Below are 52281 nucleotides of genomic sequence, written 5' to 3' on the forward strand. Positions count from 1 at the left end.
CACGTCACTTGTCGCGGGGTGTCTTACCACGACCTGACAGCTGCCGGTTCGAGCGACAACGCTCAGACGGCGGCGCCGGCGGGGTCTGCGATGTGTACGCGCCGGATCTACCTGCCGGTGAACAACGGCCATCTGTATGCGCTCGACGCACAGAGCGGCCAATTATGTCCGGACTTCGCGACCCACGGCGACCTCGATCTGCAGGTCGGACAGCCGGTGACGACAGCGGGTCAATACGAACCGACCTCGCCGCCGGTCATCACCGACAAGGTCATCGTGATCGCCGGCGCCGTCGAAGACAACTACTCGACGCGCGAGCCGTCCGGCGTGATTCGCGGTTTCGATGTCACCACGGGCAAGCTGCTGTGGGCATTCGATCCCGGTGCAAAAGATCCGAATACGATGCCCGGCCTCGCACAGCATTATTCGCTCAACTCGCCCAATTCATGGGCGCCGTCCGTCTACGACGCGAAGCTCGATCTCGTCTATCTGCCGATGGGCGTCACCACGCCGGACATCTGGGGTGGCAACCGCACGCCGGCGCAGGAACGCTTCGCGAGCGGACTGCTGGCGCTGAACGCGACCACGGGCAAGCTCGCATGGTTCTACCAGACCGTCCATCACGATCTCTGGGATATGGACTTGCCGGCGCAGCCGACGCTTGCCGACATCACCGATCACTCGGGCAATGTGGTACCGGTCGTCTATGCGCCGGCGAAGAGCGGCAACATCTTCGTACTCGACCGGCGCACCGGCAAGCCGGTCGTGCCGGCGCCCGAGCGGCCGGTCCCGCAAGGCGCCGCGACGGGCGATCATGTGTCGCCGACGCAGCCGTTCTCCGATCTGACGTTCCGTCCGGAAAGAAAGCTGACAGGCGCCGACATGTGGGGCGCGACGATGTTCGATCAACTGGTGTGCCGCGTGTTGTTTCAGCGACTCGACTATGACGGCACGTTCACGCCGCCCTCGGAGAGAGGCACGCTGGTTTTCCCCGGCAATCTCGGCATGTTCGAGTGGGGCGGCCTCGCCGTGGATACGGATCGGCAGATCGCGATTGCAAACCCGATCGCCCTGCCCTTCGTCTCGAAGCTGATACCGCGCGGTCCGGGCAATCCGATCGAACCGGCTAGCGACGCCGCTGGTGGCAGCGGTACGGAAACCGGCATCCAACCACAATACGGCACGCCGTTCGGAGTCGAGCTGAATCCGTTCTTCTCGCCGACCGGCTTGCCGTGCAAGCAACCCCCGTGGGGTTACGTGTCGGGCGTCGATCTGAAGACCAACCAGATTGTGTGGAAGAGGCGCATCGGCACGGTGCGCGACAGTGCGCCGCTACCGTTGCCGTTCAAGATGGGGATGCCCATGTTGGGTGGTCCAATGACGACGGCGGGTCACGTGTTCTTCATCGGCGCCACAGCGGACAACTTCATCCGCGCGTTCGACACCGAGACCGGCGACATGCTGTGGCAGGCCCGTCTTCCCGCGGGTGGCCAGGCGACCCCGATGACTTACGAAGAAAACGGCAAACAGTACGTGGTGATCGCGGCCGGCGGGCACGGCTCGTTTGGCACCAAACTGGGCGACTATGTGATGGCTTATGCGCTGCCCTGATTGTGGATGCGCGATGCCTCTGCGTTGCGGGTCCCGATAGTTGGGCCGTGACGCGAAGCGGCCGCTGGGCCGCTTTGCGTACGGGGTTCCAATCCGCCTCCTTGGAGGCATAGGGTTGCCGGTACACGCAGAAATCACTCTGTGGGCACGCGTACGTGGTCTATCGTATTGTGAGGCGACTGGCGCGTGACACAGGAGTGCCGCAAGCGTTCGAGCAGTTCGCTTGCCAAGGCCCTCGTTGTCGGGATACGCACGCCCGTGCCATTCGGCAATCTGCTGTGCACGGGCATCCCTCTTGCTACGCGTCTTTCGTCGCGCGCGAAGGCTTTGCACCGCTCATCGCCCGAAACTCCCACGTGGCGACCCTGTCACCAACGTAGCAAGTGCCTACTCCAGCCTGCCGCCTTGGGCGTGCCGATTGGCTTCGCTCTTCCCATGAGGAGAATGCATGATGCAACAGACCGCCTCAACCACCGACGCCTCGCAGCAGACCGCTGAGCCCGACGCAACGCGCCTTGGTCGCAACGCTTCCGCGACCATGGGGATTCCGGTCGAGTTGACTGTCAACGGTAATCCCTACACGCTTTCACTCGACCCGCGCACTACCCTGCTGGACGCGCTGCGCGAACATCTGCACCTGACCGGCACCAAGAAAGGTTGCGATCACGGCCAATGCGGGGCATGCACCGTACACATCAACGGACGCCGCGTGAATGCCTGCCTGTCGCTGGCCGCCACGCACGCGGGCGACAAAATCACCACCATCGAAGGGATCGGCCAGCCCGGCGCGCTGCATCCGATGCAGGCCGCGTTCGTGGCATGCGACGGCTATCAGTGCGGCTACTGTACGCCAGGCCAGATCATGTCCGCCGTCGCGTTGCTTGACGAAGCGGTCGGCCCCAATGACGCCGAAGTGCGCGAAGCGATGAGCGGCAATCTGTGCCGCTGCGGCGCCTATCAGAACATCGTCGCGGCGATCCAGCGCGTACGCGGCCAGTCCTGAGGAGCGCGATCATGGAGATGTTCCAGTTGTCGCGCGCCAATGACGTGCGTGATGCAATCACCGCAGGCGCGGCCTCGGCCACCGCGCAGCAAGGCGCCGCGGTGCGCTTCCTCGCGGGCGGCACGACCTTGCTCGATCTGATGAAGCTGAACGTCGAGCGTCCCAGTCGGGTGGTCGACATCAGCCGCCTACCGCTCGATCGCATCGAAGCGCTGCCCGATGGCGGCGTGAAAATCGGCGCGACGGCGCGAAACGCTGACCTCGCGCTGCATCCTCTGATCCGGGAGCCGTACGCGGTATTGTCGCAAGCGCTCCTTGCCGGCGCTTCGGCCCAGTTGCGAAACATGGCGACCACCGGCGGCAATCTGCTGCAGCGCACGCGCTGTGTGTACTTTCGCGACACCGCAATGCCCTGCAACAAGCGCGAGCCAGGTTCAGGCTGTCCGGCTATTCAGGGATTCAATCGCACGCTCGCGATTCTCGGCGCGAGCGATGCCTGCATCGCGACCAACCCATCGGACATGAACGTTGCGCTGACCGCGCTCGACGCGTCGATTCATATCGAAGGGACTCACGGCCCGCGCGGTGTCGCCATCGACGATTTCTTCCTGCTGCCGGGCACGACGCCGCAGCGTGAGAACGTGCTCGACGCGGGCGATCTCATCACCCACGTCACGCTGCCGCCGCTCCCGGCGGGCACACGCTCGTTCTATCTGAAACTGCGTGATCGCGCGTCGTATGAGTTTGCGCTGGCGTCGGCGGCCGTGGTCGTGACGCTGAATGGCGGACGCATCGACCACGTGCGCGTCGCGCTCGGCGGCGTCGGCACGCGGCCATGGCATGCGCTCGAAGCGGAACACGTGCTGCGTGGCGCCACGCCCGATGCCGCGACCTTTCGCAAGGCCGCAGACGCCGCGCTCGCCAACGCGAAACCGCAAAGCGAGAACGGCTTCAAGATCGAACTTGCGCGCCGCTGCATCGTCCATGCGCTGACCCAGTGCATCCAGGGAAACGAAGTCACGCCGACAACGGTTGCGAACTGAGCCGCCAATCGAAAGGAATGCACCATGTCCACCACTTCCGACGCCGTGCTGTCCGTGATCGGACGGCCGCAATCCCGCATCGATGGTCCGTTGAAGGTCAGCGGCCACGCAACCTACACGTCCGATGTGGAACTGCCCGGCCTGCTGGTCGCCGTGCCGGTTGGCAGCACGGTCGCGAGCGGCCGGCTCACCTCGCTCGACATCGCCGACGCCGAGGCGATGCCCGGCGTCCACGCGGTGCTGCATCGAGCCAATATCGGCCGCTTCTACCGGATTTCCGGCAATTCGATGGAGACGGGCTACGTCGATGAAGCGCGGCCGCCCTTCGAGGACGACATCATCCGGTATTACGGCCAGTACATCGCGCTCGTGATCGCGGATACATTCGAGAGCGCCAGCGCGGCGTCGGCGGCAATCAAGGCCCGCTACGAAATCACCCCGCACGACGTGCGCGCCGATCTCGAAGCCGATGACCCGCCCAAAGTCGAAAACAAACGCGGCGATCCCGATCGCGCGTTCGAGGCGGCATCGGCAAAAATCGACGCAACCTACGTGACGCCGACGGAAACGCATAATCCGATCGAACTGCACGCATCGACTGCTCAATGGGACGGCGAGACCTATACATTCTATGAAACCACCCAGTCTATTTCTATTCACGTCGGCACGCTCTCACAGATGCTTGGGGTGCCGAAGGAAAAGATCCGCGTGATTTCCCGCTACCTCGGCTCGGGCTTCGGCGGCAAGCTATGGGTGTGGCCGCACACCTTGCTCGCCGCCGCAGCGACGCGTCAGACCGGCCGCCCGGTAAAACTCGTCATCAGCCGCAAGATGATGTTTCAGAATGTCGGCCATCGTCCTGTCACGCAACAGCGTGTACGGGTCTCGGCGGAACGCGACGGCACCCTCACCTCGCTGCAGCACGATTACGTGAATCACACCGCAATCGCCGATGAGTACCAGGAAAGCTGCGGCGAAGTCACGCCGCTCATCTACAGCACGCCGAACGTGCGCGTGACTTCCGGTCTCGCGCGCCGGAACGTCGGCTCGCCTACGGCCATGCGCGGCCCCGGCGCCGTGCCCGGCCTGTACGCAATCGAATCCGCGATGAACGAACTTGCGCACGAACTCCAGCTCGACCCCGTCGAACTGAGGCTGCGCAACGAACCGCGCGTCGACGAAAGCACGGGTTTGCCGTTCTCGTCGCGGCATCTCGTCGAATGCCTGCGCACCGGCGCCGATCGGTTCGGCTGGTCGCAGCGCACGCCCGGCGTCGGATCGATGCAGCGCGACGGCCTGACGCTGGGCTGGGGCGTGGCCGCCTGTGTCTGGCCGGGAATACGCTTTTCGGCGACGGCGAACGTCGATCTTCGAGCGGACGGCAGCGCGCGCGTGGTGTGCGGCACGCAGGACATCGGCACCGGCACGTACACCGTGCTCGCGCAACTGGTTGCCGAAGAGACGGGCATCCCGCTCGATCGTATCGAAGTCGGACTCGGCGATTCGGTGTTGCCGCCGGGTCCGGTTTCGGGCGGCAGCGCGGCGACTGCGTCGGTGATTCCCGCGGTGTTCGAAGCGGTGCGCGCGGCGATCAAGCTATTGCTTTCGCGTGCGACAGCCGTCGACGGTTCGCCGTTCAAGGGCGCGGCCGACGACGAGCTCGCGTTCAGCGCCGCACGCGTGCATCGCAAAGACGACGCGCCCGAGCGAGGCGTGCCGTTCGGCGAGATTCTCGACGCCGCGAAGATGCGCGCGGCGTCGGGCACCGGCAGCGCGCAAGGCGGCTTCGACGATCCGCTAAAGAAACGCTACTCCATCTACTCGTACGGCGCGCATTTCGCCGAAGTCACATGGCAACCGGAGATGGCGCGGCTGCGCGTGAGCCGCGTGGTGACGGTGATCGATGGAGGACGCATCATCAATCCGCGCGCGGCGCGCAGTCAGATTGAAGGCGCGGTGGTGATGGGCGTCGGCATGGCACTCTTCGAGCACACGACGTACGACCGGCACACGGGCGCACCGGTCAATAGCAACCTGGCCGATTACATCATCGCGTCGAATGCGGATACGCCCGAACTGGACGTGACGTTTCTCGATCATCCGGACACATTGTTCAACGAACTCGGCGCTCGCGGGATTGCTGAAATCGGTCTTGCCGGCGTGGCAGCCGCGATCACCGGGGCGACGCACCATGCAACCGGTGTGCGCGTGCGCAAGTTGCCGATCATGATCGAAGATCTGCTGGCCGGGGGCCATGCTTGAGGAGTCCTGTTCGAAACGGGCGGAGCAGCTCGACATCGCGCTTCGCTCGCTTCGACAAGCGACCGGGGCGCCGGCCGGGTCGCCGCCAGCGATAGGCACGGCGGTTGCTGAGCCCAATCGTCGCCTCCTCGGAAGAACTCGAACAGAATGGAAAACAAATCACTCGCCCGGCGCATCTCGGTTGTCGTCCTGACCCACAATCGCGCCGACAAACTCATCGCCACGCTCGAACGTCTGCTCGCACTCCCTGAAAAGCCGCCCATCTTCGTCGCCGACAACGCTTCGGACGACAACACCGTTGCGCTCGTGAAGGCGCGATATCCCACCGTCTGCGTCATCGAGTGCCGCGAGAATCTCGGCGCGGCGGCCCGCAATCAGGCGGTTGCATGCGTGAGAACGGACTATGTGGCCTTCTGCGACGACGACGCCTGGTGGGAACCCGGCTCGCTCGAACGCGCGGTGCAACTGCTCGACGCATGGCCGAACGTCGGCGTGTTGAGCGCGCATGTCGTAGTGGGCGACGCAAAACTGACGGACCCCGCTTGCGCTCTCATGCGTGCGAGCCCGCTCGGCAGTGTGCTCCTCCCCGGCCCCGCGTTGACCGGCTACTTGGCGGGCGCATGCGTGTTCCGCACCGCGTTGTTCCGCGCGGTGGGGGGCTACGAAGCGCGCCTGTTCAGAGGCGGCGAAGCGGAACTCGTGGCGCTCGACGTGCTCACAGCCGGCCACGCGATCGTCTACTGCGACCAGTTGACCGTCCATCATCACCCCTCGTCCGTACGGGACGGCAGCTTGCGGCGGCGCATGCTTGCGCGCAACGCCGCCTGGATCGCGTGGCTACGTTTGCCATGGCGGCAGGCTTGCCGCGCGACGCTGAACGCACTGAAGTCACTCTCGCGCGAAGCCAGCTTCGCTCGCGACAGTGCGGCGCTGCTGCGCGGCCTCGCGTGGACATTACCTGAGCGCCGGGTCGTCCCGCTTCACGTGCTCGGCCCGTACATGCGCGTGCGTGCCGCCGAACAGCGTAGCGCCGCATCGACGGAGAACACCGGCGCCACAGCAGCCTCCGGGCAGATCGACGCTCGCACCTGCTGCAACGGCGCGCCTACGCGCAACCGGAAGGCTCGAGGCCGAAGACGACACCCGGGCTCGCGGTCACGGCGCAGCGTTCGCGCTGGGCGTCTTGCCGCCTCGCCGTCGTTGCGAGGCTTACATTTGCTGGCCGAGAAGCCGAGATAGAGCGACGGTTGCATGCTTAAGCGACTCTCCGAACGGCTCGACCCGCTGCTCGGTGACCCGGACGCTCGGACCCAAGATTCATAGCGAGCCTGTGACCTGATTCGCCCCGTTCAAGAAAGGTGCCGCGTTAATGCGTCTGGTGTGAGTCGCATCTTCGAAAGAATGGTGCGGCCGCTCGCGCCGCGCACAAGCTATTCGCGGTATGCGACACCGCGTCGAAAACCAAGCGGCTGATGACTCTCCAGTTCCGCGACGCAAAGTCATACGTATCGTCTGGGTTCGGCAGGACTTCGCGGGGTGCTCATTAAGGCCCGTGTTGCCGGCGCGGGTCCGCGTCTCGAGATAATGCACAGACGGCGCTTGCCGACGAATCGTTCGGCATCAACTATCGGGCGGAAGACCTCCGTTTGGTCCTCGCATGATACGCACTCTCCGAAACGGCGCGGGCCCGACGGGCGTGCAACTTCGATGAGATTTTGTGTGAACTTTGGTCAGCATCAGCCTGCCAAATATCGTGTGGCGGCTCGGACACTGGGTATGACAAGCGTATTGCTGGTAGACGATGATGAGGAGACTTTGGCTGCGTGGAGCGCCAGTTGTGCCGCGGATGGATTTGAGGTCAGAACTGCGTGCGACGGCCAGTCAGCACTGGCAATGTTCATCGAATTTCCTGTGGACATTGTGGTTGCCGACTGGCGTATGCCGGTGATGTCGGGAAGCGAACTCTGTCACCGACTGCGCACTCTCCCTGGACTAGCCGATGTTGTCTTCATACTGATTTCTGGCGAGCCCAGCCCGCCTGCCTTCGTCAGCTATGACGGGTTCCTTCGCAAGCCCGTAGACGGGAGAACTTTACTGGCTACAATGCGGCGACTGCTGACAGAGCACATAACGCATCGAGAGCATCGGCGCGGCGGGATGGCGTAATCATGACAGATGCGAGCGCCGGCCGACGCGCCGGTCTGGTCACACCGACCAAGTCTCTGAATCCAATTCAGCCAGCGAGCCATCTGCGCCTAGCTGCTGCCGCGCCTTTTCCCAATACTCTTGGGAACGCCCGTCGGGACTTCCTTCTTTCTCCCAAAGATAGAATGCAAGCGTACGAACTTGCTCCTCGCTAACAGGTACATCCATTTCCAAACTCCAAAAAAGACACCTTCAATTGTTCACAGTATCGTCGCTATGGTCAATCGACTCGGCAATTCGAAACGGAAGCACCGCGCGGTGTCCGCAGTCCGAATGCCCGACAATCCGTTCATGCATAGCCCACGACAACCGCTAACGTCTTGGTTGGTAACGGCTGCTTGCTGCAATGCGCGCGACTACTGGCACCAACCGAGGGTTCAACACAGGAATCGAGCCAGCACGACTTTCAGCTCGAACAACGATTGCATCGATGGTGACTCGTGCGACTGCGCGTTGTGCTCGCCTCGCGAAATGCTTCAGACGCCGGTCGCTGACCGGATGTCGCGCCCATATTAGCGCTGCGAACCAACCGATGACCGTCCATCCGAGCAGGATATTCACCATGGTCACCGCAAAGGCGTCTTCGCGTTCTCTGGCGTCCGCAATCATTGCCGGCACCAGATAGACCATCAGCGCACCCAGGACCATCGCAACTTCGATAATCTTCAACATTTCGTCACCTCGCTACAGCGTCGGTCAGCTGACGACCTTTACATTAGTGGCCCGCGTACAAACGACCGACAGACCGAGCAGGTTGCTGGCTGCCAGATTCCGAAGAGGACGCAACTACCCCACCGTACGAATCATTGACGGAGCCGACTGCATCGTTGCGTTCGGCTACAACGGTTTGCGCACTCTGGCCTCGCTGCGACGCCGGCGCGCCCACCGAAGGGCGGTAGGAAGGTGCTGGACCATAGCCGCTGGCAAACGCAGGCGCAGCGATAGCGGTCGTAGCTGCGATGAGAAGGGCTGCAACAAGTCTGCTTTTCATGATGAATCCCCAATGCAATTATTAAGAGCGCCGCAAGTCGAGTGAGACGCGCGCCGTTGACAGAAGTCAGTTTAGGCGGCATCTATCTTTTTTCTATACCGATAGGGTGAAATCACAATTGCTACAAAGCAAACAATGCGATTCCGCGATGCCCATTCGGGTTCGCGGGCATCGCTATGCTTGAAGAGGTTTGCGACGCGTAGTCTGTCCGCCATGCGCGCCAAAGACTGCAGAAGCGTATGCTGCTGTAAATCATCAGGAGACGACCATGAGCCTTGCTGGCAAGACACTGTTCATGTCGGGCGGCAGTCGCGGCATCGGACTCGCAATTGCACTTAGAGCTGCACGCGACGGCGCGAATGTCGTGATCTGTGCGAAGACTGCCGAGCCGGACCCGCGTCTCGAGGGTACGATTCATACGGCGGCTGCCGCTGTTCAAGCTGCTGGTGGCAACGCGCTCCCGCTTGTTGTGGATATTCGCGACGAAGAACGCGTGAAAACCGCGGTGGCCGAGACTGTCGCGTTGTTCGGAGGCATCGATATCCTCGTCAACAATGCCAGCGCCATTCGACTGACCGGCACGCTCGACACACCCGTCAAACGATACGACCTGATGCATGGGGTCAATGGCAGAGGCACCTTCGTGTGCGCGCAAGCGTGCCTGCCGCACCTTCTGAATTCGGCGAACCCGCACATCCTCACACTATCACCGCCACTGGTCAGCGACGCAAAATGGTTTAGCGATTTTCCGGCATACACCATTGCAAAATACACGATGAGCCTGTTCACACTGGCGCTTGCCGGAGAGTTCAAAGACCGGGGCGTCGCAGTCAATTCGCTATGGCCTCGAACAGCTATCGCGACTGCAGCTGTGAGAAACGAGATTGGCGGTGCGGAAATGATTGCAGCGTGTCGCAAGCCTGAGATCGTCGCCGACGCGGCCCACTACATCCTGACGCGCCCAGCCAGAGAGTGTTCGGGAAACTTCTTCCTCGACGACGAAGTTCTGCTGGCAGCCGGTGTGCGCGACTTTGCCCAGTACGACGTGCAGGCTGGCGCTGCGCTACAAGCCGATTTCTTTGTAGAGGCGTTGCCGGGAATGCTGCCGGCGGACAATATGACGAATCGTACCAAGGCCTCGTGAGATTAACTGACTACGCTGTACCGTTAGCGGCTGTCGTCCATCACCCTCTTGCCAATGCACGGCGGACTTCCACGCAGGTGAAACGGTTTGGCCTTCATGAACCAGGCGGCGACGCCGCCGTGACGGCTTTCGCCAGCGCTTTCACAACCCGTGCCGCCAATTGCGCGCCGGTGTCCGCGCCTTGCAACGCCAGCGCCTGCGCCACACTCACCACCTTGTCGGCTTCGTAGTGGCGGCCGCTGCCGACCAAGGACTCGAAGTCGTTCGCGCGCTGGTTGATTTCGAGCGGGTCGGCGTCGACCAGCAGCACCGCGTGGGCGAGTACCGCGTACCTCGGGTCGCCGGGAGAATCCGGCACGCGTCGCCAGTATTGCGCAGTGCCGGCGATCTTGCGCGCATCGTCGGCGGGGCCCCACGCCAGGTTGAATCGGCCGTCGCAGAAGGAACCTTCCACCGCCTGCCAGTGCGTCTCGACGCCTAGCTCGCGCAACGCGCCGGCCAGTATCGCGCACAGATGCAGGTAGACGGCGTCGGCCATCATGCCGATCGTGCTGGTCAGCGGAAACGCGAGGCTCAGGTTCAGGATGCCCGGGCCTTGTGGCACGAGGCCGCCTCCGGACAGCCGCAGGAACACGGGACACCCGCGCCGGGCGAACTCGGCGCGGGCGGCGTCGAGCGAGGGGTAGCGCTGGTAACTGCGCGGGACCACGAGCGACACCGGCGCTTCCCATAGATGAGCGACCGCGCGTCCTGCGGCTGCGTGGGCGAGCAGGGCCTGCTCGGCATCGAGGGGGTTTGCGGCTGGACCGGCGGCGTCGAAATCGATGAGGTCGAAGAGCATTGGGTCGGTGGGTTTGAGGTGGTGTGTGTTTAAACCGTTTAGTGCTCCCAGGCTTCTATGGAATTTGAATGCGTGTTGGGTTTCCCAGAGCTAATAACCCGACACCGATACAAGTTCCATAGAGGCGCAAAACATCTAACGGCCTAAGCACCAACCCATTCCCCGCCAGGCCGCAGCGCCATGCTCAGTGCGCACCGGCATCGCGCTGATTGGGCGAACGGATGCCATACCGCGCCATTCGCCGATACAGCGTCATCCGACTCACGCCGATCTGCCGCGCAACCGCGCTAAGGTTCCAACTCGCCGCGCGCAAATACTGCATCAGCAGCATGCCCTCCGGCGACAACAGGTGCGGATCGAATGCCTCGGCAAGGGCACTCGTGCGCTGCAACGCCGGCGCCGCCGCTTCGCCCTCGCGCGCACCGGCGCTCTCGGCGGCCGCAACATTCTCCGGCAGGTCCTCGACTTCAATATGCCCATCCGTGCAGACCGCCCGCGCGTAACGCAGCACATTGCATAGCTCACGCAAATTCCCCGGCCACCGATGCCGATGCAACCGCTCGCGCGCCGTCGGCGACAGTACGACCGCCCCGCCCGGCGCGCCGGCCAAAAGCTTCTGGATCAGCCAGTCGAGATCGGTGCGCTCGCGCAGCGGCGGCAGCGCAAAGCGCGCACCGTTCAGCCGGTAATACAAGTCCTCCCGAAAACGGCCGCTCTCGACAAGTTCGTCCAAAGAATGATGCGTCGCCGAGATCACCCGCAGATCGACCGACACCGGCCGCGACGCGCCAATCGACAGCACCTCGCCTTCGGCCAGCACGCGCAGGAGGCGCGATTGCAGTTCGCGCGGCATGTCGCCAATTTCATCGAGAAAGAGCGTGCCGCCGTCGGCTTCCTGGATCAGTCCGCGCTTCGCCTTCGGCCCCGCGCCCGAAAAGCTGTTCGGCAAATGGCCGAACAGTTCGCTTTCGATCAGCGTCTCGGGAATCGCCGCGCAATTGACCGCGACGAACGGTCCGCCGCGTCGCGCGCTCGCCTGATGCAGTGCTTTCGCGAAATATTCCTTGCCGGAGCCGGTCTCGCCGTTGATCAGCAGGTTGATCGGCGAATCGACGAGCTTGGCCGCGCGTTCGAGTTGCCGTTCGAGCGCGGCGTCGCCGCCGCACAGCGCGGCCAGCGCGGCGGGAATCTTCGTCGCGCGGCCGGCGTCACACTTGGCGCTCGCGCCCGGTTGCCACAGCGGCGCAGGCGGCATCACGCTCAAGTACAGCAACGCGCCGCTGCGTGCCAGCGACAGCGCCCGCAGTTCGCTCGGGCGCGAGTAAACGAAGCGGCCGAGGTCTTCGAGCCGGGCATCGAAAAGCGCCTCGAACTGTGTGCCGACCAGCGGCGGCAGTTCACCGCCCCGGCCCTGCTCCGCCGCCAGCATCTCGTGCGCGCGGCGGTTGTGTCCGACGATGCGCCCGCTCACGTCGAGCGCGACCAGATACTCGGGGTCGACATCGACGAATTCCGGCGATGCATTGAGCTTCAGAATCCAGTCCTTGCGGTGCGTGCGCAGGAAGTTGGCGTTTTCGATATGGCTCGCGTAGATGCGCACGAGTTGTAGCGCAAGGCTCTGGCTGTCCCGCGCCTGGGGCGACGTGAGCGCGGAAATATCGAGGATGGCGGTCAGGTCGCCGTGCGAATCGAACAGCGGCGCGGCGGTGCAGGTCAGCGGGATATGCGTGGCGTCGAAGTGATCGACCTGATGCACGGTGAGCGCCTGGCCGGTAGCGAGCGCCGTGCCCACCGCGCAGGTGCCGGCGCCGATCTCGCTCCACTGCGCGCCGAGATAGAGGCCGGCGCGGCGCAGGCTCGTGTCGCTGTTGGCGTCGCCGAGATAGTCGACGGTCACGCCTTGCGCGTCGGTCAGCAGAACGACGTAGCCGAGGCCCGCGACCTGGCTGTAAAGCGTCTGAAGGCCTTGGCGTGCGATGCGGGCGAAGTCGTCGATGCGCTGCTGGTGCTCGCGCAGCCGCGTCTGCGGCAAGATGCGCGCTTCCTGCATACGCGACGGGTCGAGGCCGTACTGATGCACGCAGCGCCGCCACGACGACTCGATGATCGCGTCGTGCGTGCGCGCAGCAATCATCGGCTGACCCGCTGGCAGAGTGCGCGTGGTCGCTTCGACTACTGCCTCGATGTGCTTGCGTTGCCGCATGTCCATCGTGCTCTCCTTGGTGTCTCCTGGCCCGGCTCGGCGCGGGCGCTTCTGCGGAGCGCCTCGGGTCGCCTGGGTATTTCGGGACCGGGCTCCTACTTTATCCGACTGCGCGGACATTGGGCAAACCGTGTCGGAGTGAACACTTAACTCATACGAAAACTCAGGCGCGCCGCGCTTGCGACACCTCCGGCAGGACGCATCGGCGGCGCTCTCGCTTTGCGTGCTGGAGGACAGGAGGCAACAACCGTTTGGACCCTGTCGCCGGCACCGCTATTGGCTTGGCGCATCGAAATAGGCGAGCGCCTTCGACGCGTACATCGCGCCCGGAGCGCCACCCATTTCGACGTTGACGGCAAGCACGTCGGCGAGTTGAGCGCGGGTCGCCTGGTGGCGCAACGCCTGCGACGTGTGAAACAGCACACAGTCGTCGCAGCCTTTATGCACGGCGAGCGCCACCGCAACGAGTTCCCTGAATGCGGCGGGCACGCTGCCTTCCTGCGTGGCCGCCTTCATCACGGACTGAAAGCCGCCCATGACGGCCGGCTGCGCCTGTCCAAGAGCTGCGAACTGCTGGTTGATGCGGGTGAGGCGGCTCTTGAGATCGGTCGAGGTTTCTGTACTCATATCGGATGGATTCATTCGAAGGGTAAATGGTGTGATGGCGGACATGGCGCGCGCCATGTCCGCTGATGCCAACAGCTCGACGAAAGCGGCCTCAGCCCGCCTTGGCGGCGAGGTGCTGCTTGAGCAGCGCGTTGACGTCGTTGGCCTTCTCCATCTGGCTCATGTGGCCGGCGTCGTCGAAGACCTTGACGGTCGCGCCCGCTGGCGCGTTCGCAGCATGTGCGGCCGGAATGATGCGATCCTGCGCGCCCCATATCACGAGCACCGGCTTGCCCGTCGCGCCAAGCCTGGCTCCGGGCAGTTCAGACTGCTTGCCCGCGGCGAACAAGCTGCCGCCGAGCGCCGCGAGCGCTTCGCTCACGCCGTCGAGCCGCTTGTACTTGAGCAGGTCGTCGAGCATCTGGCGGCTCACGAGCCCCGGGTCCGCGAAGAGCAACTCGACCACCGGCTTCAGATCGCGCCGCGACTGCGCGTTCACGAAACCCTCCGTATAGGCGTTGTTGACCTCGCCGCCCAGCCCCGCCGGCGATATCAACGCCACCGACAGCACCCGCCCCGGCGCATCGACGGCGAGTTGCGCCGCCACGCCGCCGCCCATCGAATGCCCGACCAGATGCGCCTCGCCGATCTCGAGCGCGTCCATGAAACGCAGCACGAATTGCGCGAGGTCTTCGAGCGTCGTGCCGGGGAGCTTCGGCGTCGATTGTCCGTGCGCGGGCAGATCGAGCGCGACGACCTTGTGCTTCTCGGCGATGGCATCGAGATTGAAGAGCCAGTTGTCGAGATCGCCGCCAAAGCCGTGGATGAAGAGCACGGTCTTGCCGTTCTCGCCGCGGCTCGCATAACGCACCCGGATTCCATCGAGTTCGACGAAGTGATACGCGGCGGCGGCTTCATCGTCGCCGCCTTCGTCGTCGGGGGGCGTTTCATAGGAGGCGATGTACGCGTCGATGTCGGCGTCGCTCACCTCGGCGGGCGCGAGCACGCCGAGCAGCGCCTTCACCGGCAGCACGTCGCCCTCGGCCGCCACCTTGCGGCGCAGCGTGCCCGCGTCGGGCGCCTCGACGGCGTTGGCGATCTTGTCGGTTTCCACATCCAGGATCGGCAGGCCGACGGAAATCTGCGCGCCTTCCTCGACGAGCCACGCGTTCACCGTGCCCTCCTTCATCGACAGGCCCCACTTTGGCATCACGATCGGAGTGATCTCGGACATCAGTGTGCCCCTCCCTTGCCGTTCATCGTCTTGCGCGCCGCTTCCACGATCTGCGCGGCGCTCGGGATGTACAGGTCCTCCAGCGTCGGCGAGAATGGCACTGGCGTATGCGGCGGCGCGACCATCTGGATGCCGGCCCTCAACGCCCCAAAAGCCTGCTGCGAGACTTGCGCGGAGATATCGGTGGCGATGTTGCAACGCGGGCTGGCTTCATCGACCACGACGAGCCGTCCGGTGTTCTCGACCGTTTCGAGCACCGTGTCGATATCGAGCGGCGACAGCGAACGCAAATCCACGACTTCCGCTTCGATGCCTTCCTTCGCGAGCGTCGCGGCCGCTTCGAGCGCGCGATGCACCATCAGGCCGTATGCCACGATCGACACGTCCTTGCCATCGCGCACGATGTTCGCCTCGCCGAACGGAATCGCGTAAGAGTTCTCCGGCACTTCGCCTTCGAAGCCATAGAGGTTCTTGTGCTCGCAGAAGATCACCGGATCGTTGTCGCGGATCGCCTGGATCAGGAGGCCCTTGGTGTCATAGGGCGTCGACGGGCACACCACCTTGAGGCCGGGAATGTGCGTGAAGATCGGCGTGAGCATCTGGCTGTGCTGGGCCGCCGCGCGAAAGCCCGCGCCGACCATCGCGCGAATCACGACGGGTGTCTCCGCCTTGCCGCCGAACATATAGCGGAACTTGGCGGCCTGGTTGAAGATCTGGTCGAAGCAGACGCCCATGAAGTCGATGAACATCAGTTCGGCCACCGGCCGCATGCCGCAGGCGGCAGCGCCGATCGCCGCGCCGACATACGCGGATTCCGATAGCGGCGTATCGAGCAGCCGGTCGCCGTGCTTCGCATACAGTCCCTTGGTGACGCCGAGCACGCCGCCCCATGCGTCCTTCTCGCCATCGGCGCCTGCTCCGCCGACGATGTCTTCTCCGAGCACGATCACGCTCGGGTCCCGGGTCATTTCCTGATCCAGTGCTTCATTGATTGCCATCTTCATGCTCAATTTGCGGGCCATGTTCGTCTCCAGGTTGTCCGTGAGTTAGTAGCTGACGTACACGTCGGTGAGCAGATCGGCGGCGCTGGGCTGTGGCGCGTCCTTCGCCTCCTGCACCGCGCGCTCGATCAGCGCGGCGACTTCGCGGTCAATCGCCTGGAGTTCCGCGCGCGTGATCACGTCCGCCTGCGTCACCGTATGCGCGAATTTCTTCAGACAGTCCTTGTTCGAGCGAATGTCGTCGAGCTCGCCGGGCGCACGGTAGGTCTGCGCGTCGCCTTCGAAATGGCCGTAGAAGCGAATCATCTTGCATTCGAGCAGCGCCGGTCCGCCGCCTTCGCGCGCGCGCCGGATCACTTCGCCCGCCGCTTCGTGGACCGCGAAGAAATCGGTGCCATCCACCGTCACGCCCGGAATGCCGAAGCCCGCGGCGCGATCGACGTAGCTGTCCACCGCCGTGCCGTATTCGCGCGAGGTCGATTCCGCATAGCCGTTGTTCTCGATGACGAAGATCACCGGCAGGTTCCACACGGCCGCGAGGTTCAGGCTTTCGAGGAAGGTGCCCTGGTTCGATGCGCCGTCGCCCGCGAAAGTGATGCCGACTTCGCCCTTGCCGCGGAACTTCGCCGCGAGCGCCGCGCCGCAGATGAGCGGCGCGCCCGCGCCGAGAATGCCGTTCGCGCCCATCATCCCCTTCGACAGGTCCGCGATGTGCATCGAGCCGCCCTTGCCGTTGCACGAGCCGCCTTTCTTGCCGTAGATCTCCTTCATCATCGCGACGGGATCGACGCCCTTCGCGATGCAGTGACCGTGTCCGCGATGCGTGCTCGCGATGCGGTCGCCGTCGGTGAGGTGATGCATGATGCCGACGCCGGCCGCTTCCTCGCCGGCGTAGAGATGCACGAAGCCGGGGATGTCGCCGCGGCCGAAGTCCACATGCAGGCGCTCCTCGAAATCGCGGATCGTGCGCATCTTGCGATAGACCGCCAGCAGTTCCTCCTTGCCGAGCGGCAGCGCGCCTGCGTCCTGCTGCGTTGAACGGACTGTCATGTGTGTCTCCTTCGTTTGAAGTGGTGGGGCGGAAAACGGTTTAAAGCTCCATGTGCGCCGCCCGGCGCATCAGGCCCGTGCGCGCCGCGTAACGCATGCACGCGGCCATGTCGATGCTGTTGAAGGCGCCTTCGCGCAAGGTGACGGTCACTTCGTCGCTGGCCGCGAAGGCCATTTCGCGCTCGCCATCCAGCGCGACGATGCCGGCGCGCTGGCGCACGCGCTGCGGGACGCCGTCGCGCAAACGCTGCCAGCCGGCGATCGGCACCGCGCGCATCAGACCCGGCGCGATCGGCGCGCACAGTTCGAACTCGCCTTCGCCCGGCGCGGCGAGTTCGACGGCGAGGCCACCCGGTTCGTGCCGGCCGACGGGTTCCAGAAGGCCCGCAATCGCGGAAAGCCCGATCGCCTGCGGATCGGCGTAGGAAACGTAGACGGCGGCGAGCGTATCGATCTTCCAGAGCGCTCGCGCGCCGATGTACTGCTCGTGCGAGATGACGGCATCGACGAGAGCGATATCGCTGCGCAGGTTGCCTTGGCTGTCGCGAATCGCGATGTCGAGGCGCTTGTTGCGCTGGAGCGCATCGGCGGCGGGGATGCGGCCCGCGGCGTACAGACCCGCGGCGAGCCCCGCGATGGTCGGCTCGCGCATCTCGGGGAACGCGTTGTTCGTGCCGGTGGAGAGGCCCGCGATCGGCACCGCGCCGCACTCGCGGACCACCGCGCGATGCGTACCGTCGCCGCCGAGCACGATGATCGCGGCGGCGCCCGCCTCGCGCATCAACTGCGCGGCGCGGAACGTATCGTCGACGCGGGCGGTGACCGGCATGTCGAGCCAGTCGACGGCGGCGAGCGCGGCATCCGGTCCCTGGCGCCGCGACAGGTGCCGCTCGAGCATCACCTTGAGGCCTTCGCGGTCAGGCATCATCGCGACGCGCCGGATCCCGCACGACGCGAGCGCCGACAGCAGCCGCAGCACGATGTTGACGCGATCAGCGAGTTGCAGGCTGCTGGCGTTCGCGATCACGCGACGGATGTCGCGCGCGGAAATCGGATTCGCGATGATGCCCACGAGCGGCGGCCGCACGGCTGCGGGGTTACGCATGCATTGTCTCCATGTGTCTTCGTTCTGCGGGAGTACGAGGCAAGCGCTATGCCAATTTGAAGGGCGGCCTAGAGCGTGCGAATGTCGAGGGATTACCCGGAGAAACAGGCTTGAAATACCGCTTTCGGGGGTGAGGCGAATCTGCCGCTGTGACAGATGTCACAGCGACAGTTGTCACGGGGGAGTACAGGTGCATCGGAAGGAAGCCGCGCGATAGGCTGCCATTGATCCGGCATTCGAAAGCCGATTGAGAAATACGGCGCCTTTTACTAAAGTGCGATCAATGCCCTGGAGTTCCTGCAGTCGTTACGTCTGATGAAACCCGCTGCCTTCGAAATCAAAACCGGCGGATCTTTCAACCTGAAGCAGGCTCGACGTTGGCGAGGTATGCGCGATGTCAACTCAGGAACGCCCATCAGTGATTCGCCAATTGCTGGACAAGGGATGGCATTACTGGGGCGAGGTCGTTGTTGTCGGCGCGCTCGGCATCTTTGCGAGTCATCTCGTCGGCGAACATAGCCCGGTGTGGCTTACCGAAGTGACACAAAGGATCTACCAGTTCGTTTCGAATCTCGCGCCACACGAGCCGTCGCCTGGCGACATCACCGTCGTTCTGATCGACGATTACGACTTCTGGAGTGGCCCGTTCGATCGCCGCCTTCCTTTGCGGCGCGACTACCTGGCTAATGCGATAGAGAAGGCATGCTCGGACCACCCGGCGGTGGTGGCCATCGACCTCGATCTGCGCTCTCCACTGACTGACGGCACGCTCAAGGACAACGACGTCTATCAGGCCGAAACGCAAACGCTCGCGGACGCCATTGCGATTCAAGCCGCGAAGGGTTGTTCAATCGTGCTGCCGGCAACCACTTACTGTCCGGAAGATCCAAAAGTCTTCTGCACGGTGGACTCCACGATTTTCAGCGAGCACCCCCTCGACGATCCGCATATCAGATGGGGATACGTCAATCTGCCGGAAGATCTTCGCAAGATACCTGCACAGGTGCACCTCGCGAATCACGGCAGGCTCGATTCGTTTGCGCAGGCCATCGTGCATGCGAAGGATCCCGAGCGGTATCAACGGTACTTGAAGACAGAAGGCAGCTTCTCGTACGGCATGTTCGTGTCGCCCCATGTGTACAAGGACTGGCATCGTCAAATGAGCTATGCCGACTTCATGGCGACATCGGATGAAGATCTCTCCGAGCGGTTCAAGGCGGCCGGCATTGTGATGATAGGCGGCGGATGGCATGTTCTCGCGGTCAATCGCGGTGTGCTCGTCGACCAGCATTTTTCTCCGGTCGGCGATATATCGGCTATCTATCTGCACGCGAACTACGTGGCCAGCATTCTCGGCGGGCGCACGGTGCATCGGTTGAGCAAGGTGGTCAATATTCTGGTGGACATCGTGGCGGTTGCCATCATCGCGATTGTGTTCGCGCTCAGATTCTCCGGACTAAAAAGGTTCATCACGATAGTCGCGACGATGCTGATCATGTTCGTCGTGCAGTATCTTCTCTGGCAAAACGCGGGCATTCTCTTCGAAGTATTGATTCCAGCGATTGCTCTCTTCCTGCATTGGGTATTCGATGAAGAGCGGGAAGTCCGCAAGCGGCTCGCCGAGTCCCGGGATGCCGGAGCACAGGCCGGCCAGCAGTTGGCCGACTGCCAGGCGGCCAGTGAAGATGTCAGAAAGCGGCTCGCCGAATGCGAAGCCGCTCGCACTCAAATGGGCGGCTGACCGCGATAGGGCGCGGCGTATGACTCGGAGCGCAAAATGTCCAGAAACCTCTTGAAATACAGGCTTGTTCTCTCTCTTGCCGCGATGCTAGTGGCTCTTCCAGCTGTGCTGGCCACTCACGCGGCCACGGCCTCCACGAAGACGAACGATCTGATAGCGGGCGACGAGGGCGACCGGCCCACGGAAGAAACCGGCGCGGCTCGCGCCGAGGCGACGCAGCGCAACCAGGTGACTGCGGACGCCACTGCTGCCGCCCCCGAATCGGCGTCCCAAACCACAAAGAAAAGCAAGTCGACGATGATGAAATCGAAACGGGCAAAGAAGAGCACATCGCCGGCGTCAGACGAGCATTAACCGGCATCGTCGATGACGGAGAGCCAGTTGCACGAGGCCGGATCTGGTGGCGGTGTTGCCTGGCCGATAGCCACTGTCGTACCCCTCTTTCACATCGCCCGTCGCTTGAGCACCGGGTTCTGCGCCCGGAACCTCTAACCCATGACTTCCATGTTTTAACTTTCAACTCTTATATAAGACATAAGACATTTGACGCTGCAGGGTATCGCGATTAGAATCCCGATCAAAGCAGTGCCCGGAACAGCCTCGAAGCCCTGAAAAGCCTCCCCCTGAAACGCATTACCAGCAGGTCTCCCATGCTTGAAAACTTTCGTGCTCACGCGGCCGCACGCGCCGCGCTCGGTATTCCTCCCCTGCCGCTGACGGCTCAGCAGACCGCCGAACTGGTCGAACTGCTGACGAATCCGCCCGCCGGCGAAGAGCAGACCCTGCTCGACCTGATCACCCACCGCGTGCCCGCCGGCGTGGACGAAGCCGCTCGCGTGAAGGCTGGCTTCCTGGCCGCCGTGGCCAAAGGCCAGACCGCCTGCGCGTTGATTTCGCGCGCCCGCGCCACCGAACTGCTCGGCACGATGCTGGGCGGCTACAACATCCAGCCGCTGATCGAGCTGCTGTCCGACGCCGAAGTGGCCACCGTGGCCGCCGACGCGTTGAAGAAGACCCTCCTGATGTTCGACCAGTTCCACGACGTCAAGGAACTGGCCGACAAGGGCAACGCCAACGCCCGGGCCGTGATGCAAAGCTGGGCCGACGCCGAATGGTTCACCAGCCGTCCGGAAGTGCCGCAAAGCCTGACCATCACGGTCTTCAAGGTGACGGGCGAAACCAACACCGACGACCTGTCGCCGGCCCCGGATGCCACCACCCGCCCGGACATCCCGCTGCACGCGCTGGCGATGCTGAAGAACGCCCGTTCCGGTATCACCCCGGAAGAGGACGGCAAGCGTGGCCCGGTCAAGTTCATCGAGTCGCTGAAGGAAAAGGGCCACCTGGTCGCGTACGTGGGCGACGTGATCGGCACCGGCTCCTCGCGCAAGTCGGCCACCAACTCGGTGCTGTGGTTCACGGGTGAAGACATCCCCTTCATCCCGAACAAGCGCTTCGGCGGCGTGTGCCTGGGCGGCAAGATCGCCCCGATCTTCTACAACACGATGGAAGATGCCGGCGCTCTGCCGATCGAACTCGACGTGTCGAAGATGGAAATGGGCGACGTGGTCGAACTGCGCCCATACGAAGGCCGTGCTCTGAAGAACGGCGAAGTGATCGCCGAGTTTCAGGTCAAGTCCGACGTGCTGTTCGATGAAGTGCGCGCCGGCGGCCGCATTCCCCTGATCATCGGCCGCGGACTGACCTCCAAGGCACGTGAAGCTCTGGGTCTGGCTCCGTCGACCCTGTTCCGCCTGCCGCAGCAGCCGGCCGACAGCGGCAAGGGCTTCTCGCTGGCCCAGAAGATGGTCGGCCGCGCCTGCGGCCTGCCGGAAGGCCACGGCGTCCGGCCGGGCACGTACTGCGAACCGACGATGACCTCGGTGGGCTCGCAGGACACCACGGGCCCGATGACCCGCGACGAACTCAAGGACCTGGCGTGCCTGGGCTTCTCGGCCGACCTCGTCATGCAGTCGTTCTGCCACACCGCCGCCTATCCGAAGCCGGTGGACGTGAAGACCCACCAGACCCTGCCGAACTTCATCAGCAACCGTGGCGGCATCGCGCTGCGCCCGGGCGACGGCGTGATCCACTCGTGGCTGAACCGCATGCTGCTGCCCGACACCGTGGGCACCGGCGGCGACTCGCACACCCGCTTCCCGATCGGCATCAGCTTCCCGGCCGGTTCGGGCCTGGTCGCCTTTGCGGCCGCCACCGGCACGATGCCGCTGGACATGCCGGAATCGGTGCTGGTCCGCTTCAAGGGCAAGATGCAGCCGGGCGTGACCCTGCGTGACCTGGTCAACGCGATTCCGCTGTACGCCATCAAGCAAGGCATGCTGACGGTTGCCAAGCAAGGCAAGAAGAACATCTTCTCGGGCCGCGTTCTCGAAATCGAAGGCCTGCCGGAGCTGAAGGTCGAGCAAGCGTTCGAATTGTCGGATGCTTCCGCCGAGCGCTCGGCCGCCGGTTGCACGGTCCACCTGAATAAAGAGCCCATCATCGAGTACCTCAACAGCAACGTCACGCTGCTGAAGTGGATGATCGCCGAGGGCTACCAGGACCCGCGCAGCCTGCAGCGCCGCATCAAGGCGATGGAGCAGTGGCTGGCCGACCCGCAACTGCTGTCGCCGGATGCCGACGCCGAGTACGCTGCCGTCATCGAGATCGATCTGGCCGACATCCACGAGCCGATCGTGGCCTGCCCGAATGATCCGGACGACGTGAAGACGCTGTCGGACGTGGCCGGTGCCAAGATCGACGAAGTGTTCATCGGCTCGTGCATGACCAACATCGGCCACTTCCGTGCCGCGTCGAAGCTGCTGGAAGGTAAGCGCGACATCCCGGTCAAACTGTGGGTGGCCCCGCCGACCAAGATGGACCAGAAGCAGCTGACCGAGGAGGGGCACTATGGCGTCTTCGGCACAGCCGGTGCCCGTACCGAAATGCCGGGCTGCTCGCTGTGCATGGGCAACCAGGCACAGGTGCGCGAAGGCGCGACGGTCATGTCAACGTCGACCCGTAACTTCCCTAATCGCCTGGGCAAGAACACGAACGTGTATCTCGGCTCGGCGGAACTGGCGGCGATCTGCTCGCGCCTGGGCAAGATTCCGACCAAAGACGAGTATATGGCCGACATGGGCGTGCTCCATGCCAACGGCGACAAGATCTACAAATACATGAACTTCGACCAGATTCAAGACTTCAAGGAAGTGGCCGACACCGTGACGATGTAAGTGTGCTGTCGGGCTACGGCGTGTGGTTCTCGTCGTAGCGCCACGCAATGGCGCCGCAGGCTCAACGCCTGTGGCGCCATTTTTTTTGCGTTGATTGCCATCCGCTATCAATCACGGGCGCAGTTGGCGTCTACACGCGGCACGCACCTTGCTGCATGAACATTGTCGGCCTTGGTCTTCGAAGCCATCGACTCGCGTTCTATTGCGAAACGCTGCGCACCTGCAGTGTCCCGGCGTCAGGAATAGGCACTGACCGGCGCGTTTAGCACGGGGCCTGGATGGAGACGACCATGACGATGTTGACAAAATGGAAGCTGACGGTTGGCTTCGTTTGCGCGTGCTGCGTGCCTGGCACCGGCCATGCGGAGCAGAGCAACAAGGGGCCTTTAAAACTGCTGCAATTGCAAACCTTGAATCGTATGGCACCGACTCCCGCGCCGGCGAGGAAACGCGCCTCGAGCGATAATAGTGTGCCTCAGAATCGGGGGGCAGACGATCGTGGTTCCCAGCCACGGCCTGACAATCGTAGCCCTCCCGGCAACGCGCCGGCGCGAACGCCATAGCGTCCGTTGGTGTGAGAACGGCCAGGCGCGACACGCTCGCCGCAACCGCTGCGTGCGGGTATTGATTGCGGCACCGTAAGCGGACCCGGCGATTCCCCAGCAGGTTCCGTTTCAATAGCGGAGGCTGATGCACTGCTGAGCCTTAAAGATGTACGCTATAGCCGCTTGATCATGACTTTCAGGAGGCGCCATGAACGCGAAGGCGGTGTGCCCGCTGCACGGACCAACGACCATCATCCGCACGAATTCATACGGGTTTCCGGTCTATGCGTGCTGCTGCGACGACGTGACCTCTGTGACGCCCCCAGATGCGTGCACGAGGGCGCCGACTCAACGCGGCCGAGACCCGCAGCCCGAACAACCGAAGACGAGGAAAGAATGACGCTGGCGATACAGCCTGCTGCCTGCGTCATCACGGCAGTCCGCCGTATGTGGGTCGGCTGCGGCGCCAGGTCGGACAGATTCTTCAGCTTGCCGTAATCGGACTACGTGCTGCGAGCTATCCTGACCGCTCGACACTATTCAAACACCACCACCTGGCGTATCGCGTTGCCTTCGTGAAGCAGATCAAAACCATGATTGATCTCTTCAAGCGTCGGATGGCCCGTGAGAGCTTGTTCACCGGCAGCCTGCCCTGCAGGTAAAGAGCGATGTATTGGGGAATGTCGCGCGCCGGCACGCACGTGCCGATATAGCCGCCTTTCAATGTGCGCTCTTCGGCAACCAGACGCACTGCCGGCAGTGGCCAAAGCGAAGTCGCAGGAGGCAGCCCAGCCGTAACGGTCGTTCCGCCGCGACGGGCAATGCGATAAGCGAGGTAAAGCCCCGATTTCCAAACATCTCGAAGTACTGAATATGGTGCGGGCCCTTTGCCTTCGAATCGTTGAAGCCTTCCCTCAGGTCAATTCGTGCGGGTAACGCCAACAGTTATCGCGTGTCTGTTGGGCCGCGGGCGTCACGGAGCGTTTGCAGCCCCCTGTCCGTCAAGACAATTTCGTTTTTAATCAATGACGTAGATCGATACGATGAATTGGCACGTCGCATGCAATGTTGGTTTCAAGCCAGCGTTGCCTTGCGCCGAACGGCGTAGAACGGCATCGGAGGCTTCGAAACACCGGGCGCATCGGCGCGCGGTGTGGCTTCCGGGGGTTTACATATGCCGCTCGCTCGACTGCTCCTCTGCTTTCTCCAGTGCGCGTTCGCGGCCGCGGTGCTTTTGCCCGTCGTCGCGGGCGCCGCCAACCTGCCGGCCGCCTCGGAACGCTACGCATCCGGCACGCGCGACGCGGATCCCGGCGATTCGGCCACGCCTCATGCACTGAAAGCTGGTATCGAGCGCCTGCGCACCGGGACGTGGTGGGAAGCCAACCGCAAGATCCGCCCGGAACTCGCGCAAGTCGGTGACCTGATGTTCCTCCTGCCGCTTGCCGACAGGAAGCTCGAACCATCGTCGGATGCGATCGGCCGCGTGCAGCGCCTGCGCGAAGCGCTGCGCAGCCACCTGACGCGCGAACCCGCCGGCTGGACCCGCCTCGTTGCGCAGGTGCGGGCAGAGCGCGTGAAGGCCGGCGATGCGTCAGCCGTGCTGCTCGTCGACGCGCTCGTCAACGAGGTCCGCTACCGCGACGGAACCGACGGCAGCTACTACGCGCCGGCACGGTTCTTTGCCGAAAGCGGCGTGTGCAAGGATTTCGCCGTCGCCAAATACCTGCTGCTGCGCGACGCGGGTTTCGACATCGCGCGGCTGCGTCTCGTGTCGCTCGCGCCGCGCTACAACAACACACCGGACGACTGGCACGTCATCCTCGTCGTGCAGATCGACGGCGCAAGCGAACCGCTCGCACTCGATTCACCGAGCGCGCCGACCGCGAAGCGCGCCGGCGATTCGGCCAACGAAGCATTGGCTTCGAGCGGTCCGTCCGCGCTGCTCGGCGCGATCCTCGCCGGCCGCGAGCCCGCCGACGCGGTGCTGCGCACGCCCGCGGGACCGCTTACGACGCCCCTCAGCCGGTCGGGCCAGGCGCGGCGGCCGCTTGCGACAGTGTTCAACGAACAGGGCAGCCGGTCGTTCGAACGCGCGGCGCCGGGCGCGCTGCGGCGCGCGTCGGCGGCTGGGCGAAGCGCGAACGCGATCTATGTCGACGAAATAGGCGAGCAGTGGAAAGTCGACGGCTCCGGGAAGTTTCCGAAGTGGCGCGTCGCCGTTGACCAGGGAGGTGCGCCGGCGAAGCCGGGTCCGGCGGCAGGGTTGATACGCGTGGCGGCACGCTGACTGAGGCGTGCATGGCGCGCGCCCGACACCGCTGCGACGAAAAAGCACCACCACGCGATCGACCTGCGGAACACGCCGAGGTGGTTCTATATTGCCTTGTGCGCTGACTCTTTTCCGCAATCGTGTCTCGTCAAGAAAATTTCGCTGCGCATGCGCAGGAGTATGCCGAAACTGGATTTCGGTCAGGATGGGAAGCTCGAACGTGAGCCAGGTTCTCAACCGTGTCGAATAGATATCCGGTTCAAGATTGCGAAATTAGGCATGTGAAACCCTGCGTGAAGCGTCGACAAGCATTAGAGGTCCTGCCGGCGAATGCGGTCGTGTGCAAGCCACTCGGCCTTCGCCTGCGTTCGTTGCGTGACAACGGATGTCAGGCCAGCGATTGACGCACGAACAGTGCCGCCATTGTTGATACGAGCGTTCCGTTCATCAATTTGCCTCGGCGAGCTCTATCGGCCTACTGAGCTTGATGCGGCCAGGCTTTCTGCCAAACCCAGCCTTGCGCGATGACAGCGCCACGAACAAGCCTCGTCGATGAGCGGCCCTTGACGAACAGCCCCCGGCGGAACGCGTTCTTCGGCTTGATCTGCAGCTCCTCGAATTGCGCGCGTAGGCGCGGCACCAGTCTCGACAGACGCATCAACCCGTGAGTCAACAAGGCGACAACAACACTTCGGGGCATGACGAGCTTGCCTATGAACTTCGCGAGGTTGATCATCGCCTTCGCGTGGGGGCGCCGCTCCTCGTCATAGGTATCTCTGGATCGGCGCGTCCTTTCACCACTCATGCGAGCTTCCAGGAAAGGTTGGCGGCGTCCCGAAGTCCTGCGACCAACCCCTGCCCGACGAATGGGGGCGTGATGTGGGCCGCGTCGCCCGCCAGGAACACCCGGCCCTTGCTGAATGCATCGACAGCGCGCGCATGGAAGCGATACACGGCCCTGCGCTCGATGAGCATGTCTTGCAGATTGCCCCACGGGGAAAGCAACTCCCGGATACGCGGCTCGGATTCCATGTCCTCGCGACGCTCGCCAGGCCGGAGCATGAATTCCCAGCGTTCACGGCCGCCAGGCGCGACCATATGCGGGATCGGTCGACGGTGATCGCAGATGAACTCGATGTGATCGATTGGACGCGGTACGTGGCGGGCATCGACGATCAGCCAGTCCTCGGCGAACGTCTTGCCCTTGAATTCCTGCCCAATGAGCTGGCGTACCAATGAACTCGCCCCGTCCGCGCCGATCAGATAGCAGGCCCGGACCGCATGAGTGCGCCCCTGGCCAAGATCTAAAGATGCGAGCACGTGATCCCGTTCTTCTGTGAAGCTCTTGAGCTCGACCCCCAACGCGATATGCGCACAGTCGTATGTCTCGAGCCGGGCGCGCAGACACCGCTCCAGGTCTGGCTGGTAGAAGGTGACGAGCTTCGGGTGGCCATCCATACTGCCCAGCGAATTCACCCTGCCGAACAGGCCCAGCATGGGCGACCGCATGCGGACGTACGGTATGGCAATCGTCTCGAAATCGCTCTCCGCAACGCCGGCAAGCTGAAGGATGCGCAGCGCTTCGTTATCGAGCGCGATCGCACCGGGCGCCATGAATACCTCAGTCGACCTGTCGACAACCATCACGTTCACGCCGTGTCGTGCCAACAGATTCGCAATCTGTGGCACCCACCGGTCCGCAGCCCACCAATAAAACATCTACGGCCGACGGCAATGCCTCGATTGACGCACGACCCTCCCATCCCGGCTGCACGGCGCGGAACCATCTTTTGCTGCTGTCTCCACAGTCACTCCGTCTGTTGTTTGTTAGACCGGCGCTAGGTGCACCGTTAATGCCACTAAAGTCATAGTTGAGTGTTTTGTCAATATAGACGACAGCATCTATACTTTGGTGTGGCCAAAACTGGACCGATCATGCCTAACACTCCAAATCGCCCGACAGCAAAACGTCCTACCCGTGCGGCACCAGTCTCCCCCGTTGCCGTTCCCGAAGAACGCGAGCCGCGTGGCGCGCGCCGCAAGCGCGAAACGCGCACCCGGCTGCTCGATGCTGCCCTCAGGCTGATGGCCGAAAAGGGCATGGAAGGCGTAGCCATCAACGAAATTACCGAGGCCGCCGACGTCGGCTTCGGCTCGTTCTACAACCACTTCGAGTCGAAGGAAGCCATCTACGCGACGCTTGTGGACAATGTGTTCGAGGAGTTCGCCGACATGCTCGATCGCCTCGCGGGGGGCCTGTCCGACCCCGCAGAAGTGATCGCCGTCTCGGTGCGTCATACCCTGATGCGTGCGCGGCGCGATCCCGTATGGGGACGCTTCCTGATACGCGAAGGGTTTTCGGCGGGCATGCTGAGCCGCGGGCTGGGTCAGCGGCTGCTGCGGGATATCGGAAATGGCATCGCCGCCAAGCGCTTTACGGTTGCCGACCCCTTCATCGGCTTTCTTTCGGTGGGCGGCACGGTGCTCGCTGCAACCGCGGCCGAGCTGAATTTCGTCGCGCCGGGCGCGCCGGCGGCGCAGTTGCTCGACGAACTTGGCTTCAGCGGAGAGCACTTCGCCGAGCGTACGGCAGCAGCGCTTCTGCAAACACTCGGACTCAAGCGCGCGGAGGCGGAGAAGATTGCAGCACGTCCGCTGCCACTCGTCGAGGCGCAAGTCGATGGGGAATGAGGCGGCGACGATAAGGTACGTCACGGGGTTGGGGTCATCGACACGGCACGATGGACAAAGATTCGCGCCAAGCAACGTACAAAGGTCATCAGTACAGCATTGGTTGTGAACGAACGAGGCCAGCGAATGCTGCTCGACACTCTCCCGCGCCGGTTCCGGGTCGCGCGGCGCGAGGCCGGAATTGCCGACGGCGACTTTCAATTCCGCGATCTGCGCGCGAAGGCCGGCACGGACAAGACCGACAGCACGGGCGACATTCGGCAGGCGCAGAAGGAGCTCGGACACACATCAGTTGCGATGACCGAGCATTACGTGCGCAATCGTCGAGGCGACAGGGTAAAGCCAACGAAATAAAAATTGCGGAAAAGATCTGCGTTTGCGGAAAAACAATAGAGAAAAAAGCAGTGTAGAGTTCATCAATTGATGTCGCGGTTTAACAACCAATTCTCGTCGTTTTCAGCCGCGAAATCGGCCGCTCGAAAGACTCAAAGCTGGCAAAGACACTCAATTCCTGTCGCTTTGATACACCGGCGCTTAAAAAACGACGGACCGCCCCTTTTATGCACCTACAGGGCTTCGCAGATTCGGCGGCTGCGCCCCATACTGACTCGCAGCTACGCCTCGAGTGGTGGCGAGCCGCAATCCTCTCACCGCAGAAACCCGGCTCTCGCAATTTTTTTCTCATGAGCCATCCGTCTGGCCTTCAACAACGTTCAAGCCAAGCGTCCCGAAATCGGCGGCGAGCGTTCGTTCGCGAATCGTAAGCGAACGGTCGCTTCTGGCCTGAAGAACCCTACGAGTACTTTTCGGCCATTGCTGCCGTTGGGATTGGCTGACCTCTACGTCCGCAATGTGACCGACTGCTGCCGGCGGTTTGGTTTGGCAGCCGAATGAGAGCTTTCTCGATCGGCGAACTCACCCTCTCGACCCTGAACGGACGGCCTCTTGCATATGTCGAATGTCCCTTCATTCGCCCATGACGGACCATCAACTGAAGCCACATCACAGATTGGACCGCTGACCCGTCTGCCCCGACAGGCAGCGCAGAGGAACGTGGCGGTGATGCCGCGTTTCATCCAGCTGCATTGATAACATCTGAACATCAATGCTTCGAAAAAATGCACTTATCGCGTAACTCCATTTGCGTGAGTATCTGTACTCAAGATTCCAGCGAGATTGGAACGAAAGTAAAACGCATCGGAGACAAGGCTATGTACAACGCAAGGCACACCTGGAGCGCCTAACGATCGCCCCTTGGGCGGGTAGTCTCGAACCCCAGCCGGTTCGAGCACCGGACAACTCAACACACATCAGCCACGCATTCCGAACGCCATCGGCGTCACGGCCGCTTGTCACGCCTGGCGCTTTCGCCTAACGACCAATCCGAACACCCGTTTCTTTTTATATCGCTATGCCCTTCAGGAGACAACTTCATGCAAATCACCGGTATGTTGCACGGCGCGCGCCTACTGCAATTCGTCGGATTCCCGGCGAGTGAGATCCTCGGCCCGAGCGCCAGCGAGGAGGAGATCAAGACTTTGATTGATCGTCATCGCCAGATATTCATCAAACCCGTCTTCAAGGGTGGAGTGGGAAAGAAGGGGAAGGCGGGTTTACTCGGCCGCGCGACCGATCTCAAGACGGCGTTGATCGAAAAAGAGCGGTTGTACTTCGCCGAGCATTCCGTCGGCCACCTGAAAGCAAAGTCGAATGGCGTGACGTTCGAAGCCGGCGTTCCGGCCCAGCATGAGGTCTATTTCTCGATCACCGACTCCACGCGTTTTCGTGCGCCGACCATGACGCTCTCGCATAAGGGCGGCATGGATATCGAAGAGGTCGACCCGAAGCATGTGGCGATGGTGCCCTTCGACGCGTTGACGGGTCTAAAGGCGTTTGTCGTGGCGAACGCACTGAGCGAGATTGGTGCGCCGAAGGAGATCATCTCGCCGCTCGTGCAGCAGTTGCCGAAACTCTGGGAGCTCTTTCACGATTTCGGCATGACGACACTGGAATTGAATCCGATCCGCATGCGCGAGGACAAGAAGGGGCGCCTCACACCGGTCGCCTGCGACTTCAAGTGCGGTTTCGATCGCGACGATCCGCGATGGACGCGCCTTGGGCTGCCGCAACACCTGTTCGCGGCGGACTACTCCGACTTCGAGCAGGAGATCAATCAGTTGCGCACGCACCAGGGCAGAGCGACGTATATGTGATCAACGAGGAAGGCACGATTCTCGCGCCGACGTTCGGCGGCGGCGCCAACTCGCTCGTGACCGAAATGCTCGGTGACGCCGCGATCATCTCGTCGGATTTCGGCGGCAATCCCCCGTACGCGAAGATGAAGGAAGTGGCCCGTATCTGCTTCAAACACTGGCTCAAGCAGTCGAATGTGCTCTTCATCATCGGCGGCAAGTCGAACAACACCGACATCTTCGAGACGCTGCGAGCGATGGCCGACGCTCTTCGCGAACACTTCAGCGAGCATGGGCCGACGCCGCTTTACGTGGTGCTGGGCCGGGGAGGCCCGAACCTCGTGCGTGGGATGGCCGCGCTGAGGGACACATGCGACTCGCTCGGTCTGCCCTATCGGCTCTTCGGATTCGACTCCGACATCAGCGAGGTCATCCAGTACGCGCGTCAGGCGGACGCCTGGATGCGCGCCGGTGGCCGGGCCGAGATCGCAGCACGGATCGGCGCACCCGCGACGGAAACCGAAACGGCTCAAGCCTGAGGAGAGCAACGTGTACAAGCAAAACAGCAGCCAGTTCAAGTATTTCGTCGGCGTCAACTCGCTGGCGCAGATCGCCACGCGTGACGATCGCGTGTGCGTGCTCAATATCCTGGGCGGTGAGTCCTCGGACGTGACGCCCGTCAGTCATGCGTTCTCAGGCGGGAATATTGTCTTCGGCACGGCGCCGGGCAAAGGCGGACAAGTGCTCACCACATCGATCGGAGATATCCCGGTCTACAACAACGTCCGCGAGGGTCTGGAAGCGGGGCATCGGTTCAACTGCGGCGTGGTCTATCTACCGCCATCGGCGGCCCGCGACGGCGTCGCCGAACTGATCCGCGTCAATCCCGATCTGAAGAAGATTTTCATCATCACCGAAAAGATCGCCGTACACGACGCCCGCGAGATTCGCGCGATGGGTCAGCAAGCGGGCATCGACATCTTCGGTGCGAACGGGCTCGGCGTCGCTGACTCGTGGAATCGCGTAAGAATCGGCGGAGCACTCGGCGGCGATAGTCCGGACGATTCATTGCGCAAGGGATCGATCGCCATCTTCTCGAACTCCGGCGGCTTCAGTACGACGATCGCGCAGTACCTGCGCATGAGCGGCTGGGGCACATCGACCGTCATCTCGAGCGGCAAGGACGTCTACATCCACTATGCCGCGCCGGAATTTGCCTTCGCACTCGCCAACGATGCTCGAAGCAAGGCCGCTGTGCTCTATTGCGAACCGGGTGGCTACTACGAAGCCGATGCGGCCTTCACGAAACCGGTGGTCGCCTGTGTGGTGGGCCGGTGGAAGAGCCGCCTCACGCGTGCGGTCGGGCATGCGGGCGCGATGGCCGGCGGCTCCGACGACGCGCAAGCCAAGGAGCGCTGGTTCATGGAAATGTTCGGCGTAGACCGCCTCTTTACGCCAGACGATCCGTGCTGCTCCGCCAAGGGCGCGGTCGTCACGAACATCGCGCATATCCCGGCGGCGCTGACCGCCGTCATGCGCGCCAACGCGACGATGCCTGACTTCGAGCCCGAAGGCAGCCTTGCGCTCAAGCCGTGGTTCGGCTCCGACCAGGGAATTCAGCTTCCGTCCGACCTTGCGATCCCCGTAGTGGGAGCAGTCGCGCCCTACGACGAGCAAGTCTTGCAGGTCAATCGACAAGTCGGTGCGATTGCGCCACGTCAGGCGTTGAAGGATGCGTCGGGAGCATCGCAGATGGATGCGAAAACGCAAGTGAGCAGCCTGTATGGCGCCTCGATGCTCGACGCGGCGACGCATTCGCTCGAAGCGAACGTCAGCCTTGCCCTGCTTCACGAGTTCGGCGGAGAAAACGACGAGAAGCTCATCGATGTCGCCATCGCTGCATCCGTCAATCTGCACGGAACGCCGGAACTCGCGGCAGCGCAAGCCGCACGCGAGGCCGGCAATGCACCCAACGCCATCTTGGCCGCCGCGACCTCGATCATCGGGCCGAATCGTCAGCGCGCGGCGCGGGATGCCGCGAAATGGATGATCGAACGCTTCTCGGCAGCCGGCCTTAGGAGTGCGTTCGACGAGAACTTTGACATCGCCCGGATCGACGTCAGCGGCTGCGAGCCGCTCTTTGCCGACACGCGCGATGTGCGCGCCGAAGCGATGCTTGCGGGACTCGCCGAGCGCGGAGTCAGATCGGTCCTCGTGCGCTGGCTCACGTCTCAGCCCGCTCACCCGACGGCGGACGCGGTGCTGGCCGCGATCTCCGTGACGCTCGCGTGGGGACCGCTGATGCGCAAGCGCATCTCGCGCGTCACGGCCGAGAGCCTGCCCTGGTGGATCATGTTGTTCGGGACGCTGATCGGCGCATCGGCGGACGCCTCGCGACACCGTCCCGACGGCTTTTGCGGCTTTACCACGCAAGCGCTGCTGAACGAACGCAGCCTGACCGAAATCTGTTTTGCCGCGTTGCTCAACCTCGCGCCGGGGCCCAACGATCTGTTCGCCTTCAAGACGCTCGTCGGTCTGCTGCTCACCAACGGTCCGGGAGCCATCTCGGCGCAGGGAGCAAAGGGCGCAGTATCCGCTGACGGCCCGGAAAGCCCCGAGCGCGTACAACTCAACAAGGCACTGGTCGGCTTTCTCACCCATACAGGTTATACGCATGGCGGCAATGGCTATGAAGGCATCGCGTTCCTGATCGAAGCGTTCAGGGACAGCGGGCTTGCCGATCCGTCCGACCCCGCGCACGGCGTCGACCTGCGCTCGCTGGCCGAGCGCTCGGTCGAGCGCTATGCGAAGTACAAGGCCCGACAGAAGCATGCCGGCAGCCTCGATATCGCGAAGCTGCCGGGCGTGAACCATCCGGTCTTCAAGGACAGGCCGGTCAACTATGACCCGCGCGAAGTGTTCATCGCGCAACTGTGCGAGAAGCGTGGGGAATATAACGTGTTCCATGCTTTCTATCGCGAACTGGTGCAGGCGTTGTTTGATGCCGGCGTCTCCCGCAACGTGTACTGCGTAAACGTCGATGCCGTGATCGCGGCGCTGCTGCTGAAGATGCTGTGGCAGCCGCTGCAACGTGGTGAATTGACTGAGTCCGATCTGGAAACCGCCGCATTCACGATCTTCCTTTATCCCCGCATGCTCGGATGCGCGGCGGAAATCGACGATCACCTGAACCGGGGGCGCAACATGGACACTCGAACGCCCGCGTCGCAGTGCCGCTTCGTAGCTTGAGCACTTTGCCGACATTGATAACCAGCGGACATCAATCGTTTCGAAAATAGCACTTATCGTTTCGTGGGGTTCGGGCGAATATTCGACAAACAATAAACCGCCCGAACACTGCAAGTTCAAAATTTCTGGAGACACCTCGATGCATCCCTCCTCACCCCCGCTGGCCCCCGGGCAATCGAAGGCATTTGCCGTGCTACGCGTGACGGCCGGCAACTTCCTGGAGCAGTTCGACTTCTTCCTCTTCGGCTTCTATGCCACGCAGATTGCCGCGGTCTTTTTCCCGGCGGGGAGCGAGTTCGCTTCGCTGATGATGACCTTCGCAGTGTTCGGCGCGGGCTTCCTGATGCGGCCGCTCGGCGCGATCATCCTCGGCGCGTATATCGACGATGTCGGTCGCCGCAAGGGCCTGATCGTCACGCTGTCGATCATGGCGAGCGGCACCATCCTCATCGCGTTCGTGCCCGGATACGCGACGATCGGACTCTTCGCCCCGGCCCTGGTTCTCGTTGGCCGTCTGCTGCAAGGCTTCTCCGCGGGTGCGGAACTGGGCGGCGTTTCGGTTTATCTCGCCGAGATGGCGACGCCGGGCCGCAAGGGTTTCTTCACGAGCTGGCAGTCGGCGAGCCAGCAAGTGGCGATCGTCATCGCTGCGGCGCTTGGCTTCGCGCTCAATCAGTGGCTCGACACGGCGGCGATCGCTGCGTGGGGATGGCGCGTGCCGTTTTTCGTCGGCTGCATGATCGTGCCTTTCATCTTCATCTTGCGGCGCAATCTCGAGGAAACGCAGGAATTCAAACAGCGCCAGCATCGCCCCAGCATGAAAGAAGTCTTTACGACTCTCCTGCAGAACTGGAACGTCGTGGTCGCGGGCATGCTGCTGGTCGCAATGACCACCACGAGCTTCTATCTGATCACGGTGTATGCGCCGACCTTCGGCAAGACGGTCCTGCATCTGAGCACCGCCGATAGCCTGCTTGTCACGCTGTGCGTGGGGATCTCCAACTTCATCTGGCTGCCGATTGGTGGCGCGCTATCGGACCGTATCGGACGCCGTCCGCTCCTTCTCGGAATGACGATCCTGGCGATTGCGACCGCCTACCCCGCGCTATCGCTGCTGGCTCACGCGCCGAGCTTCGTCAACATGCTGCTTGTGCTGCTCTGGCTCTCGTTCATGTACGGGATGTACAACGGCGCGATGGTCGTCGCGCTCACCGAAGTGATGCCGGTCGAAGTGCGTGTCGCTGGATTCTCGCTGGCCTACAGCCTCGCGACGGCGGTCTTTGGCGGTTTCACACCCGTGGTCTCGACCGCGCTCATTCACATGACGGGCGATAAAGCCGCGCCGGGCTACTGGATGAGCTTCGCCGCGGTGTGCGGGCTCGGTGCCACGCTCGCACTGTATTGGCGCCGTCGCGTTCCGCTGCATGCGGCTTCCTGAAGCATCGCTTCGCTCCTCGAACTTCAGCCTGACGTTCTTTCAACCATGAAATCCATCCTTCTGAAACTCTGTACCGCGGCGCTCCTCGGCAGCGCCGCTGCTGCGGCGAATGTGCAGGCCGCCGATCTGCACGTGATGAGCTCCGGCGGCTTCACCGCCGCCTACAAGCTGCTCGGCCCGAAGTTCGCGGCGTCCACGGGCAACACGCTCGATACCGCGCTCGGACCGTCGATGGGCAAGTCGCCGGAGGCCATTCCGAACCGGCTTCAGCGCGGCGAGCCTGCCGACGTGGTGATCATGGTCGGCTATGCACTCGACGACCTCATCAAGCAGGGCAAGGTGATCCCCAATTCGCGCGTCGAGCTCGCGGATTCGCGTATCGGCATGGTCGTGCGCGATGGCGCGCCGAAGCCCGACATCGGGTCTGAGGCCGCGCTCAAGGAAACCTTGCTGCATGCCCGGTCGATCGCTTACTCGGATAGCGCGAGCGGTGTCTATATCGAGCGCGAGTTGTTCAAGCGGCTCGGCATCGAGGAACAGGTGCAGACCAGGGCGAAGATGATCCCGAAGATCCCGGTGGCGTCGATGGTTGCAACCGGCGACTACGAAGTGGGATTTCAGCAGGTGAGCGAGTTGCTCCCGGTGAAGGGCGCAGCGTACGTCGGCAAGATTCCGGAGTCGATGCAGTCCGTCACGCGCTTTGCGGCCGGCATCCCGGTCGGCGCGCAGCATCCGAAGGAGGCTAAAGCGCTGCTCGACTATCTCGCGTCGCCCGCCGTGCAGCCGGAGGTGATATCGACCGGGCTCGATTCCGTCGCCACGCATTGAGACGGCGGCAACGATTCAGCCCGGCAGGTCGGCGGGCTGATCGAAAGCTTCTTCGGGCTCATGCGCCAGGCTCAATGCATCCTTCAGACGCGTGCGGTCGCAGGCGCGCTCCCACATCGATACGAAGATCACCGCGCAGGCGTTGCTGATCACGCTCGTCAGGGCGCGCGCCTCCGACATGAAGCGATCAATGCCGACCAGTAGCGCGACGCCCGCAACCGGCAGATCGGGAATGACGGCGAGCGTCGCGACGAGCGCAACCAGTCCGCTGCCCGACACGCCCGCCGCCCCCTTAGACGTGACCAGCATGACCACGAGCATCGTCGTGATCTGGCCGCCCGAGAGGTGTACATCGCAGGCTTGCGCGATGAACATCGAGGCGAGCGTCAGGTAGATCGCCGTGCCGTCGAGATTGAACGAATAGCCGGCGGGCAGCACAAGACCTACGATGCCCTTGTCGCAGCCAAGCGCTTCGAGCTTGACGATGAGGCGCGGCAGCACTGGTTCGGTCGACGACGTCGCGAGCACGATGATAAGTTCCTCGCGAAGGTAGCGCAGCAAACGCCAGAGGGAGAAGCGATGCAGGCGTGCGAGCGGACCGAGCACGCAGACGACGAACAGCAGGCACGCCGCATACAACGACACCATCAGCATGCCGAGCGAGCCAAGCGAACGGATGCCGAAACGGCCCACCGTGAACGCCATCGCGCCGAATGCCCCGACGGGTGCAAGCCGCATGATCAGCGCGAGGATGCGGAACAGCACGTGCGCGATGCCGTCGATGAATTCCTGCACTAGCCGTCCGGCGCTTCCGCTGGCGTTCAATGCGAAGCCAAACAGAAGCGCAAGCAGCAGGACTGGCAGAACCTCGCCTTTCTCGAAGGCGCCGACGAACGTCTCCGGAATCAGATGCAGTGCGAACTCGGGGAGCCCGTGCGACTGCGTGCGAGTCGAATACTGCGCGAGGATGGTGGTGTCAAGATGATGCGCGTCGATGTGCAGTCCCGCGCCCGGATGCAGCGCGAACGCGGTCGCGAGGCCCAGAACGAGCGCAACGATGGTGAGAAGGTAAAACAACGCGAGCGCCTTCAGGATGGTGCGGCCGATCTTCGAGCCGCTCGCAAGCGAGGTGATGCCGATGACGATCGTGCAGAAGACGATTGGCGCGATCATCATGCGCACCAGAGCGACGAATGCATCGCTGAGCGGTTTGAGCGATGCGCCGACCTGTGGCCAGAAGTGGCCCACGGCCATGCCGAGTCCCATTCCAAGCAGGACCTGGACGTAAAGCAGCCTAAAGGGCCTTGGTAGTGTCATTTCGGGGTCTTCTTCGCCGCACCGACCATGCCGCTGCGCTTCGTGTCGAGGATCGTCTGGTAGAACTGCTGCGCGGCCGGCGCGAGGGGGCGTCCCCGGCGTCTGACAATGCCGACTCGCCTCGTCACGACCGGATCGACGAGCGGCACGCTGGTCAAAATCGGATGGTCGCGCATGGGCATTGCCATTGAAGGCACCGCTGCCACACCGAGTCCCGCTTCAATCAGGCCGAGCATGGTGGTGACATGGCGAGTCTCGCAGACGCTCGGCACTGCCGGCGCCACGTTGGTCAACGCCTGATCGAGCAGCAGGCGGTTGCCGGAAGTCTTGTCGACGGAAACGTATTCGTGTTCATACAGCTCGCTCCAGGTCACCTGCTTTTTCCGGGCAAGGGGATGATCGCGACGACACGCGGCGACGAACCGTTCCTGCAGCAGGACCTTGAATTCGACCTCGGTTTCCTGGCTGCCCATGAAGCTGACGCCAAAATCGGCTTCACCGCTGATGACCGAGCCGAGCACTTCGTTGGCGCTCGAGTCCAGCAGCTTGACCCGGATCCGCGGATAGCGGCTGTGATAGGCGGCAACGACGCTCGGCAGGAAATAGTAGGCGACCGACGGCACACATGCGATGGTCACATGACCTAGGCGGCTGCTGGAGACGTCGCGGATGCCGAGCAACGCGACATCGAGATCGTCGAGAAGTTGTTCCGCGCTTGGGGCGAACACGCGACCTATGGTGGTGAGCGTCACGCTGCGGGTGGTCCGCTCGAAGAGCCGCACGCCGAGCGCCGCTTCGAGCTTCTCGATGCGCCGGCTCAGCGCTGGCTGCGAAATATTAACCGCCTCCGCTGCTTTGCGGAAGCTGCCCAACTCCGCGACGGCTCGAAACGCCTGCAAATCGTTCAGGTCGAAGTTGACGCCCACGGGCCATCCTCCGCATTTTAGATGCGACTATTTTGCATGATACGCACGCTGACACCGCATCTCACGGGGGGCAATCGGCCATCTGCGGTCATAGACCCATGCATTCGCGCGGACATTCGAACGTCGGCTGCGCTCAGGTGTAACGGTCGTTCGTACAGTCAGGTCGATGGACAAGTGCTCGACCATTGCAGTCATGCGTGGCCCATCGGGTTCCGCACTCAATGAATGGCTGCTGACGGGCGAAGCCCCAACGCAATGTGCCCTTCGAGATGCCAACTTCAACCAGCGACGTTTGCCAACCGGCATTCGACTCGCATGAAGGTGCGGGTCTACGATGGCTCTTCGCGGCGAGCGGGCTTTCTTTTTTTGCGGTCCGGTGACGCACGCGGCACACCTTGAGCGTGTTACTGGCTGTCGGTATCGGGCACCTTGCTCCAGCCCGGACCCGGATCAAACGACTTCGTGGCCTCCGCTTTGGCCGCGCTCCCCGGTCCGAGGTCCCGCTCGTAAACCTGCCCGGCATGGCTCACCATGAAACTCTTGATCCCGGTGTCTCCATACTTCACTGGCCAGGCGATCACGGCAAAACCGCCGAAGAGCTTGCCTCGCACGACGTAATCGTAGGCGCCACCTGGGGCGTGTGGCCCCTGTGACTCGAGAAGCTTGAAGTGGTACCCGTAGTAGCCGGCGTTCTGCACATTGCGCGAAGTCGCATCAACGAACGCCTCGCCGAGCGGACTCGGGTTATCATCCGGTCCGGTGGGCCAGTACAGGCCGTCGTGTTTGCCCGGCGAGCTCACCATTCTCGCTGCATAGGCAAGCACACCCTCTCCGTCGTGATTGGTCTGCGCGTACTCGCGCTGGGCATCGTAGATCACGAGCATCGTCTGAATGACCGCGAGTTCGTTGCGACCGATGCGCCGCGCGCGCATGACTTCCGCGCCCGCGTGCGTGTCAAAGTGCCATCCCTGGTCGGTCTTAACGAGTGGAATCGGAAACGTCCAGCCGTCGTCTCCCACGGCAATGCGGGCATGTCGGGTGTCCGTCGGCTCGATCGCATGGGACTTGGCCCACTGCGCGACGAACGTATCTCGCACCTGAGCGCCGATCGGTGGAATCAGTTCACGAAAGTCATCGCCGAAGATCGCGCGCAACGCGTCCTCCCGGTCTTTCAGGACGGCGTCGCCGAAGGCGTCCATAGCCGCCTCCGGTGAGCTGAAGTTCTTTTGCGCATAAACAGTAGTCATCATTGCAACGGACAGGACGGCAACGGCGGTGAGGTTCGCGAGTGTGGGCCTTGCCCACTTCCTGAAAACGCATGACTGGAAGTCCATAGTTCTTTCTCCTCAACGCCTGCCGCCGCCGCGTCCACCGCCGCCGCGCATGCCACCGCCGGAAGGCCGGTTAAAGCCTGAGCCCTGCATACTTGATCTACCGCGATCGTAGCTGCGCTGCGTCCCGCCGCCGCCCGCCCCTACGCCAGAGAACGAGCTGTCGCGCCCTCCGCCACCGTAACCACCTCGGTTGCCGCTACTGACACGGCTCATGTCGCTAGGGCCACGATTCGCCGCAGCGGAGCGATCTGCCGTCGCTGCCGGATTACCGCCAGCGGATCGGTCATTGATAGATGCGCGATTGCTCGCGCCACCCCGGTCGCTTGCGCCGAACCCCGTACCCGAATCGGTACCGCGCCCACGATACTGGGATCGCCTGTCGGCACCCGCCGAACCGGCAAATTTATCGCGCATCGCATTGTCCCGGTAGGCGACGCCCTGCCGATGACTTCCGTCATGCTGCCAGCGACCGCCCTGCCCCTGGACTTTGCTGCGATCGAAGTTGCGATCGACGTTCCGGGCTTTGTCGACGTTGATGTTGACGTCCCCGCCACCCCAGTTGCAGTCGCTGAAGATCGCACCGGCAGCAGCGAGCCCAACGCCAAAGGCGATTCCTGTCGCGAGGGCCGCGCCGGGGTAGTAACCGGGGTAGTAAGCGGGGTAGTAAGCGGGGTACGGAGGCCAATAGGTTGGCGGATAGGCCGGATAGCTCCATCCACCGTAGACAACCGTCGGGTTGTAGGCTGGCACATAGATCACCTCCGGGTCTGCCGGCTCGATGCGCACAATGGTGGTCTGGCCGCCCGCCGGTGCCGGCTCGACTATGACCTTCTGCTGCTCGTTCGATTTCAGGTTGCCCGATTCCTGTGCCCGTGCCCGCAACCGCTGCACAGCAGCAAAGACCTCTTTTTGCTGAGCAAGAAAGCATCGCCGAGCTTCTGCGTCCAGTCGAGCTTGTCACCCATCGGCTCAAGTATCTGTGGGAACGCCACCAGCGATTTCACACTGGTGTCCCAAGGCTGATTCTCCACCGCCTTCACGGCCGCGTCGCCCTTCACGTTAGGATTCGCTTTTACCCAGCGCGCCGCGTGCACGATCTCCAGCGGATAGGTCGACGCCATCAATACCTGAGACAGCACGGAGTCCGGGTAGAGCGCGATCGGCGCGACCAGGGCCTCAAGCTCCTCTGGTGAGAACGGCGCAGGATTCGGTGCAAGGCCCTGTGCGGGATTCTGTGCGGGGCCCTGTGCAGGGGTCTGCGGTTGAGTCTGCGCAGAGATTTGTGGAGGCGTCGGTGCCGGGCCCGGCACAGAACTCTGGGGGCCATGATCTACACAAGCTTGATTGATCACTGGCAAAACCAGCCACAGAAAAACGGCTTTTGCCCATCGGTCGTTCCACTTGGTCATGGCCCCTCCTTGCGGCAGGTTTTTGACGCGGACAACGATGCGTTTGTGACAGTCACGTGCGTCGGACGCGCGTTCGACTTCCCGGATGGCTGTGGCGTCGTCGATTCGGGTAGCAGAGAGTCCGAAGAAAATTAAATCGTGGGCATTTTCTGCTCTACTACCTTGACCCAGCCGTCACCCCCAGGGTTTTTGCCGCGGATAAGGTACCCCACCAACACTAAAGCAATGACGATGTATAGCCAGAACGCAGCCTGCTCGAGCCCAGCGAAGTCTTGTCTCATACCGACGCTCCAACTGTAGCCCTGAATTCTTTGCCAGGCCGACCGACTTTTCAGCTGTCCTATCGTAGTACCTGCTGCTTACAAAATGTCCACTAGCGGCGCGGAACCCGCAATCAGGTCACCCGGCCTCGCGTGCCGCATAGGTCTGGATTGTCGCGGCCCAGCGCGCCAGCATGCGATCGGGCACGCTGTAGGCAACCGCCATGTACCAGTCATGAGGGGTAGCAATGTCGAGCGGGCAGCCCTGCAGGCAGACGAGATTGTCGGGCACGCCGCGCTCAAGCGCCCTGGCATGCAGCCCGGTACGCGCGGGGGCGCGGGCAGCGGTCGCGCTCGGGGCGGCAACCATGATCGTTGCCCGCGGCTATTGGGGCGGCGCTCAGTCTGGCCACACCCAGTCGGTGATCTCCGCGCGATCGATGCCATGCGTGTGCGCGTAGCTCAGGTTGCTGATGATCGCGTTTTTCATGTCTTCCCTGAGATACGCCGTTCTCGCTTGTAATCGAGGCACGCGGTCGAGGACATCGATTACCAGATTGAAACGATCGACCTGGTTGAGGATCGCCAGTTCGAGCGGCGTGTTGATGTTGCCCTTCTCCTTGTAACCGCGCACGTGCAGATGTTCGTGGTTGCGGAAGCGATAGGCCAGCTTGTGGATTAACCACGGATAGCCGTGGAAGTTGAAGATCACCGGCTTGTCCACTGTGAACAGGCTGTCGAACTCGCGTTCGGTCGAGCCGTGCGGATGCTCGCTCGCGGGCTGCATCCGGAAGAGGTCCACCACGTTCACGAAGCGCAGTTTGAGCTCGGGCAGCCGCTCGCGCAGAATTGCCGTCGCCGCCAGTGCTTCCTGAGTGGCGACGTCGCCACACGATGCCATCACCACGTCCGGTTCCTCGCCCTCGTCGTTGCTCGCGCGCCGCCACACGCCCAGCCCTTTCGCGCAGTGCACGACCGCTTCGTCGATGGTGGTGAACTGCAGGTGCTTCTGCTTGTCCGCCACGATGATGTTGATGCAGTCGGTCGAGCGCAGACATTCGTCGGCCACCACAAGCAGCGTATTCGCGTCCGGCGGAAGGTAGACGCGCGTGACAGACGGGCTCTTGTTGGTGACGAGGTCGATGAAGCCCGGGTCCTGATGCGAGAAGCCGTTGTGATCCTGCCGCCACACGGTCGACGACAACAGGATGTTTTGCGACGACACCGACGCGCGCCACGGCACATGGTTCTTGCAGATGTCCAGCCATTTCGCGTGCTGGTTGAACATCGAATCCACTACATGCGCGAATGCCTCGTAGGTGTGGAAGAAACCATGCCGCCCCGAAAGGAGATAGCCCTCGAGCCATCCCACCAGCGTATGCTCCGAGAGCATTTCCATCACCCGGCCGTCGCGCGACAGTTCTCCGCCGTCCTCGTCCTCGGGTAGCAGATCGCCCATCCAGACTTTTTTGCTGACCTCGTAGATCGCTTGCAGACGATTGGAAGCCGTTTCGTCCGGGCCGAACACGCGGAAAGTGCTCATGTTGGCGCGCATGGTGTCGCGTAGAAATTCGCCTAGTGGCCGCGTATTCTCCTGGAGCACCTGGCCCGCGTGAGAGACCTCGAGTGCATAGGCGCGGAAATCCGGCAGCTTCAACTCCCTGCGTAACACTCCGCCATTCGCGTGCGGATTCGCGCTGATGCGTCTTGACCCGGTTGGCGCGAGCGCCCGCAGTTCCGGCATCAGCCGCCCGTCGGCATCGAAAAGCTCCTCGGGCTTGTAGCTGTGCAACCAGCTTTCCAGCAGCGCGAGGCTATCGGGATTGTCGCGTACATCGCCGAACGGCACCTGATGTGAACGCCACGAGCCTTCGGCTTTGTGGCCTTTGACCTCCTTGGGTCCAGACCAGCCTTTGGGCGTTCGCAGCACGATCATCGGCCAGCGCGGCCGCTCGGGCTCGCCGCCCGCGCGCGCTTTCTCGTGAATCGCGCGAATCTCCGCGATGACGGTGTCGAGCGTGGCGGCCATTTTTTCATGCATCTCAGCATGGTCTGATCCCTCGACAAAAAATGGCTTATAGCCATAGCCCTCGAACAGCGCCTCGAGTTCCCGGTGGCTGATGCGCGCGAGAATCGTCGGATTGGCAATCTTGTAGCCGTTCAGGTTGAGAATCGGCAGTACGGTGCCGTCGCGAGCGGGATTGACGAATTTGTTCGAATGCCAGGCGGTGGCGAGCGGTCCCGTTTCCGCCTCGCCGTCGCCGACCACGCAGGCGACGATGAGGTCCGGGTTGTCGAGCGCGGCGCCATAGGCGTGGGACAGGCTGTAACCCAGTTCGCCGCCTTCGTGAATCGAGCCAGGCGTCTCCGGTGTGACATGCGAACCGATATGGCCGGGAAACGAGAACTGCTTGAAGAACTTCTGCATGCCCTCGGCGTCTTCGCTCTTATCCGGATACACCTCCGAATAGGTGCCTTCCAGATAGGCGGGACCGAGCACGCCAGGAGCACCATGGCCCGGGCCCGCCATGAAGATCACGTCGAGGTCGTCGCGCTTGATGACACGGTTCAGATGCGCCCAGACAAACGAAAGCGCTGGGCTTGCACCCCAATGCCCAAGCAGACGCTGCTTCACGTGATCGACCTTCAACGGCTCCTTCAACAACGGATTGTCGATCAGATAGATCATGCCGACCGAGAGGTAGTTGCACGCGCGCCACCAGGCATCGATCAGTCGAAGTTCGTCGGAGTCTAAAGTACCTTGCTGTGCAGCACCTGAAGTGGAACGCTGGCCCATCGCGACGTCTCCTGAACATGCAGCCTTATCTCGAGCGCGAGGATTGCGTCGGGTGGCTGCGCGGGCGCAATTCCAGATTTGTCGGGCCGCGTCGCGCCTGACGGCGGGACCCTCTGTATCCAAACTCTCGTCACAATGCCCATGGACGTAGTCAACGCAGACTACGTTGCCAAGCGCAGATTGCAAGTGCGATTCCGGTCGCACTCGCGCAACAGCAGAGCCTGGCGGTACCGCGACACGCAGCACTTCTATCGCATCTGTTCATCCTGTGCGATAGGGATGCTCACTATGCGAAGTGCAACTTCTATTGGCCCGCTGCGTCGTGCGCGACCTTGATAGCAGCGTCGCGCTCTTTTTTGGCTTCCGCCTTCTTATGGTCGTAGACCTTTTTCGCAGCAGCAACCTTCTGGTCGTATACGCGATTAGCCGCGGCGACCTGATGGTGCATTTTCACTATCGGATCAGGATGTTCGGCGGCCGGTGAACTACTTGCGGTATTGCCCTGCGCCCAAGCTACGGGAGCAATCAACACGGCAAGCAAACCGCTCAGCACTGCAGCACCAATGTGATTCATCATGTTCTCCTTGCCGACGTCGACAATTCAAATTCCCGGGAGCGTTTTTCCGCACCCTGCTGTTCGTTACGGTGAATCATGTGATGGATGCCGGACAGGCGCGCAACCCGACCGAAAATTCCTCGCCCTCGGTTTGGGCGGTGACCAAGTTATAGGTTAACTTAAGCCGTCGTGGCAAGTCTGTGAGCCGTAGGTTCGATTGGTCCATGCTCACGCAGAGTGAGCGAGCGGCAACTGCGCCCCGGTCAGGACGCGACAATGTCAAACCCAGAGGTTGCGTCGGCAGTCAGCTTGGCATGATTTCTATGCCGGTCGTCCACGATGGTCGACACCGCTAAACAACGCTAAGTCTGTAGTCGTTGACCTGCGTCAACCAACCCATACGCCCAACGTCCTATTGTTACGGGGCATCAGCATAACTACATTTTAGTCTGCACAGGGCCGCATTCAGCGCGAGTGCTACGCCCCGGGGCCCGCTATTCGAGACGATAAGCGTGAGTCCGGGAACGGCATCCACCTACGTAAAGAAAAATGCCGCCGGTTTGCAGAGGGCTGCTTGCCCCGCCCGAAACCTGCAAGGGGCCTTCTCACCGTCGCAATTCAGGAGACGCATGATGAGCACGGAGACACGCAATCTCGGGGTTCACTCCGAGGCGGGTAAGTTGCGCAAGGTAATGGTGTGTTCGCCGGGACTGGCGCACCAGCGTCTGACGCCCGGCAACTGCGACGAACTGCTTTTTGACGACGTGATCTGGGTCAGTCAGGCCAAACGCGATCACTTCGATTTTGTGACGAAGATGCGCGAACGCGGCGTTGAAGTCGTCGAGATGCACAATCTACTCACCGAAACCGTCCATGACCCCGAGGCGCGAGACTGGATCCTCGAGCGAAAGATCCGTCCGAACACAACAGGCGTGGGCCTCGCCAGCGAGGTGCGAAGCTGGCTCGACGGTCTTGAACCGCGCCGGCTCGCCGAGTTCCTGATCGGTGGGGTGCTCGTGGAAGACATTCCAGATTCGGAACAAAGCAATACGCTGAAGATGTACCGCGAGTACCTGGGGTACTCCAGCTTCGTGGTGCCGCCCCTTCCCAATAGCATGTTTACGCGCGACACGACGTGCTGGATCTACGGCGGCGTCTCGCTGAATCCGATGTACTGGCCGGCCCGCCGTCAGGAGACGCTGCTCGCCGCCGCGATCTACCGCTTCCATCCGGGCTTCGCTGGCGCGAAGTTCGAGACCTGGTATGGCGACCCCGACGTCGACCACGGATTCTCCACCCTCGAAGGTGGTGATGTGATGCCCATCGGAAATGGCGTGCTACTGATTGGCATGGGTGAGCGGACGAGCCGGCAGGCAATCGGCGAACTCGCCCAGTCGCTGTTCGCCAAAGGCGCGGTTGAACGGATCATCGTGGCGGGCCTGCCGAAATCGCGCGCGGCGATGCATCTGGATACGGTGTTCACCTTCTGTGATCGCGACCTGGTCACGGTCTATCCGGAAGTCGTGAACGAAATCGTTGCCTTCTCGGTGCGGCCGGACGACGCAAGTCCATCGCGGCTCAGTGTGAGTCACGAGGAAAAGCCCTTCATGGACGTGGTGGCCGAAGCACTAGGTCTGGCGAAGCTGCGGGTCGTACAAACCGGGGGGAACCGTTTCGCCGCCGAGCGCGAGCAATGGGACGACGGCAACAACGTCGTGTGCGTCGAGCCCGGCGTCGTGATCGGATACGACCGCAATACGTACACCAACACTTTGCTGCGCAAGGCAGGTGTTGAAGTCATCACGATCTCGGCGAGCGAGTTGGGGCGCGGTCGCGGAGGCGGCCATTGCATGACCTGTCCGATCATCCGGGATCCAGTCGACTGACGAACTGGCGATGGTTCGCCCAGCTACCGCAGCGCAACATCGAGTCTACATTCGAGGACCATCATGGCATTCAATCTGCACAACCGGAATCTCCTGAGTCTCATGCATCACACCCCCCGCGAGTTGCGCTATCTGCTCGACCTCTCGCGTGACCTGAAACGAGCGAAATATACAGGTACCGAACAGCAACACCTGAAGGGCGTCAATATTGCACTCATCTTCGAAAAGACCTCGACGCGCACCCGCTGCGCATTCGAAGTCGCGGCCTACGACCAGGGCGCCAACGTCACGTACATCGATCCGAATTCTTCGCAGATCGGACACAAGGAGAGCATGAAAGATACAGCGCGCGTACTCGGCCGCATGTACGACGCAATCGAATACCGGGGGTACAGCCAGGAAATTGTCGAGGAACTGGCCCAATACGCGGGTGTGCCTGTCTTCAACGGTCTGACCGACGAATACCATCCGACCCAGATGCTCGCCGACGTGTTGACGATGCGCGAGCACAGCGACAAACCGCTGCACGACATCAGCTACGCGTATCTCGGCGACGCGCGCAACAACATGGGCAATTCACTTCTCCTGATCGGCGCGAAGCTCGGCATGGACGTGCACATAGGGGCACCCAAGGCGCTGTGGCCGCATGAAGACCACGTCGCGATATGCAAAAAGTTCGCCGAAGAGAGCGGCGCGCGCATCACGGTGACGGAGGACGCCAAAGCCGCCGTCAAAGGGGTGGATTTCGTGCACACCGATGTCTGGGTGTCGATGGGTGAGCCTGTCGAGGCGTGGGGCGAGCGAATCGGAGAACTGCTGCCGTACCAGGTGAACATGGAGCTCATGAAGGCGACAGGGAATGCGCGGGCGAGGTTCATGCATTGCCTGCCTGCCTTTCACAATTGCGAAACCGCGGTCGGCAAAAAGATTGCTGCCCAGTATCCGGATCTGGCCAATGGCATCGAGGTTACGGAAGAGGTATTCGAGTCGCCGATGAACATCGCATTCGAACAGGCGGAAAACCGCATGCACACCATCAAGGCGATTCTGGTGTCGACACTCGCCGAGATCTGACGATCCGTCGCGCGGCGCGCGTGGGCGCGCCCGGCAGGGACTACATCGAACGAGGTGGATCATGCGAATCGTGATTGCATTGGGCGGCAATGCGTTATTACGGCGCGGCGAGCCGTTGACGGCGGAGAACCAACGCGAGAACGTGCGGACCGCCGCCGAGCAGATCGCGCGGATTTCGGCCGGCAATGAACTGGTTATCGCACATGGCAACGGCCCGCAGGTGGGTCTGCTGGCGCTCCAGGGCGCGGCCTACAAGGAGGTTGCTTCTTATCCGCTCGACGTGCTGGGTGCCCAGACGGAAGGCATGATCGGCTACCTGATCGAGCAGGAACTGGGCAACCTGCTGCCCTACGAAGTGCCGTTCGCGACGATTCTGACTCAGGTCGAAGTCGATCCTGACGACCCGGCTTTTCAGGAGCCGACCAAGCCGATTGGACCTGTCTACAGCAAGGAAGAAGCCGAGCGGCTCGCGAAGGAAAAAGGCTGGAGTATTGCGCCGGATGGCGACCGCTTTCGCCGCGTCGTCGCGAGCCCACGCCCGAAACACATCTTCGAGATCCGGCCGGTCAAGTGGTTACTGGAACACGGCACCATCGTGATCTGCGCGGGCGGCGGCGGGATTCCGACAATGTACGACGCCAGTCACAACCTCGTGGGCGTGGAAGCGGTCATCGACAAGGACCTGTGCTCGGCGCTTCTCGCCGAGGAACTCGGTGCGGACATGCTGATCATCGCCACGGATGTCAACGCGGTCTACGTGGACTGGGACAAGCCTACGCGCAAGGCAGTGCTCGAAGCACATCCGGATGAACTGGAGAAGCTGGGCTTCGCCGCTGGTTCCATGGGACCGAAAGTGGCGGCCGCGATCGGCTTCGCCCGCAACACAGGGAAGAGTGCCGCGATCGGTTCGCTGTCGGACATCGTGGCGATTACGGAGCATCGGGCCGGCACACGCGTGAGCACCGAGGTTCAAGGTCTGCGGCACCAGGAGTGACGCGGCTTGACGCGTCTCGCGAAGATCGGATTCCCACGGCATGCGCCGCTACTGAACGTCGTCTGACTGGGCCGTGTCCATCGCGGCGGCCCACCAAAGGCGATCACGGACGACATGCCGACCGTGGGGTTCACACGTGAAGGAGAGGTGACATGTCCGTTCCAAAGTCTTCGCCCGCGTCCGGATCGGCGCCTACATCGGCATCTTCATCCGCGTCGTCGAACAAGCTCAGGCTGGGTGCGCTGGTTGCGCTGGTCGTCGGGTCGATGGTGGGGGGCGGCATCTTCTCCCTGCCACAGAACATGGCGGTCAGTGCCGATGTCGGCGCCATTCTAATCGGCTGGGCCATTACCGCTGTCGGCATGCTCACGCTCGCGTTCGTATTCCAGACGCTCGCCAACCGAAAGCCCGAACTCGACGGCGGCGTCTATGCCTACGCAAAAGCGGGTTTCGGCGACTACATGGGCTTCGGATCCGCATGGGGCTACTGGATCAGCGCCTGGCTCGGCAACGTGGGATATTTCGTGCTGCTCTTCAGCACCGCCGGCTATTTCTTTCCCGCGTTCGGCCAGGGCAACACACCCGTCGCCATCGTCTGCTCATCGGTCCTGCTCTGGAGTGTGCATTTCCTCGTTTTGCGCGGCATCAAGGAAGCCGCATTCATCAATCTGATCACCACCATTGCGAAGATGGTGCCGCTTTTCTTATTTGTCGTGCTTTGCCTGTTCGCGTTCAGGTATGAAACGTTTTCGGCGGACTTCTGGGGCCTGCATAACCCCAAGCTCGGCAGCGTCGCCAACCAGGTACGCAGCATGATGCTGGTGACGGTGTGGGTGTTCATCGGGATCGAAGGCGCGAGCATCTTCTCGGCACGGGCCGAGCATCGCGCAGACGTGGGCAGGGCGACAGTGATCGGCTTCATCGGCGTGCTCCTGCTGCTGGTGGCCGTGAACGTCCTGTCGCTCGGCGTCATGACACAACCGGCGCTGGCGGGGCTGCAAAATCCGTCGATGGCGGGCGTGCTCGAGCGCGTCGTCGGCCCTTGGGGCGCCATTCTCATCAGCGTCGGGCTGGTCATCTCGCTGGCAGGCGCGCTGTTGTCGTGGGTTCTTCTGTGCGCGGAGATTATCTTTTCGGCGGCACGCGACCACACGATGCCGGGTTTCCTGCATAAGGAGAACGCGAAGAAAGTACCCGCGAACGCGCTTTGGCTCACCAACGGGATGATTCAGCTGTTTCTCGTGATTACGCTGTTCTCGAAAGGCACCTACCTGTCGCTGATTTATCTGGCGACGTCGATGATTTTGCTTCCGTACTTCTGGTCTGCTGCTTACGCATTGCTGCTCGCGGTGCGCGGCGAGACATATGAGCCCGCAAGCCCGCAGCGCCGCAAGGACATGGTTGTAGCCGCTATCGCTGTGATCTACGCTGTATGGCTCATCTACGCCGGCGGCCTCAAATACGTGTTGCTGTCGGCGCTTCTCTATGCGCCCGGCGTGCTGCTGTTCGCCAAGGCGAAACGCGAGGTTGAGCAGCCTGTATTCACCCATGTCGAGAAGGGCATATTCGCGGCAGTGGTGATCGGTGCGGTCATTGCCGCATTTGGCTTGTACAAGGGCTTTCTTGCTCTCTGATTTATGGAGACCCAGGATAAGTATGAAAACCGCCAGAGTCGGCGCTCATTCCAAAGCCGGCAAATCGCGTGAGGTCTTGATCCGCCCGCCCGTGTTCGCTCACTAGCGTCTCACGGTTCCCGCTACCGATCATAGACGCGTGCGTTTCAGCCACGACAACTCACGTGGCATCGACCGATATGCTTCGCGAGTTAATCCGCAAGCTGAGAGCGCGTGGCATCGAGTTGCACTTCGCCGAGCTTAAGGATCCTGTGCGCGACAAGCTCAGGCGCTTCGAAATGACGGACCTTCTCGGGGACGCGCAATTCTAACGGATGCTCGCTTTTATCGGAGGCGGCTTCCTTGGGTCTGGCTCTCTACGAGCATGCGAAGGCGGCTTGGCGCGACAGCTGACCGCCGTTTCAATCAAGCACGGAGGAGCGTGAAAATGATCGATTCAAGAAAAGGACTTTGGAGGCGGACGGGCGGAATCCTGGCCGCAGCCGGACTCCTGGCCTTGTCGGGCGCAGCTCTCGCCACCAACCAGTCGCAACAGCGCCAGGAAGGCAGGAACGCAAACCAGAGTGCAAAACACGAGGCGCGCTCGAACAAAGTAGACTGCCGGGCCGCAAACCAGAAGAGCAACTCGCAGTGTCGGCAGGACAAGCGCGACACGAAGCAGGGTGGCCGCCAGGACAAGCGGGACATCAAGTACTGACGAAGAGTGCCGGTCGAATGCCGTGCCCGCCAGCAGCGGAGCATGCATCGGCCGCCCGGCGACCCTTGTAGTGGGCGTGCCTGTTTCGACCGGTGCAACGCCGCGATGCGCTGTCTCTCTTTTCAGGCAGACCGTGTTGCAAAATCGAGTCGCCTGCCACCGGCGTCTTGCGATTTGAACGGCCGCCAAAACGCGATCAGAACTTGAAGGTCACATTCAAGCTTGGGCCGCTAAAGCGCAGCGTTTGTACGAGTTGATTACCTGAGCCGTAAAATGCGAGGTACCGATAGAGCAGGCCGACATCGACCCGCTTTGCCGCGTAGGCCAGCCGTGTCAGCGCCTGCCATGTGAACTTCGAGGTCCCCGTCCCCACGTCGAGATAGAACGGGATGTACCAGGCGCCGTCCCGAGTGATAGTTGCACGTCCGCGCACGCCCGCAAATCCGTCGAAGATGGTCTGCATCTGTTGAAGATCGCTAATTCTGCTAGCGGTGCCCATAAGGGTGCTAATGCTGTCCGTTAATTCTGCTAGCGCGGCTTTTCCACCGGACCACGAACTCACTGCCCGGAACGGCTCAATAAGCGCAGCACGACACGGCGCTTACCGAAATCCACCCAAAGAATGTTGAAGGCCGCCGAAGTAACACCTAAAGTGCCATACCGTAGGGAGTTTTTGACCAGCGTACGGATATCCACGCAAAACAACCAATTCGTGACGTTTACGACATCAATTGATGAACTCTACAAACAGGATGCGGAATTGCCGCAAAGCCTTATGGCGGAAGGCAGCCGACTCCAACAACCGCCCGGGCAACCGCGCCAGTTTTGACTCCCACACTGCGTGATCACCGCCTACCCATCATCCTACCCATACTTCGTGGCGACACACGGAGACCAGCATCTAAC

Annotated in this window: 37 protein-coding genes and 5 pseudogenes (1 of these 42 cut by a window edge); 22 read left to right on the top strand and 20 right to left on the bottom strand. The window is 62.4% G+C overall.

Annotated features, from left to right (window positions below; translation table 11 throughout):
• The 6 genes and pseudogenes from PQR02_RS18510 to PQR02_RS18535 form a co-directional block, all read left to right on the top strand.
• On the top strand, window positions 1–1611 hold the 3' portion of the coding sequence (locus PQR02_RS18510; RefSeq protein ID WP_408233822.1) for a glucose/quinate/shikimate family membrane-bound PQQ-dependent dehydrogenase. 783 nt of this gene lie to the left of the window's left edge; only the last 1611 of its 2394 coding nucleotides appear in the window; its start codon lies beyond the left edge, outside the window; its stop codon occupies window positions 1609–1611.
• Window positions 1612–2059: 448 nt separating this feature from the next.
• Window positions 2060–2614 carry a (2Fe-2S)-binding protein gene (locus tag PQR02_RS18515; RefSeq protein WP_408233825.1) on the top strand — a complete coding sequence of 185 codons (555 nt, stop codon included), beginning with the start codon at window positions 2060–2062 and terminating at the stop codon, window positions 2612–2614.
• Between the two features lie 11 nt (window positions 2615–2625).
• On the top strand, window positions 2626–3657 hold the full coding sequence (locus PQR02_RS18520; RefSeq protein ID WP_408233828.1) for an FAD binding domain-containing protein: 1032 nt from the start codon (window positions 2626–2628) through the stop codon (window positions 3655–3657).
• A gap of 24 nt (window positions 3658–3681) precedes the next feature.
• Window positions 3682–5919: a xanthine dehydrogenase family protein molybdopterin-binding subunit gene (locus PQR02_RS18525; RefSeq protein WP_408233831.1), complete on the top strand. Its 2238-nt coding sequence runs from the start codon at window positions 3682–3684 to the stop codon at window positions 5917–5919.
• 147 nt (window positions 5920–6066) lie between these two features.
• Window positions 6067–7008 (top strand): annotated as a pseudogene (locus PQR02_RS18530) (glycosyltransferase family 2 protein); the annotation flags it as partial.
• Between the two features lie 687 nt (window positions 7009–7695).
• On the top strand, window positions 7696–8085 hold the full coding sequence (locus tag PQR02_RS18535) for a response regulator (RefSeq protein ID WP_408233924.1): 390 nt from the start codon (window positions 7696–7698) through the stop codon (window positions 8083–8085).
• Window positions 8086–8124: 39 nt separating this feature from the next.
• Here the strand turns inward: PQR02_RS18535 and PQR02_RS18540 are convergent, their stop codons facing one another.
• From PQR02_RS18540 to PQR02_RS18550, 3 genes are all read right to left on the bottom strand, one after another.
• On the bottom strand, window positions 8125–8292 hold the full coding sequence (locus PQR02_RS18540) for a DUF2934 domain-containing protein (RefSeq protein ID WP_408233834.1): 168 nt from the start codon (window positions 8290–8292) through the stop codon (window positions 8125–8127).
• 144 nt (window positions 8293–8436) lie between these two features.
• On the bottom strand, window positions 8437–8796 hold the full coding sequence (locus PQR02_RS18545; protein ID WP_408233837.1) for a superinfection immunity protein: 360 nt from the start codon (window positions 8794–8796) through the stop codon (window positions 8437–8439).
• 43 nt (window positions 8797–8839) lie between these two features.
• Window positions 8840–9115, bottom strand: a complete 276-nt coding sequence (locus tag PQR02_RS18550) for a hypothetical protein (RefSeq protein WP_408233840.1) — start codon at window positions 9113–9115, stop codon at window positions 8840–8842.
• A 268-nt stretch (window positions 9116–9383) separates the two neighbouring features.
• Between PQR02_RS18550 and PQR02_RS18555 the strand changes: the two genes are divergently transcribed.
• Window positions 9384–10259 carry an SDR family oxidoreductase gene (locus PQR02_RS18555; protein WP_408233843.1) on the top strand — a complete coding sequence of 292 codons (876 nt, stop codon included), beginning with the start codon at window positions 9384–9386 and terminating at the stop codon, window positions 10257–10259.
• Window positions 10260–10353: 94 nt separating this feature from the next.
• On the opposite strand, the gene PQR02_RS18560 is transcribed toward PQR02_RS18555, so the two are convergent.
• From PQR02_RS18560 to PQR02_RS18590, 7 genes are all read right to left on the bottom strand, one after another.
• Entirely contained in the window at window positions 10354–11100 is a 747-nt protein-coding gene (locus tag PQR02_RS18560) for a lipoyl protein ligase domain-containing protein (protein ID WP_408233846.1), read from the bottom strand.
• A gap of 184 nt (window positions 11101–11284) precedes the next feature.
• Window positions 11285–13309, bottom strand: a complete 2025-nt coding sequence (locus PQR02_RS18565; RefSeq protein WP_408233849.1) for a sigma-54-dependent Fis family transcriptional regulator — start codon at window positions 13307–13309, stop codon at window positions 11285–11287.
• 267 nt (window positions 13310–13576) lie between these two features.
• Entirely contained in the window at window positions 13577–13987 is a 411-nt protein-coding gene (locus PQR02_RS18570; protein WP_408233852.1) for a carboxymuconolactone decarboxylase family protein, read from the bottom strand.
• 34 nt (window positions 13988–14021) lie between these two features.
• Window positions 14022–15143: an acetoin dehydrogenase dihydrolipoyllysine-residue acetyltransferase subunit gene (locus PQR02_RS18575; protein WP_408233855.1), complete on the bottom strand. Its 1122-nt coding sequence runs from the start codon at window positions 15141–15143 to the stop codon at window positions 14022–14024.
• On the bottom strand, window positions 15143–16165 hold the full coding sequence (locus tag PQR02_RS18580) for an alpha-ketoacid dehydrogenase subunit beta (RefSeq protein WP_408233858.1): 1023 nt from the start codon (window positions 16163–16165) through the stop codon (window positions 15143–15145). The genes PQR02_RS18575 and PQR02_RS18580 overlap by 1 nt, the downstream gene beginning before the upstream one ends.
• A 24-nt stretch (window positions 16166–16189) precedes the next feature.
• A complete protein-coding gene (locus PQR02_RS18585) occupies window positions 16190–17194 on the bottom strand; it encodes a thiamine pyrophosphate-dependent dehydrogenase E1 component subunit alpha (RefSeq protein ID WP_408233861.1) in 1005 nt (334 codons plus the stop codon).
• A 40-nt stretch (window positions 17195–17234) separates the two neighbouring features.
• A complete protein-coding gene (locus PQR02_RS18590; protein WP_408233864.1) occupies window positions 17235–18299 on the bottom strand; it encodes an NAD(+)/NADH kinase in 1065 nt (354 codons plus the stop codon).
• 418 nt (window positions 18300–18717) lie between these two features.
• Between PQR02_RS18590 and PQR02_RS18595 the strand changes: the two genes are divergently transcribed.
• The 4 genes from PQR02_RS18595 to PQR02_RS18610 all read left to right on the top strand — a co-directional run bounded on the left by PQR02_RS18595 (window position 18718) and on the right by PQR02_RS18610 (window position 26111).
• The gene (locus PQR02_RS18595; RefSeq protein ID WP_408233867.1) at window positions 18718–20040 is read left to right on the top strand and encodes a CHASE2 domain-containing protein; all 1323 of its coding nucleotides are present in this window, start codon (window positions 18718–18720) and stop codon (window positions 20038–20040) included.
• A gap of 36 nt (window positions 20041–20076) precedes the next feature.
• On the top strand, window positions 20077–20394 hold the full coding sequence (locus PQR02_RS18600) for a hypothetical protein (RefSeq protein WP_408233870.1): 318 nt from the start codon (window positions 20077–20079) through the stop codon (window positions 20392–20394).
• Window positions 20395–20690: 296 nt separating this feature from the next.
• Window positions 20691–23276, top strand: a complete 2586-nt coding sequence (gene acnB / locus PQR02_RS18605) for a bifunctional aconitate hydratase 2/2-methylisocitrate dehydratase (RefSeq protein WP_408233873.1) — start codon at window positions 20691–20693, stop codon at window positions 23274–23276.
• A 1719-nt stretch (window positions 23277–24995) separates the two neighbouring features.
• On the top strand, window positions 24996–26111 hold the full coding sequence (locus tag PQR02_RS18610; protein ID WP_408233876.1) for a transglutaminase domain-containing protein: 1116 nt from the start codon (window positions 24996–24998) through the stop codon (window positions 26109–26111).
• Between the two features lie 490 nt (window positions 26112–26601).
• Here PQR02_RS18610 and PQR02_RS18615 read toward each other — a convergent pair.
• Window positions 26602–27828, bottom strand: a pseudogene (locus tag PQR02_RS18615) (FAD-dependent monooxygenase); the annotation flags it as partial.
• 200 nt (window positions 27829–28028) lie between these two features.
• On the opposite strand from PQR02_RS18615, the gene PQR02_RS18620 reads away from it, so the two are divergent.
• The 6 genes and pseudogenes from PQR02_RS18620 to PQR02_RS18645 all read left to right on the top strand — a co-directional run bounded on the left by PQR02_RS18620 (window position 28029) and on the right by PQR02_RS18645 (window position 36491).
• Window positions 28029–28784 (top strand): TetR/AcrR family transcriptional regulator, encoded by a 756-nt coding sequence (locus PQR02_RS18620; protein WP_408233927.1) that lies wholly within the window; start codon window positions 28029–28031, stop codon window positions 28782–28784.
• Window positions 28785–28844: 60 nt separating this feature from the next.
• Entirely contained in the window at window positions 28845–29138 is a 294-nt protein-coding gene (locus tag PQR02_RS18625; protein WP_408233930.1) for a tyrosine-type recombinase/integrase, read from the top strand.
• A gap of 1079 nt (window positions 29139–30217) precedes the next feature.
• Window positions 30218–31515: pseudogene (locus PQR02_RS18630) on the top strand (ATP citrate lyase citrate-binding domain-containing protein).
• A gap of 10 nt (window positions 31516–31525) precedes the next feature.
• Window positions 31526–34225: a CoA-binding protein gene (locus PQR02_RS18635; protein WP_408233879.1), complete on the top strand. Its 2700-nt coding sequence runs from the start codon at window positions 31526–31528 to the stop codon at window positions 34223–34225.
• Window positions 34226–34364: 139 nt separating this feature from the next.
• Window positions 34365–35663 (top strand): MFS transporter, encoded by a 1299-nt coding sequence (locus tag PQR02_RS18640; RefSeq protein WP_408233882.1) that lies wholly within the window; start codon window positions 34365–34367, stop codon window positions 35661–35663.
• Between the two features lie 45 nt (window positions 35664–35708).
• Window positions 35709–36491, top strand: a complete 783-nt coding sequence (locus PQR02_RS18645; RefSeq protein ID WP_408233885.1) for a substrate-binding domain-containing protein — start codon at window positions 35709–35711, stop codon at window positions 36489–36491.
• Window positions 36492–36506: 15 nt separating this feature from the next.
• On the opposite strand, the gene dctA is transcribed toward PQR02_RS18645, so the two are convergent.
• The 8 genes and pseudogenes from dctA to PQR02_RS18685 all read right to left on the bottom strand — a co-directional run bounded on the left by dctA (window position 36507) and on the right by PQR02_RS18685 (window position 45108).
• The gene (gene dctA, locus PQR02_RS18650; protein ID WP_408233888.1) at window positions 36507–37808 is read right to left on the bottom strand and encodes a C4-dicarboxylate transporter DctA; all 1302 of its coding nucleotides are present in this window, start codon (window positions 37806–37808) and stop codon (window positions 36507–36509) included.
• Window positions 37805–38734, bottom strand: coding sequence for a LysR family transcriptional regulator (locus PQR02_RS18655; RefSeq protein ID WP_172167940.1), 930 nt, complete (start codon window positions 38732–38734; stop codon window positions 37805–37807). Before PQR02_RS18655 ends, dctA begins: the two co-directional genes overlap by 4 nt.
• A gap of 404 nt (window positions 38735–39138) precedes the next feature.
• Window positions 39139–40068 carry a DUF2950 domain-containing protein gene (locus PQR02_RS18660; RefSeq protein WP_408233892.1) on the bottom strand — a complete coding sequence of 310 codons (930 nt, stop codon included), beginning with the start codon at window positions 40066–40068 and terminating at the stop codon, window positions 39139–39141.
• Window positions 40069–40080: 12 nt separating this feature from the next.
• Window positions 40081–41477 (bottom strand): annotated as a pseudogene (locus PQR02_RS18665) (DUF3300 domain-containing protein).
• Between the two features lie 131 nt (window positions 41478–41608).
• Window positions 41609–41758, bottom strand: coding sequence for a hypothetical protein (locus PQR02_RS18670; protein WP_408233895.1), 150 nt, complete (start codon window positions 41756–41758; stop codon window positions 41609–41611).
• 127 nt (window positions 41759–41885) lie between these two features.
• Window positions 41886–42107: pseudogene (locus PQR02_RS18675) on the bottom strand (hypothetical protein); the annotation flags it as partial.
• 30 nt (window positions 42108–42137) lie between these two features.
• A complete protein-coding gene (locus PQR02_RS18680; RefSeq protein WP_408233898.1) occupies window positions 42138–44534 on the bottom strand; it encodes a phosphoketolase family protein in 2397 nt (798 codons plus the stop codon).
• 304 nt (window positions 44535–44838) lie between these two features.
• Window positions 44839–45108 (bottom strand): hypothetical protein, encoded by a 270-nt coding sequence (locus tag PQR02_RS18685; RefSeq protein WP_408233901.1) that lies wholly within the window; start codon window positions 45106–45108, stop codon window positions 44839–44841.
• 611 nt (window positions 45109–45719) lie between these two features.
• On the opposite strand from PQR02_RS18685, the gene arcA reads away from it, so the two are divergent.
• The 5 genes from arcA to PQR02_RS18710 all read left to right on the top strand — a co-directional run bounded on the left by arcA (window position 45720) and on the right by PQR02_RS18710 (window position 51375).
• A complete protein-coding gene (arcA, locus tag PQR02_RS18690; RefSeq protein ID WP_408233904.1) occupies window positions 45720–46976 on the top strand; it encodes an arginine deiminase in 1257 nt (418 codons plus the stop codon).
• 63 nt (window positions 46977–47039) lie between these two features.
• Window positions 47040–48050 (top strand): ornithine carbamoyltransferase, encoded by a 1011-nt coding sequence (locus tag PQR02_RS18695; protein ID WP_408233907.1) that lies wholly within the window; start codon window positions 47040–47042, stop codon window positions 48048–48050.
• A gap of 61 nt (window positions 48051–48111) precedes the next feature.
• The gene (gene arcC / locus PQR02_RS18700; protein ID WP_408233910.1) at window positions 48112–49044 is read left to right on the top strand and encodes a carbamate kinase; all 933 of its coding nucleotides are present in this window, start codon (window positions 48112–48114) and stop codon (window positions 49042–49044) included.
• Window positions 49045–49196: 152 nt separating this feature from the next.
• Window positions 49197–50678: an arginine-ornithine antiporter gene (gene arcD, locus PQR02_RS18705; protein WP_408233913.1), complete on the top strand. Its 1482-nt coding sequence runs from the start codon at window positions 49197–49199 to the stop codon at window positions 50676–50678.
• 427 nt (window positions 50679–51105) lie between these two features.
• Window positions 51106–51375, top strand: coding sequence for a hypothetical protein (locus PQR02_RS18710; RefSeq protein ID WP_408233915.1), 270 nt, complete (start codon window positions 51106–51108; stop codon window positions 51373–51375).
• A 196-nt stretch (window positions 51376–51571) separates the two neighbouring features.
• Here PQR02_RS18710 and PQR02_RS18715 read toward each other — a convergent pair whose 3' ends face one another.
• A complete protein-coding gene (locus PQR02_RS18715; protein WP_408233918.1) occupies window positions 51572–51838 on the bottom strand; it encodes a hypothetical protein in 267 nt (88 codons plus the stop codon).
• Between the last annotated feature and the right edge of the window lie 443 nt (window positions 51839–52281).

This window comes from Paraburkholderia sediminicola, assembly GCF_046026895.1.
In the GTDB taxonomy this organism is placed as follows: Bacteria; Pseudomonadota; Gammaproteobacteria; order Burkholderiales; family Burkholderiaceae; genus Paraburkholderia; species Paraburkholderia sediminicola_C.

Bases quoted from the DNA above. Each gene is read 5' to 3' on its own strand.
- PQR02_RS18515 (WP_408233825.1), top strand. From the start codon at position 2,060: ATGATGCAACAGACCGCCTCAACCACCGACGCCTCGCAGCAGACCGCT.
- PQR02_RS18520 (WP_408233828.1), top strand. From the start codon at position 2,626: ATGGAGATGTTCCAGTTGTCGCGCGCCAATGACGTGCGTGATGCAATC.
- PQR02_RS18525 (WP_408233831.1), top strand. From the start codon at position 3,682: ATGTCCACCACTTCCGACGCCGTGCTGTCCGTGATCGGACGGCCGCAA.
- PQR02_RS18535 (WP_408233924.1), top strand. From the start codon at position 7,696: ATGACAAGCGTATTGCTGGTAGACGATGATGAGGAGACTTTGGCTGCG.
- PQR02_RS18540 (WP_408233834.1), bottom strand. From the start codon at position 8,292: ATGGATGTACCTGTTAGCGAGGAGCAAGTTCGTACGCTTGCATTCTAT.
- PQR02_RS18545 (WP_408233837.1), bottom strand. From the start codon at position 8,796: ATGTTGAAGATTATCGAAGTTGCGATGGTCCTGGGTGCGCTGATGGTC.
- PQR02_RS18550 (WP_408233840.1), bottom strand. From the start codon at position 9,115: ATGAAAAGCAGACTTGTTGCAGCCCTTCTCATCGCAGCTACGACCGCT.
- PQR02_RS18555 (WP_408233843.1), top strand. From the start codon at position 9,384: ATGAGCCTTGCTGGCAAGACACTGTTCATGTCGGGCGGCAGTCGCGGC.
- PQR02_RS18560 (WP_408233846.1), bottom strand. From the start codon at position 11,100: ATGCTCTTCGACCTCATCGATTTCGACGCCGCCGGTCCAGCCGCAAAC.
- PQR02_RS18565 (WP_408233849.1), bottom strand. From the start codon at position 13,309: ATGGACATGCGGCAACGCAAGCACATCGAGGCAGTAGTCGAAGCGACC.
- PQR02_RS18570 (WP_408233852.1), bottom strand. From the start codon at position 13,987: ATGGCGCGCGCCATGTCCGCCATCACACCATTTACCCTTCGAATGAAT.
- PQR02_RS18575 (WP_408233855.1), bottom strand. From the start codon at position 15,143: ATGTCCGAGATCACTCCGATCGTGATGCCAAAGTGGGGCCTGTCGATG.
- PQR02_RS18580 (WP_408233858.1), bottom strand. From the start codon at position 16,165: ATGGCCCGCAAATTGAGCATGAAGATGGCAATCAATGAAGCACTGGAT.
- PQR02_RS18585 (WP_408233861.1), bottom strand. From the start codon at position 17,194: ATGACAGTCCGTTCAACGCAGCAGGACGCAGGCGCGCTGCCGCTCGGC.
- PQR02_RS18590 (WP_408233864.1), bottom strand. From the start codon at position 18,299: ATGCGTAACCCCGCAGCCGTGCGGCCGCCGCTCGTGGGCATCATCGCG.
- PQR02_RS18600 (WP_408233870.1), top strand. From the start codon at position 20,077: ATGTCCAGAAACCTCTTGAAATACAGGCTTGTTCTCTCTCTTGCCGCG.
- acnB (WP_408233873.1), top strand. From the start codon at position 20,691: ATGCTTGAAAACTTTCGTGCTCACGCGGCCGCACGCGCCGCGCTCGGT.
- PQR02_RS18610 (WP_408233876.1), top strand. From the start codon at position 24,996: ATGCCGCTCGCTCGACTGCTCCTCTGCTTTCTCCAGTGCGCGTTCGCG.
- PQR02_RS18620 (WP_408233927.1), top strand. From the start codon at position 28,029: ATGCCTAACACTCCAAATCGCCCGACAGCAAAACGTCCTACCCGTGCG.
- PQR02_RS18640 (WP_408233882.1), top strand. From the start codon at position 34,365: ATGCATCCCTCCTCACCCCCGCTGGCCCCCGGGCAATCGAAGGCATTT.
- PQR02_RS18645 (WP_408233885.1), top strand. From the start codon at position 35,709: ATGAAATCCATCCTTCTGAAACTCTGTACCGCGGCGCTCCTCGGCAGC.
- dctA (WP_408233888.1), bottom strand. From the start codon at position 37,808: ATGACACTACCAAGGCCCTTTAGGCTGCTTTACGTCCAGGTCCTGCTT.
- PQR02_RS18660 (WP_408233892.1), bottom strand. From the start codon at position 40,068: ATGGACTTCCAGTCATGCGTTTTCAGGAAGTGGGCAAGGCCCACACTC.
- PQR02_RS18670 (WP_408233895.1), bottom strand. From the start codon at position 41,758: ATGAGACAAGACTTCGCTGGGCTCGAGCAGGCTGCGTTCTGGCTATAC.
- PQR02_RS18680 (WP_408233898.1), bottom strand. From the start codon at position 44,534: ATGGGCCAGCGTTCCACTTCAGGTGCTGCACAGCAAGGTACTTTAGAC.
- PQR02_RS18685 (WP_408233901.1), bottom strand. From the start codon at position 45,108: ATGAATCACATTGGTGCTGCAGTGCTGAGCGGTTTGCTTGCCGTGTTG.
- arcA (WP_408233904.1), top strand. From the start codon at position 45,720: ATGATGAGCACGGAGACACGCAATCTCGGGGTTCACTCCGAGGCGGGT.
- PQR02_RS18695 (WP_408233907.1), top strand. From the start codon at position 47,040: ATGGCATTCAATCTGCACAACCGGAATCTCCTGAGTCTCATGCATCAC.
- arcC (WP_408233910.1), top strand. From the start codon at position 48,112: ATGCGAATCGTGATTGCATTGGGCGGCAATGCGTTATTACGGCGCGGC.
- arcD (WP_408233913.1), top strand. From the start codon at position 49,197: ATGTCCGTTCCAAAGTCTTCGCCCGCGTCCGGATCGGCGCCTACATCG.
- PQR02_RS18710 (WP_408233915.1), top strand. From the start codon at position 51,106: ATGATCGATTCAAGAAAAGGACTTTGGAGGCGGACGGGCGGAATCCTG.
- PQR02_RS18715 (WP_408233918.1), bottom strand. From the start codon at position 51,838: ATGCAGACCATCTTCGACGGATTTGCGGGCGTGCGCGGACGTGCAACT.